This is a genomic window from Streptomyces sp. NPDC002640, from assembly GCF_053592575.1.
Genome location: NZ_JBSFVZ010000005.1, coordinates 275,092 through 327,245 on the forward strand (window position 1 = coordinate 275,092; position 52,154 = coordinate 327,245).

A 52,154-nucleotide genomic window follows, 5' to 3' on the forward strand; every position below is an offset into this window, starting at 1 on the left:
CCAGTCGATCCCCCGCTCGTCTTCCGGCGCGTTTTTGCTGCTCACAGGCGCACCCCGCAGGCGATCAGCCGCTGGCGGATGCGCTCTTCGTTGGGGTCCCAGACGCCGAGGTCGGGAACGACCGTCAGGTGGCGCTGCTGGGGAAGAGCGCTGAGCGGGGAGGGACGGGAGGGGGTGGGTTCCGAACGGCGAGGCGCTCGAGGCAGTGGGATACGGATGGACATGGGCGCGTGCCTCCAAGCGGTAAGGAGGGAGCGGGCCCGGGATACCTGTTGGCACAACTGGGCCCGCTGGCGGCGGCGGGTAGCAGGGTGCCCGGGGCCCGGGCGAGCGCCAGGGCGTGCCGTGGGAAGCGACGCGGGGCGCTGGATGAGGTGGCGGCCGAGGCGGCTCACCTCATCCGTGAATCGTACATACGTTCGGCAAGCCGGGCGCGGACTACTCCCCTTCGGCCGGTTCAGGGTCGGGGAGCCGGCCGGTCTCCTGGAGCAGTTCCTTGGCCCGCTTCCAGGAGCAGTTGACGGCGTTGGCTACGTAGTTCGGACTGAGGGTGGGCTGGTCGGGGTCGAGCGCCTCCACCGCCGCGATCAGCTCCTCGCGGGTGCGTCGGCCCCCCGACTTGCCTTTGACGGCGTCGGGTGTCGGCCCCGATCGGGAAGCCTGCTCGGCGTCTTCCGTCGGGGCCGACGCGGGCGCAGTCGGGTTGCCGATCTGGTTGCCCGACGTGGCGTCGGGGGTGACCGGCACGTCGATGCGGGCCGATCGGGTGCCGTCACTTGCGGCGTTGATCGGGTAGCGGACCGAGCTGGTCGGCCGACGCGGTTCCAGCGGATCGGGATTGCCAGCGGGCTGCGTCGGGGGCGACGGCTTCTCTACCCGATCGGTTTCATTTCCGCTGGTGAGAACGCTGATCGGGGTCTGATCGGGGTGCCCGATCGGTACCTCGTCGGGGGTGGCGTTCGGGTCGGGGCGGGCGTGGTCGGGTTCGGGCGTCGGGGCCGACCCAGCGAAGTCGGGCGGCAGCGTCGGCCCGATCATCGGGGCAGCGTCGGGGTCGGGCGTCGGCCCGATCATCGGGGTGAGATCGGAGTCGGGTTCGGGCGTCGGGGCCGATGCAGCGAAGTCGGGCGGCAGCGTCGCCCCGATCGTCGGGGCAGGGTCGGGTTCAGGCGTCGGCCCGATCATCGGGGTGGGATCGGGTCGGCCCGATGATCGGGTTCGGGCGTCGGCCCCGATGATCGGGGCGGCCGGTCGGGGTTCCGAGTCGGGGTTCCGAGTCGGGGGCAGGGAATCGTCGTCGGGGTGGAGGCCCGTCGGGGTGCCCGATCGGGGGCGTGCGGTCGCGAGGTGGAGAGGCACCGCGGCTTCGCCCTCGATGAGCGCCTCCGTGAGCGCGTGCAGTCCGACGTGATCCCCGAGGCTCATTCCGTCCGGCGGCTGGATCGCCCCGTACCGGACGGCAGTGATGAGGGTGGTGCGGGCACGCCACTCGGACCAGCGGGTGGAAGGGCCACGGCGTCGGCGCGGGTTGCGGCGGTTGGTCCGGCTTCCGGTGACACTGCCGTGCCGCCGGCGCTTGGCGTTGGCGATGTGACGGGCGACCTTGGCGAGGCGGAAGTCGCGGTCCAGGGCGCCGAGGTCGGCGGTGTGCGGAGCGGCCAGTCCGAGGCGCACGAGGAGCCGCCGCAGCGTGATGAGCGAGTGAACCTTCTCGACGCCGGTCGCACGCCGTTCCGGGGCAAGGCCTCGTTCCCAGAGGAAGCCCGCGATGACGGGTGCTGCCAGACGTGCCAGCACTGCCACGAAGACTTCGCCCGCGCTCAGGCCGTTGTGGTCGGCGACGGCCACTTCGATCGAGGCAAGGATCGCGGAGACGGTGACCGCGACCCACATGGCGATCCCGTCGGCTCCGGAGGGTTCGCTGGCCAGGATGTTCGCCCGGGCCCGGATCCCGGAGATGATGATGGTGCCCTCGACCATTCCGACAGCGATGAGTGCGCCGAGGTTGACCCAGTCGGTCGGAACTCCGGCGAGTTTCACGCTGTTCTGGGCGATCGGCCACATTCCAAGGAGCGCGGCGAAAGTGGCGATGCTGGCGAAGATATAGGTGCCGATATCGGCTACTCGCCTCGCCCGGTGAACGCGAAGAGTCCTTTCTCGCTCTTCGCGTTTTTTGCGCTGGTCCTCGCTTTCGTCAAGAGGGCCAGGGGTGCTGGTCTTGTCGCGGGTGAGGACTTTGGAGATGCCGATGACCGCACCGAGTCCGAGGATGACGACCGCCACGAGAACCACGGGGGACGTGGCGAGGCTGGTCAGGTTGATGCCGGACACCGGCGTGCTCCTTTACTGGTGTGCGTGGGATGTGCTCATGGGGCCGAAGCGGTGTCCGCCGCCGGGTCGGGGATCCAGGGGTGGGTCGCCCGGTTCGGGCAGGGGCCCCAGTGCTGGCGGTGGTTGTCGAGGTCGCCGTGGTCTTCGGTGCAGTGGGAGTTCGTGCACGGCACGGCGACCACTCCGCGCCCTTCACAGTCAGGGCAGTTGGTGGCGAGGGCGGCGCGGTACATCTCCATGCGCAGCCGGCCGACCGAGGCCCATGCCGTCGCCTCCGGGAAGTGGCCGTTCGTGATGGAGTCGAGGGCGAGGGAGTGTGCTCGGCGAGCGAGGTCGAGCAGGCGGTCTGGAGTGTGTTCGCCGCCATGGGTGGTCATCGGTGTTCATCTCCTTGGGGCGGGGCCTTGAAGGCCCCGCCCCTTGTCGGGTGTCAGGTGCGCTTGCCTCGCCTGCTGGGCTCGTCGAGCTTGCGCAGGATGCCAATACGGCTGGCGGCCTTGGAGGCTTCGCTGCGGACGGCAGCGGTTCGGGTGGGGGTGATGTTGGCGGAGGACCGTCGGGGGCCCGGGTTGAAGTACCGGTCCCAATCCATCAGCCGCGCCTCCATCCACGGAGCCCGCGGCGGCCGGGGTCCGGCTCGCGGCGCCCGGTCTCCCGGCCGCGCTCGGAGGCTTCCCAGCGGGCTGCCGCGTCGGAGGCTGCCCTTGCGTTCCTCGGTGCCCGGCCGCGGAAGGTTCTGCCGCCGGAGGATCCGTGTCGGCCGGGGTCGGAGAAGCTGAAGTTCAGCGGTGCCATCACGCGCCCCTTCCGGTGAGGCGGGCGGTCTGCCGTTCCGCTGCTTCGGCGGCCTGGCGCGCCTCGTCAGCGCGTTGCTTCTGCTCGGCGTACGTCATCGGCGGTCACCGCCCTTCACGCGGAAGGCGCAGGTCTCGCCGAGGACGCAGGTTGCGCAGACCTTGGCGGCCGCCGTCTTGTCGGCGGGGTTCGGAGAGCCGTTCCCGCCGAGCCGCTCGAACAAGTCGACGCTGCTGGCGCAGGCCGCGCGGTCTGCGTCGGAACGCAGAACCGAGCGGGCGTTGCCAAGGGGTCGACGGTTCAGAACCGCGACCTGGTTGGTAGCCATCAGACTCCCCTGAGGCCCAGGCCGAGACCGGCTCGGTCCATCCGGCGGTCGGCCTCGGCCCGGCGGATCTCGGCGGCACGGCGGCGCTCGGCAGGGGTGAGGAGCCTGGGCTTCTCGTCGTCGGGGTGGGCCGGGTGTTCGAAGGCGGCGTACCGGTCGCCTTCGGTGGCCGTAGAGTGCTGCATGTTCCGTGCTCCTCGCTGACTGAGGTGTGCGGACGGTCCCCGGGGTCTGCTCCCGGGGGGTGGAGGGCCCTTCGTCCAGCGCTGCAATCGCTGGGTGCGGAGGGCCCTTTGTGTGCCCTGAGCGGGCGCAGCTCCCGCACATCCGTGGTGGCATGCGCGGGACTGAATCCGTTCAGTTCAGCGGCCCGCCGATGAGCGGGCCGTTCGTATGCGCTCTGTGCAGTTCTGAAGCAACGTGGCTCTGAGGCCCGGCAGTTGATCTCTGCCGTCATGGAACGTAGCGCAGAAACTAACGACGTCGCAACACGACGTCGTTAGTTTCTAACGTTGTCGTGAGATTTGCAGGGTGACGCGATACGCTGCGACGATGCGCGCCATGACAATGGAGCCGCCGACGATGCCCACCTACGAGCGGGAGCTCGCCGTCGGCCGCCTACGCGGAGAGTGGGGAGACGTTCTGGCGCTGTCCTGCAACGACACCCTCACCGGCCCCAGACCTCAGCTCGTCTCCCGCCACAACAGGCCCGCCGCGGTGATCGTTTCGACCGGCTGGTATGGACAAGCGCGCAACGCTCTGGGCACCGCGCCAGAGGTCCAGCTCTTCAGCTCGGACAACGCGCGGACCGAGCTGACGCGCATCCTCACGGACGTGGCAGAGCACGGCCATCACATCGTGATCAAGGTGGACCGGTACGAGGTCGTTGCTTTCGTGCCCGTCTCCTGGCATCAGCTCGCCGTACAAGCGCTCGCCAACACGAGCAACGCCTCCGAGGGCTAGCACGCCGGCTGCCGCTTGGTCCCGCGCCCCCAGGCGGAGAGCGCCGGCGGACAGCACCTTCCGGGGGCGGCCCTCGTCAGTCCGGGTCCGCCTCCTCGAAAACGCCGCGACTGGCCGGCGGCGCGGTGGAAGATGTCCGGTGGCAGCAGCCACTTCCCAGGCTGCGCCGCGTGGAGGGGGAACGGACCATGCCACTGGACCTGAGCCGCGTAGGAACCGGGCGCAGCGAACCGCTGCTGCGGCCCCGGGACATCTACGCCGCACTGCCTCGCCGGCCGTGGCCTTACCTGCGGCATGAGCAGGGCGAGGTACTGGAGAGGTGGTTCGGGCGACGCGAACGCCGCGATGTGGTGATCAAGCAGAACACCGGCGGCGGGAAGACGGCGGTCGGGCTGCTGATCGCGCGCAGCACCCTCAACGAGGGAGTGGGAGCCGCGGTCTACCTCGCGCCGGACCGCTATCTCGCCGCGCAGGTCCGGGCAGAGGCCGAGTCGATGGGGCTGGCCGTCACCGACCGCGTCGACGACCTGGCCTTCCGGGCCGGGCAGTCCATCTTGGTGACCACCTTCCAGAAGCTGGTCAACGGGCAGTCCGTGTTCGGCGTGGTCGGTGACAGCCGGGAGAAGCTGGACGTCGGCATCGTTATCGTGGACGACGCGCACGCCGCACTCACCACGACGGAGGCGCAGTTCCGGCTCACCGTGCCCGCCGGCCATGCCGCGTACGAGGCGCTGAGTGCTCTGTTCGCCTCCGAGCTCCAGGCGCAGTCACCCAAGGGCTGGGCGGACATCCGGGCGCACGACCACACCGCCTCGGTGCCCGTGCCGTTCTGGTCGTGGATCAGCCAGCAGCAAAGGATCATGGACATCCTCCACCCGCACGCCGGGGAGGAGGGCTTCAAGTTCACCTGGCCCCTGATCGCGGATGTGCTGCACCTGTGCTCGGCAACCGTGACCAGCCAGGAGATCCAGGTCAGTCCCCCGTGTCCGCCGATCGCGATGATCCCCGCGTTCGCAGGAGCGCGCCGGCGCGTCTACCTCACGGCCACGCTCGCGGACGACAGCGTGCTCGTCACCGACCTCGACGCCGGACCGAAGGACGTGCAGCAGCCGGTGACGCCGGGCAGCGCGGCGGACCTCGGCGACCGGATGATCCTCGCGCCCATCGCCCTCAACCCTCAGCTCGACGAGGAAGCCGTCCGCCAGCTGGCCCGGCAGTTCGCCGACGGTGACCGGGACGGCGACGGCACGGCCGAAGCGCAGCCGGTCAACGTGGTGGTCCTGGTCCCCAGCACCCGGGCGGCTGCGCCGTGGCGGTCGTACGCGGACGTGGTCGTACACGCCGGAGAGCTGCCGAGCACCGTGCGCGCTCTCAAGGACGGGCGGGTCGGACTCGTCGTCATGGTGAACAAGTACGACGGCGTCGACCTCCCACGGGAGGCCTGCGAACTGCTGATCCTCGACGGCGTACCGCGGCCGATGGACCCGACCGAACGCCGGGAGGCCGCGCTCCTGTCGGGCAGCCCCACCCTGCTGGCCCGGCAGATCCAGCGCATCGAGCAAGGCATGGGACGAGGCGTACGCGACAGCGAGGACCACTGCGCTGTACTGCTCCTGGGCAGCCAACTCGCCGTCGCTCTGCACGACCCGAAGCAGCGGGCCCTGTTCTCACCGGCGACCCGCGCCCAGATCGACCTGAGCAGCAGCCTCGCCGAGCAGCTCACCGGCAAAGGGCTGGACGGAATCCGGGAAGCGATCGGCCTGTGCCTGAGCCGGGACCCGCAGTGGCGGGCACTGAGCCGTGAAGCACTCGCTGCCGTCCACTACGCCCCCACCGGAACCGTCCGGGACGAAGCCATCGGCGTACGAGAGGCATTCAACCTCGCGGCGACCGGCCGCTACATCGACGCGAGCGACCGGCTGCAGAAGGCCATCGGCCTGGTCAGCGAGAGCGCGGTACGAGGCTGGCTGATCGAACAGCGTGCCGCGTACCTCCACCACGTCGAACCTGCGGCCGCGCAGAAGCTGCTCTCCAAGGCCCTGGACGACAACCCGTTCGTCCTCCGCCCCGTCGGCGGAGTCACCCCCGCCCAGCTCCGCCCCGCGGCTGTTCAGGCGGAGGCAGCGGCAGCGTTCCTGTCCGAGACGTACGCCGACGGCACCGCGTTGCTCCTGGGCGTGCAGGCGCTGCTTGAGGAAGTGGTGTGGGGAGACCCGGAGCGTTCTGACGATGCCGAGCGCGCGTGGGAAGCCCTGGGGCGCCATCTGGGGTTCGCCAGCTCCCGCCCGGAGAAGATGTACGACACCGGGCCGGACAACCTGTGGGTACTCGGCGGCGGCCGGCACGCGGTGATCGAGCTGAAGACGGGCTGTGTCGCCGAGACGATCGACAAGCACGACCTGGACCAGCTTGGTGGCAGCGTCCGCTGGGACAAGCAGGCGTACCCCGAGGTCACCCAGCAGCTCCCCGTGATCGTCCATCCCAGTCGCACGCCGCACTTCCAGGCGATCACTGTCGAAGGGATGCGGGTCGTCACCCTGGAGCGGTGGGAAGCGTTGACCACCGCGGTGCGCAGCTGTGCAGAGGCGCTCACGCACGGCCAGCACCGTTGGGGCAATCCGCAAGCTGTCGCCGAGCAGTTGGCCCACCACAAGCTGACCGCTGGGGCCCTGTTCTCGACGTTCGCCCAGGCGCCTGGCGCCGCAACTTCCTGAGAGCTCGCCAGATCGCGCACTTGCCGCGCGGCCGCGGGCGGCCGCGCGGCGGCGGACACGAGGGGTTTCGGGGCTCCTGGACCCCACGCCGGGCACGTCGGCGGTTCTCACCTGCTGGGGCCGGGGTTCCACCCGATGTCCGGCTCCGTGGCGCTGCCCAGTACCGCGGCGAGGTGGCCGATGCTGGTGAACGCGACCCCCGGGTCTGCGGTGAAGGCGGCCGGGTCGATGTTGCGGGTGACGAAGATCGGGACGACCTTCCACTCCTGCGGAGTGTCCACTCCGCAAACCCGCGCTGCCGCCTCTGTATGGGCGGAGAGGACCTGGGCTGTAGGGTCTCGCCGCTCGTGTCGGACGTAGGTCTCGTGACCTGCGGGTCCGTCCGATGTCTCACGTCATGTCGGACAGTCGGCGTCTCAGCCCCGTGTCGGAAATCGCAGTCACCGACGAGCGGCTGCGACGGCGCACCCCGCTGAACTGCGGTGTCTCGCGGCCGATGTCGGATCCGACTTCCATCCGACATCGGCCGTGAGATTCCGACACGAAATTTGAGACCCTACATGGGCCTTCGCCAGGAGCTTCTTGCGGTAGCGGACGAACCGGTCGAGATGCTGGGCGACGCTGTGGCTGCTGATCGCCCTGTGAGGGTTCTTGGCCTCGACCACCCAGAGCCGTCCCCGGGTCGGATCGGCGACGAGCAGGTCGATCTCACCCGGCAGTCCGGGGATGCCGGCGCGCGCTGCCGGTCCGACGTCGAAGCGGGGCCGATGCGGCAGGCCGGCACCGCCTGCCGCATCGGCCAGGTCCGTCTCGAGCTGGTTGTTCTGCTGCTGGCGGTAACGGTCCAGAAGGTCGGCTACCTTCGGCGGTGTGTCGGGCCGGGGCAGTCGGCTGTCGCTGAGGGAAGCGGCGTAGAGCTGCTGGGCGGTGTGGACGAGCCAGGGCGCGATCAGGATGCCGTCGGCGTGAGCGATCAGAGGGTGGGTCGTGGGCCGGATCCGGCGTTCGACCTCGGCGTAGGCATGTGCGTGCGTCGCGGTGGCGTTGCCACTGTGGAGGAGGAGCTGGTCGACGGCGGCCAGGATTTGGCCTTCTGGCAGCTGGGACCAGGCGGCGGCCTCGCGGGTGATGTCCTCCCTGCTGGTCGCGGCAATGCCGTCAGCCTCGACGGGCCAGTCAGAGGCGGTGGCGAGGACGGCGGCCAGGGCGTCGAGCCCGCAGCCCCACTGTGCGGTCAGCTCCCGGTCGGCGCGGGCGAGGGTGCTGCCGGCCGGCGGATTGAGACTGGTGAACTCGGTTGGGGTGCGAAGGGCACGCCGCGCCGCGAACAGCTCCTGAGCGGTGATGGGTTGCAGGTCGGAGGACCGGGCGCGGGCGAGCCAAGCCTGTTCCTGAGCCTGGCGGAAGGCGAGCGTGTCGAAGCCGAGATGTCCAGCCTCGGTGGCCTCAGCCGGCCTCGTGGCAGCGGTGGTGGGGATCTCGAAGGTGAAGACGCCTGTGGTGTCGACGGTGAGCTTCGCGGAGTGCAGTTTCCGGCTTGCTGGGACGGCCACCAGCGCGGTGCGCAGGAGAATCTCGGTGAAGGCGACGAGATCAGAGACGGCGATGAGGTCGGCAGCCTGATCGCCTGCGGGCGGTGTGGCGAGGGCCTGTTGAAGGAGGGCCTGGAGGACGGTGGTGAGTGCGGCGCCATCGGTCTCCCGGCGGCGGGCCTCCTCTTCCCAGGTGCTCCCCTCAGCGCGGACGATTCCGGGAATGGCCTCCTGCTGGCCGCGGCTCCGTGCGGAGAGAGCAGCGTTGAGGTGTCGGGTCAGGGTCGGGACCAAGGCCGGACGGTAGACACGGAGATGTCCGTCGAGTACGCCCTCCAGGGCATGCAACAGCTGCTCGGCCGGGCCTCCCCGACGCAACGCTTCGGCCCCGGTGAACGTGCCTGCCGGTACACCTGCGTCCCGCACGGCTTCAGCGGCCAGGCGCAGTGCCCGAGCTCGAACATGCGGTGTGCTCGGCAGGCAGTGGGCCGGCGCGGCAGGTGGAGCGAACGGGTCATTGCCGTACCAGGTGATCACCGGGACGGCTGCGTCCCAGGCGGTACTGAACGCGTCGGCTGCCAGACCACTGCCGGCGCCGTGGAAGGTGCGGATCCGGCTGATGGTCTGGTGCAGGATCCGGCCGAGGATGTGGTGACCGTCCTCGGTGAACCGCGCCAGAAGAGCAGGATCGAGCACCAGGTCGATCCGAGTGGCCTGTTCGTCCACACCCACTTTCACGGCCAGCGCGTCGGCGGGGACGTCCATGGCGCTGCTCGCAGGCGGATCGTGAGGGGCGACGGTCTCGGTGAGGTGCAAGATGACGGGCCGGCGTCCCGGCAAGGTGAAGTGGCGCGTGAGGTCGAGATGGCCGGCGAGGGTGCCGCGGATTCCGTCGGCGAGGCCGGTGAACGCCGCCTCGTCAAGCAGCGCACCTGGCTCGGGGCTGATGGTGGTAACGATGACCAGCGGCGGGTGACTGCTGACGCTGACTCGCACCCTTCGCTCCGGAAGGTTCTGTGCCAGGTCGGCCCATCGCCCCTCACCCTGCTGCGCCGCCGTGAGACGGCAGCGGTCCCAGTCGACGGCCGGTGGCAGCCCGGCCGAGTCCAGCAGTATGTCCGTCGATGCCCACAGCGCAGCGCGCCCCCACGACACGTCCCGGCCATACGGCTCCACCAGGACCACACCCTCTTGCGGCGGGCCGGGAGGCAGGAGGGTCGCCTGGGCGTGCCAGGCGCTCCAGGCGTCCAGCACGTCGTAGTAGGCGACGGCGTCCGCCCCGGGGTGCTGGGTGAGCTCCAGGACCCACAACGCGACCATGGCCAGGTCGCCGCCGGCCGCGGCGAAGATCTCGGTGAGCTCCTCCACATGCACGTAGACCGTGTCGGTGACCACCTCCCGACCGAGGAAACGTGGCCCTGCGTAGACGACAAGCCGGCCCGCCCCTGATGGGGTCCTCAAGAGCTCGGCGCGTGCCTTCTCCACGAGGGCGGCCAGATCGTCGGCGAGGGTGGCGACGACGGCGATCTCCAGTCGGTGCGACGGCGAGCTGATCCGGCACACCTCGTCGGGCTGGGCGGGTGCCTCCCGAAGACCGAGGAGTCGTGCGACGCGTGTGACGGCGCGAAGGCGCAGGTTCGACTGGGCATCGTCCGGTATCGGGTGTCCCTGCAACAGATCGCCTGCTGCCGCGGCCGCGGCCTCCAGGGCAGTCGATGCAGGCACAGGTTCTGTGCGGCCGTCGATGCTCCTCACAAGCAGAGTCGGGCCGAGCAGAGGAAGACCCGGTGCGTATGTGAGAGGCAGCTCGGTGATGTCGCGGGTCAGGTAGGCGAGCGCGGCCGCTGTCCGGTCCGGTTCCCCCGAGAAGTTGGCTCCGGTCACATGGTCGGTCCCGATCTCGCCCGCAGCGGTCACCTCGGCGGATGTGACCTCGCACGTGATCTGTTCGGGTGCCGGTTCCACGGCGGTGGTTGGAGGCCACGTCGGCGAGAGGTGCCTGACGGTGTGGTCGGTGTGTCGCAGCGCGAGTTCCAGGACGTCCCGGATGCCGAATCCGCGCACCGCGACCAGGTGCTCATCCGCGGCATCGGCGGTGTCACGGAGTGCCCGCAGAACCATAAGTGGATGGTCGAGTTCACCAGGGTGAATCAGGTAGGACCTCTCCCAGAGGGTGAACCGCACCGCATCCGCCGGGTCGTTGGGCATCCGGCCGGTGGTGATGCCGCGTGTAGGGTCCGCTCGCAGGGCGGCATGCAGAACTCCGGGGAGGTCTCCGGCGCCCGCCTGATGCCCTTCCGCAGCGGGGCTGGCCAGGGCGCGACTCCAAGCGAACAGCAGATGATCATGTACTCGGGCGCATCCCGGCGAGTCCAACGCCGCACGCAGCATCGTCAGCACCGAGTCACGGGAGTACTCCCCCAGCTTCTGGTCCAGAAGCTCTGCGTCCTCGTGCAGCATCGATCATCCTTCTGTCCATGAGAGTTCGGCCTCAGCCTGCCAGGCGCCCCCGCCCCGTGCGGGACTCTCTCTGCACATCACTCCCGCGCATACGGCCGAGGCAGCTAGGCAGACTTACCACGGGCGGGCGGGCGGGCGGCAGACGGCTCCAACTTCGTCCACCAGCTTGATCTGTGCAGGGGCTCAAACGAGCCTGGGGGGCGGGGACGGCCCCCTGGGCCCCTGTATGAGCCCGTCTGACCCTATGCAAAAGAGCAGGTCAGAGCGTTTTCACCACCCTGACAGTGGCTGAAGGGGCTGAACTTCCAGGTTATGAAGGAACTTGCGGGCGGGCGTATGCGCGCCCGCGTGGAAGTACCGAAGGATCTGGTGTACGGAGATAGATACGCCCGCGGGCGCGCATACACACATGCGCGCCCGCGCGTACGAGAGATGCTCCGGAGCCTGATAACTGGGAAGTTCAGCCCCTTCAGCCACTGCTAGAGGAGCTAGAGGCGGTTTGACCTGCACAAATGCCAAGTTGCTCAGGGGCTGCGCTTAGACCCTGAGGGGCCAAAGGTCAGCCCCTGCCTTACACAGAGGGCGCTGGTTGCTCGCGGACGGACTCTTCAAGGGCGCCAAACAGCTTCATGGAACGAGCTTTCAGTCACTCGCTGCACACCGCAGCGCCCAGCCGCCTGCGCCCGCAGGCGCATGCCGGAAGTCGAGCCCCTATGGACCCTCGCAAAGCAGCAAATAGACGGCAAAAGGTGCATTGCAGGCGGTAACTTCGATCCAAGACTTGCCGGTTGGGTTCAGGCGCCTCACAGCTCCCGGTACCGACAGGGGCGGAAGGGGCTGAACATGAGGCATTGCGCAAACTTCTAGCGCGCCCGTCCCAAAGTGCGGCCCACGCTGCGCTAGGCTCGCAGCAGCAGACGTGAGACTTCAGCCCCTATAGCCCCTATCCGCTCCATCGAAGCAGCCCTGACCTGCGTATTCACCGATGACTCGTGCAATGCATACAGACCCTCAGCAAGGATCAGCAAGAATGCCCTGCCTTCCAGAATCTTCTGTGGCACCACCAGGGCCATCTCTGGTGGACACTGCGATCTGGTGCGCACAGAGGGGCTGGCCAGTGCATCCATTGGTCCCTGGACGCAAGATCCCGGCTGCCAACTGTTCCCATTGCCGCGAGAAGCAAGACCACGAACCCGCGCACTGTCCGTGCCTCCAAGCCGGCCGGTGGTGTCACGGCTTCCACGCTGCCACCACCGACCTCGACCGCATCCGAGCATGGTGGGGCACCCAGCCTCGCTTCGGAGTAGCAGTGTCGTGCGGCCCGGCAAACGTAGTAGTCCTCGACGTGGACGCGCACGCAAGCAAGCAAGCACAACGTGACCGACTTCTCCCAGGTATCCCCATTCATCCGTCAATCGACCTGACTGGCCTGGAGAACGGGTTCCACACGCTCGCGCTGCTGGCTGCTTACCGTCGACAGCCGAATCCCTGCCATGACGACACAACTCTCCGGGTGGAAACGGCTTCTGGAGGCATGCATATCTGGTACTCGCTGCCGAAAGACCTGAGGTTGAGGTCCTCCCGGGGAGCGGACGCTACGACGGCCTTGGCCTGGCAGGTAGACGTGCGCGCGGATAAGGGTTACGTCGTAGCACCCTTCACATGTACGTCGAAGGGCACCTACAGGCCGTTGGGCACAGTTCGGGACCCAGCACCGCTCCCTGAGTGGCTGGCGGAAGAGCTGATTCGGACCGGTCACGGTATAGCCTCCTCGCCAGCGCCCTCGAGCCAGACGGTTCGCCCCCTGATTCGTCGGACCGGAGGGCCCGTTGACGGGCTCAGAAGGCTGCTTGAGGACATCGAAGCTTGTGCTGTAGCAGACGAGGGGACCGGTTTCTCCGGCAAGCTCAACAAGGCCGCTTTCACCGCCGGAGGTCTAGTAGCGGCCGGCCGCCTCTCAAGAACCGAAGCAGTCGATCGCCTGACGTACGCCGCGGAAGCAGCTCGACCTAATCAGCGGGTCAAGATCGCCCGGATCATCAGCGACGGACTCACGGCGGGGGCCCTGCGCCCGCTTCATCTCGAAGGACGCTCATGAGTACCCCCAGCGACCGCTCTCAGGCTGGCTTCGACCCAGAAGCCGTCGCTCAGCAGATGCTCGACCTCGACACACCGGTTGTCGGAGCCGACCGGCCTAACTTGCCGGTGCAGAAAGCGAGCCTCGAAGTCAGCGAGCCCACCAGTCCTCCTCCGAGCCGTCGGTCGGCAGGGATGCTTCCGCACGATCTCACTGACCGAGCAAATGCGGAACTGTTCGCCTCCATGTACAGCGGAAAGTTCCGTTATGTGGACGGTAACGGCTGGTATGTCTGGGACGCTGGGCGATGGAAGCTGCGCGGCGGCGAGGGTGCTGCAATCTGGGCCGCTGGAGACATGGCTGCTCAGATGCCCACCGTCGATCCGACTGGCGTGTTCTCCCAGCAGGATGTGGTACGCCACCGCCGCTACTCCTCATCGACCAGCGGCATGAAGGCAATGCTGCACCAAGCGAAGGCATCACCTGCCCTGTCACTGGACGCCACCCAGCTTGACGGCGATCCGTACACGCTGTGCACACCGTCCGGCGTGGTCGACCTCAAGACAGGCGAGGTCCGGGCAGCCGATCCGTTCCGAGACTTCAACTCTCGCTGCACCCGGGTAGCCCCCCTCGCGCAGATGGACACCCCGCGCTTCTTCGCCTTCCTCGCCGACACTTTCGGTGACGATGCTGACGGCAAGGAGATGATCGAGTACCTCCACATTCTGCTTGGGTACTCGATCACTGGCGATGTTGGCGCACAGGTCCTGCCCTTCTGTCACGGCGACGGCGCCAACGGCAAGAGTGTGCTCCTCGACCTGGTCGTGCAGATCCTCGGTGATTACGCACACGCGGCACCCCCTGGCTTCCTCATGGACCGTGGCGGGTACAACGAGCACTCGACGGAGCTGACCGAGCTGTACGGTCGCCGCCTCGTGGTGTGTAGCGAGTTGAAGGCCACGGACAAGTTCAACGAAGTACGCATGAAGCAGCTCACCGGTGGTGAGCCGGTCACTGCACGCCGCATGAGGCAGGACTACTTCACCTTCGCGCCGACCCATCACCTCTGGCTCCTGGGCAACCACTATCCCGAGGTTGCTACAGGCGGTCACGCCTTCTGGCGTCGACTCCGACTGATTCCTTTCGAGCGCAAGGTCCCCGACGAGAAGAAGATCGACAACCTGGCTCGGATCCTGGTTGAAGAGGAAGGACCGGGGATCCTTGCGTGGCTCATCGAGGGAGCACGCCGCTTCCTCGCGACTCGAGCCCCCGGAGCCGATCGAGACAATCTTGACGGTCCCGAGAGAGTCCGTACGGCGACGGCAGGCTATGCGGCCACCGAGGACCACATCGGCCGATTCCTCGGCGAGGCCACGGAGAAGCACCCGAGCGCGAAGGTGCTGCAGTCTCAGCTCTACAAGCTCTACAAGCTCTGGTGCCAAGGGGAGGAGGAGAAGCCGGCCACTGGTCGTGCTTTCGCCGAACGAGTCCGGAAGGAACTCGGGCTGAAGTCCGCAGAGGAGATGATCAAGTCGAACGGTGTCCGGTTCTACCCGGGCCTGGCGCTGCGGACTGAGGACGAGTAGTCACGGAACTTTGTGGGGAAATGTACACCGGAGCGGTGAGCGGCCACTACGCAGTGCCGCCGCACCCCACTAAACTGGAGAGGGATGGTGGACGCGGGCGTGAGGCTTCAGCGACCGACCCGAGGAAACCGAGAGCAGAAAGGGGCGCGGACAGCATGAGCTCGCTACTCACTGACACGGACGTCACCGGGGAAGCCACGATCGTGTGGCTGGAGGACATCACGACTTTGGAGTACGTGCGTCAGGCCGTCCACGGCACCCCCTACCGGGTCGGCAAGCCCCCCTTCGACGGCCTCGGGCGCCTGGTGGGTTACGCGGAACTCGCCCCCACCGTGCAGCGGGACCCTGAAACGAGTCTGTTCCATCGCCGTGTCTTCTTCCTCGTTCCTCATGATCGAGACTCTGCGCCTAACGGCGACTACCGAACGGGGTCACCGGGCGAGGCTGTCGACCCACTCACCGTGGCTGCCCGCCGTACTGGGGAGAAGACCGAACGCTCCCAGAGGCGAGCGATAACCCCCACGGGCGCATAAGGGTCCGTCCTTACGAACAGCACAGCTGGCCCGGGGCCTGGCAACACGAGTCGTGTTGCCAGGCCCCGGGCTTTTGCTATCCAGGGGCTGAAGGAAGTAGGCCCCTTCCAGCCCCTGAAGTTCTGACGACATCTGCCCAGTTCAGAGGGGGTCCCTACCTCCGCCAGGGGCTGAAGGGGCTGATCTTCCAGGTTTCGAACTTCGGGCGCGAAGCCCGCGCTACGTCCGTCCCCCCAACGCTAAGCAGACGTGAACCCGGCTCTTCAGCCCCTTCAGACCCTGGCAGAGCTGAGCAGCAAGCACTGTGGCCCATCGGCCCGCAGGCTGAACGAATCGCTTAGCCGGCCCACACCGGCCTTGTCCGCTTCCGCATGGACTATCTGCGGCATGTCATCACCATCTCGTGGTCCGGTCGGGGTCCTGAAGCGCGTCCTGGTTGCTCTCGTAGCCGCAGGCGTCGTCATCGGCTTCTGGCGGTGGACAGGCCAAGGCAGCGACGTCACTGATCCGGGCTGGCTGGACCGCACCACCGAGACGGTCACGGACTTCGGGGAGTCGATGAAGGACCTGATCAGTCAGCTCGGCGACCAGGTCGGGTGATGACGCGTCAACGGACCTTCGAAGGGATCCTCCAGTGATACGTGTTGCACGGTGGCTGCTGACCGCCATGCTGACCATCGGCCTCGTATGCGGCGTCCTCAGATACGTGCGTGATGACGGAGCGGGCGGCATCCGCGACCTGGTCACTGCGTTCGTGGGGGGCATCGCCGATGTCACCTACCGGTGGGTGCCGCCCACCGTCGAGTTCCTCGCCAGCCTCGTGTCGGACCTCTTCGGACAGGCGGCCTGACGATGGTGATGGGACCTACCCACGCCCTGTCGGGCGTGGCCGTGTGGATGGCCGGTGCCGCAGGCCTGCAGATGTGCGGAGTCACCCTTCCTGGAGCCGAGGTCGCGGTGGGCGCGGCAGTCTCGGCGGGGGCGGCCCTGCTGCCAGATATCGACCACCCGTCGTCGACCGTCGCCAGGACGTTCGGGCCGGTCTCCACGGCGTTGTCGCACGGTGTCGACCGAGCCGCGACGGCGGTCTACAACCTGACCCGTACGGCCCGGGAAGCTCCGCGGACGGGCGGGCACCGCACCCTGACGCACACCGCTGTGTTCGCCGCGACCGTCGGCGGCCTGGTCAGTACTGCGTGCGGACTGCTCGGCAAGCCGGCGGCGGTGACCGTGCTGTTCCTGATGCTCGGGTTGGCGATCCGGGGCCTGATGGGCCGCTGGGCAAGACGACAGGGGTGGATGGTCACGACCTTGGTGACTGCGGCAGCGGCGGCAGGTGCCGTCTGGTGGCTGCCGCCCGGGCGGGGCTATCCGGTACTGGGCCTGGCGGTCGCGGTCGGGTCCCTCACCCACTGCCTCGGCGACATGATCACCAAGCAGGGGTGCCCGCTGGCCTGGCCGCTGGTGCATCGAGGGAAGAGGTGGTGGGAGTTCGCCCCGCCAGCGGCGCTGCGGATACGCGCCGGAGGCAGCTTCGAGAAGACCGTCCTCGTTCCCGTCCTGGCCCTCTCGACCGCGGCAAGCACCGCGTTCGCGATCCCGGAGGTGCAGGCTCTGATCCTGTCCGGATGACCCCGCCGCGGCGACTGGCCCGTGGGCCCGGCTGGCCAGTGCCCTCTCGCCGGTTGTTGCGGAAATCCACCGGTCACCGGCACAGCCGGTTTCGCCCGGGTGGACAGTCAGTGGTCAAATGGCCGCGACTTTGTGATCACCACTCCGTCGCCCGAGGTGCCGGCGGACCAGCTCGAGGAGAGGTACATGAACCGCTTCCCCACCCGCGCCGTGGCGGCCGCGGCCGTCGTCCTGCTCGCGGCCGGTTGCTCCAGCTCGGGGGACGACGGTAAGAGCACACCTGGCAAGGACAGCAGCGCGACACCCTCACAGACGCCGGGCCTGGGCCTTGAGATACGTCCCGGGAAGGACCTCGTCGCCCACCAGGGCGTCGCCGTCGCCGCGCTGGACCGAGAGACGCTGCAGATCCGCAAGCAGGTCACCGTTCCCGAGCCGGCCGCCCAGGGCCAGCTTGCCGGGACCGGCAGCCGCAGCCGCGTCTTCGACAGCTCCTTCCAGTACGCCCTGCTGGGTGAGAGCGGCATGAGCGCCAGCGGCCCCGAGGGAGAGCTCAAGGTTGCCGACCTTGCCGCGGCCGGCAGCGACAAGGCCGTCGTGACCCTGACCCGCGAGCAGCTGACCGCAGCCGGCGTGACGGGGGCGGTGTCCGGGGCCCAGTTCACCGGGACGCCGAAGTCCCCGCAGCTGTGGTTCCAGACCACCGCGGCTGACAGCCCCGCCGGCGAGACCTGGTCGAGCTCGACTGCCGACCAGTACAAGATCACGTCGCTGTGGTCCGTCAACATCAAGGACTGGCAGGCGGGTAAGCGCACGGCGCGCAAGCACGAGGTCCCCGCCGAAGTGCAGGCGTACTGGAAGAGCCAGGAGTGCCAGACGGCGTTCTCCCGCAACCCAGGCGAGGAGGGCTTCACCCCGTGGAGCTGCTGGCTCGTCGACACCGCTGGCGTCCCCGTCGCCAGCGGTCCGGCCGACGACCGCACCGTCAACGGCACGGTGGACACCGGCTGGACGAACCCGGCCTCAGGCACCGGCAGCGAGAAGGTCACCTTCAGCTACGTCAAGGGAAGCGACGGCAAGCCGGCCCTCCCGCTGAGCGTCAGCGCCGGCGGCAACGGCGCCTCGACCCCGGACGGCATGTCCGGCCTGGTCGACAGCGGCTCCGCGGCCAAGAGCGAGCGGAAGATGTGGCGGTTCACCACCGCGGGGTCCGAGCTGAAGCTGGAGGAGCTGCCCAAGGCGCTCCCGGCGGCGGCGAGCAGCGATGACGAGACCGAGCTGTGGGTCTTCTCCGACGGCCAGGCCGTGGCCAAGGTCGAGAACGGTGACACCGCCACCGGCTGGATCCTCACCGCCGACCAGCAGTGGAAGAAGATCGGGCCGTGGGCGGACGAGCTGCTGGACGCCGAGGTCCTTACGACGTCCTGAACCGATCGGCCACAGGGTCCCCGAAGACGCGTCTTCGGGGACCCTGTCCGCTTCCGTCCTTAGCGTCCCAGGCGGCTTCACTCCCGCAGCAGAAGGACGGCCCCGGCATGACCATCCCGCAGACCGCGCGCATCTCACCGCGTTCGCGTCGTCTACTCGTCACCGTCGGCGCGCTCGGTGCCGCTCTCGTCGCGCTGCAGCTGGCAGCAGCGAGCCCTACGGCAGGACTCGTCGTCTGTGCGGTGGGCGCCCTGGGCGGTTTCCTCCTGTGGCTCAGGGCGAACCGCACCGTCGCGACGGCCATGATGTCAACCTGCCTGACGATGATGTGGATCCCCGCTGTCATCAGCCGGGTCGGAGAGGCCGCTGGCGTCCCCGAAGCGATCGCCTCCTGGGAAGTCGTACCGATGTGGGCTCTCACCCTCGCGGTACCGGCCGGCGCCTGGCTGCCGACCCGGCATCGCGGCTCCCGCGCTGTGACCGTGCTGCTGTGCCACGCGGCGATCAGCGTCACCGCGCTGACCGCCGCGGTGTTTCCCGCATCCTCACTGTCGACCGCAGCCGTGCTGACCCTCCTGGTCGTCGTGATCCGTTCCGGCGTCCCAGCGGCTGTACGGGCACGGCTGTACCGCGTCCGGTCCGCAGACATCGGGGGCCTGGAGCAGGTCCGCGACGGCGATGGGCGCCTGTGGCTCTCGGCGATGCAGTCCGGCCCCAAGGAGCGTCAGGTGTTCGTCGGCCACGGAGGCGTGGTGGCAGTCGTGCACCGGCTGCCGCCCGGTCGTGTCACCCTCACGCGCGTCGAGGATGAGCCCGGAGCCAGGGTGCAGGCCTACGCGCTCAACGGCTCCGCAGACGAACTCGTCGAGGTGCTGGGGCGGTTCGTCGCCGAGGACCAGGATTTGGCCCGGGCGCTGAGCATCGACACGGCCGACGTCGTCACCCTGGTCACGGCGCCGCACGCCGGTCTTGCTGACGAGTCCCTGTCCATCGACCTCGCCGGCCTGTGGGACAAGGCCGCTCACCAGTACGTCGACCTCCGGGTAACCCTGCTGGCCGCCGCGGAAGCGACAGGCCACCTCCAGCACCTCACGGTGAGGCGGCGCCGGGTGGCGACCACAGGACAACGAGCGGCTGCCCGCCAGCACGGAGACCGGCGACAGCGCGGCGTCGCAGCGACAGCCATGGCGATCCGCTGAACCACCGGATCCGGGACAAGGAGAAGGGGCTCGGCCACGGGATCATCCCGTGGCCGAGCCCCTTTTCGTCTGCCTACGTGCCCCGCTCAGTCCTCACGCGGGGCCGGAGGCCTCGGCGGCGTCTCGTCGACCGGCGGCCTGGGGCTCGTCGGCCGGCGGGGAAGCTCACCCGACTCCGGGGCCGAGGCCGGAGCAGGCCGCGGTGAACGCCGACGAGGAACGGGGTCGGAGCGGTCCGGCCCTGAGATGGACACCGGCTCCGGCCCGGGACGGCTCGCACGCGCCCGGGGGGACGGCGCCCGGGTCGGCGGAGCCGCAGTCGCTGCCTCCCCGCCGGGACTTCCGCTCCCATCCGGCCTGGACGTCGGCGCGGGCGTCCGGCCCCGCCCTCCGGCCGGACGGGAGACGTCGTCGCCCGTCCCTGCCCTGCTGTCGCTTCCTTCCGCCCGCTTGCTGGTCTTCGCCGTGGCATCCGGATCGGCGCCGCGTGTGTCCGCCCGGGACCTGCCACCGCTCGCTGCATCCGGGCGCCGCCCGGACACAGGCTCCGGACGCCTTGTAGCCGTCGGGGAGTCCGTGGTGCTCGGCGAGGGGCGCCTGCCACCGGAGGTGCCGGGCCGGGACGGACCCGTACCGCCGCGTCCAGATGTTGACTCGTTCGGTCCCTTCGGTCCCTGAGGCCGTCGTGTCCCTCGCGGACTGGGCCGGCGGTCGCCGATGACCCGCCGGGCCGCGGACCGCGCCCGGGTCTTCGCGAAGCCCCCGGCACGGCTGGTGACGTCGTCGTACGCGGCCTTCGCCTCGAAGGCCTGGTCAGCGCTCCGCTTGGCGCCCTTCCCCATCTTGATCGCGAAGTGCCACAGTCCGGCCGCCGTCAAGATGATCATCAGCACTTGGACGCCCAGGGAGGCGTTGCTGCCCAGGATCAGGCTGTAGATCGCCATCAGCAGGGTGAGTGCGATCCAGGCGATGGCCTTGAGGACGAAGGAGATGGTGAAGGCGTTCGCCCATTCCCTGGCGGCGAACGTCGCCGGCGGGAACGCTGCCACCGCGCCGACGATCGGCAGCACGATGATCAGGATGAGGATGAATCCCTCCCAGAACAGCTTGAACAGGGCGACGATGTCGATTGACGGCGCGAGGATCACGTTGGAGACACCGGAGGCGAGCGCGACCTGCATCCGGGAGGACGGGTTGGCTCCCCGCCAGTCGTTGAACCGGCTCTTCCGGTCGTCCTTGGCCATCTGCTTGGCGACCTTCTCGAAGTAGTCGCTCTTCTTGCCCAGGGAGTCGAGGTTGTCCGCGCGCGTGTACGTCTGCGCCATCACCTGAGCCGTGCGGATGTCGGTGCACCGGTAACCGAGAGAGCAGTCGTCGGTGTCCCACCCGCCGCTCGCGTCGCCCTTCCAGCCGCTGTCGATGACGGTGTTGGCGTTCTGCCCGAACTGTCCCGCGGCCCACGGCGTGAACATCATCGCCTTGTACATGGTGCAGGAGCTGATGCGCTTGGCCCGGTTCGGGACACCCTCGGCTAGCCAGCAGGGGTCGGCCGTCTTCGTGCCGGCGTTCTCCGGGAGCATGACCTCGGTCATCGCCGAAGAGAACCCGTTGATGGCCTTGTCGGCCTCAGACGTGACGGTCGTGTACCAGGACCCCTGAAGCAGCAGCGCGCTGATGAACAGGGAGGCGACCATGCCGCCCAGGCCCTGCCACACCTTCGAGCGGCTCTTGGTCCGGCTGTGCACCACCACCCACGCGCCACAGAGAATGATCATGACGGTGCCCAGCGGGGCCCACACGGTGGCGTACAGCTTCGCCACCAGGCTGTTGGCGGTGCCGTCCTTGCCCTGGTACAGGTCCTGGAACGGGGCCGTGTTCATGGCCAGGTCCTGGATGGCCAGGCTGAAGCTGCCCAGGGACTTGCTGAACTCGAAGACGGTCTGGGCCATCCAGTTGCCGGCGACGTCCATGATCGAGCAGGAGTCGTCACCGTCGACGTTCTTCTTGTACGTCGACCACAGCAGCCCCCGGCCGTTGGTCAGCTCGTAGAGGGTGTAGTTCCGGGCGACGGTCTTCTTGCTCATGTCGGCCGTCGGCTCGGGCCCGTACTCGGGCTGAGCCGACGGCAGCAGCACGGTGGACGCCGAGGCGTAGAACTCGGGCCCCCAGTTGCCTTTGCCCGGCACACCGATGCAGTCCAGCCCGAACGGGGCTGCCTGCGCTGTGGACATAGGCGTTCCGAGGACCACGGCCAGCACGGTCAGCACGGTGAAGACGCCTGCCCGGGCCGCCGCGCATGTCCGGCGGACACCGCGGGCCAGCAGACCGCGGCGGCGGGGCGCGGGGAGGCTGCCCGCGGGGACGGCGAGGGGTGTCATGCCCGCCCGTGCGGAACCACGGCGGGGCTTCGGCGGTATCAGCCGAGTGGTGAGTGCGACGCTCATCAGGCCGCCACCTCCAGGTCGTTCATCTCGCTCTGGAACGACCAGTCCGCCACGTCGGCGGGCGGATCGACCGCCTGCCGGGCAGGCCTGGTCTTCGGGTTGGTGTCGGTGGCCCGCAGCAGCTCCGCGAAGACCAAGTCGATCTCGGTCGTGCCCACCCGGTTGTCGGCGTCGCGGTACATGCACACGCCGGTCTCCAGGTGCGGCTCCATCAGCGAGGCGATGACCCGCGGGTCGTCCGGGTCCCGCTTGAGCATCGGCGCGACCCGGCGGGCTTCCTCCACCGACTTCTGCAGGAACATGAAGGCGGAGTGGATCTGGTTCGTGCCGCCCTCGCGGGACTCCGCGTCCTCGATCCGGATGAGGTCGGTCACCTGCTGGGTGATCAGGTAGACGACCATTGCGTACGAACGGCCCTGCTTCAGGGCGCGCTGCAGCAGCGACCGGCCCGCCGGGGTCGCGGTCACCACGTAGCTCTCGTCGACGAACAGGGCCTTGGGACGGGTGGCCATCTTCCCCGTCACGGGGTGCTGCTCCAGCTTGACGTCCAGCATCTGGCTGGCCATCCGCATGACCATCTGCAGGATCGTCGACGCGAGCCGGTCCGGTGCCTGCCAGTTGTCAGGGTTGTCGTCCTGCGGGAGTTCCAGACCGCGCAGCGTGATCACCGTCCGGCGCCGCCGTACGGTCTCGAACGGCCGGGGTTCCTTGGCGAACGCCAACCTGGCGTACGGCATCTTCCGCAGCGACCGCAGCACGGTGACGGCCAGCTCGAGCTCGGCGAGCTTGTCGGCCCGGCTCGCGGCGTCCTCCTGTGCGGCCGCGAGCTGCTCCTCGATGTTCTGCACGACCTCCCATGCGGTCGGCCGCGGTGTGGTGTCCGCGGCCTGCGCGGCACTCGCGCCCTGTGACATGGCGGCCTGCAGCCGCTGGTCGTACCGGTCGAGCACCGCTTCCATGGCGACGGTGACCGGCACCTGGATCCGCTGCCACATCTGCTGGCCGATGAACCCGGCGAACATCGTCTCCGCCACCAGCCGGCCGGCGTGGACATCCGGGGTGATCGACCACGGGTCCAGCACACCGTCGTGGGACTTCAGCAGGTCGATGACCCGGGTCTCGGCCCAGAACTCCTCATTGACCGGCTGGAACTTCGAGTACGCCGTGCCGATGGTGCCCTCGGCCGCCTCCCGCTCGAAGTCGGGGTCGTTCACCTGCGCCCCGAAGGCGAGGTAGTAGCACATCTGCGCGAAGTCGACCTTGGGGTCGATCGCCACGCACTCGGTGCCCGACTCGGACTCCTGGAAGAACTTCAGCAGGCCCAGCGACGACTTGCCGCCGCCGGACGCACCGGCGCAGGCGACACCGGCGCCCATGTTGCGGGCCGGGCCGACGTGCAGGCCGTAGTGGACCGGGAACCGGCCGGACCAGCCGATGAACGGGCCCTTCCAGCCGAGGACGTGACCGCTGCGGTCCCGGCTCGTGCGGTCGCCGATGTTGACCCCGGCCGTGGGCAGGCCGATCCCGAACGTCTCCAGGGACTGGATGCGCTGGTACGGGGCGATCGGCAGCTTCGGGTCGTCGCCCGGCAGGGATTCCTGCATCAGGCGCCACTGCAGCCGCTTGGCCCGCAGCACCTCCACCCCGGCCTGCCGCTCCAGGTGCTTCTTCAGCTCGCTGGCCCGCCGGTTCAGTTCCTCCACCGTCGGCGCGGAGACCGTGAAGCGCATCCGGCCCTCGAACCCGGGACGCGGGTTGTCCACGGCGATGTCGACCGCGTCCTTGGACACGGCGACCTGGTCGGTCAGCTGCTGGTCCGGTGTCCGGCCACCGGCGACCATGTCCTCGTACTCGTCCTTCAGGTTGTTGTGGATCTTGCTGATCTCCTTGGTGAACCGCTCGGCGGGCAGCAGCGTGCCGCGCCAGGAGACGTCCACCGGGAAGTCCAGCTCCCCCACCCGCCGCGCCCACGCCTGGTACTGCTGGAAGCGCACGTTCTCCGGCCACGACGCGACGACGAGCGTGGTCGTGTACGAGGTGAGCTGCTGCCCGGTCTCCTCGTCGACCTGCTCGATCTCGATGTGCGTCGGCCTTGAGTTGTCACCGCGGAAGTCGACGACCAGGTCGAACTGGCTGCGGCCCCAGGCCCTGGAATGGATCAGCGGTTCCTTGGGGACCGGCAGGTGCCCGTAGAGCGGCTTGCGGATGTGGTAGACGAGATCGGCGCGCGAAAGCGGCTCGCCGAGCCTGCCGAACGCCTGGTGGACGGAGGCCGCGACCGCCTGCCACCGCTCGATCGTGGACGGGGCCAGGTCCTCCTCCGCCACGCCGGTGACGAACTCTCCCGCTCGCGCGGTCAGCCCCGGCCGGGCTTCACCGCGGGCGCGCGGTGCCTCAGCAGCCGTCTCTCCCAGGTCCACCGCCGGGCCGTGAGCCAGCGACCCGAGCTTGATGAACAGCGCGACCTCCCGCTCGGAGGCACCCAGCCGCTGCTGGTACTCCGCGATGCGCTCCACGTACGCACGGAAGTTGGCCGTCGGCAGCCACGCCGCGTCGACGATCTTCGCGGTCTCGGCGGCCGCGTCGACCGGCTTCTCCACGATCTTCAGGTGCCACTCCACCGGCCGGCCGGACCGGCCGAGTGCAGCGAAGACCCGGCCGGGCTCTGTGGCCATCGCCGTGAGCTCCTCCGGTGACGCCAGCTCCTCCGGGTGGGTCGTCAGCCGGATCGCGGTCCACACGGAGTCCCCGTGGATGAACATCGTGTCGTCGGCGTACCGGTACGGCAGCCGCTGGGCGTCCTCACGCGCCTGCGTGCTGGTGCCGCTGATGGGCTTCTTGTCCTTCTTCGCTTCGTCGGCGAGGTCGTCCTTCTTCGACGGTACGAGGAACCACGCGAGGGCCAGCACGGCCACGATCGCCACGAATCCGATGATGAGCGCCCCCATCAGGAGACCTCCTTTCGTGTACTGCGGGTGGAAGGTCCGCCAGGTGGGGACCAGAGAATGACCTGCCAGTGCAGGCGCTGCGGTTCCTCGGACCGGCCCAGGCCCTGGACCCGGCGCGGTTGCCGGAAGGCGTAGTCGAGCCGGACCACCAGCTCCGAGCCGGGCCGAAGTTGACTGCCGGGGATGGGCCGGGACCACATCCATCCGACGAGGATGGGAGGAGGCGCGAACAACGCGGCGGTCACCCACCACGCGTCACGCATCGGCGGGATCACGAGGCTGATCAGCCCGAGCAGCAGCCCCCAGCACAGGGCCACCAGCAAGGCCACGCCGCAGGCCTGCATGTTGATGCCTGGCATCCACTGCGGCAGCGGACCACCCAGCCGGAACATCCGCTTCGGGCGGTCTCTCATCCGCGTGTAGTCGTGGGCGACGATCCCGTCGCCGTCGTGCCAGTCCATGAAGCTCCTTGGTGTGGAGCTGCCCCCAGTCGGCTGCGCCTTGCTGGGGGCAGCCGCTACTTGAGCGTGTTGGTCGCGAGGCCCTGGATGATGGTGAGGATCACCGCGCCGCTGACGATGATCGCGACGCCGAGGCCGAGGACGCCGAGGTTCTGTATCGCCTCGCGCAGGCTCTGGCCACCCTTCATCGAGACGATGACCTTGATGCCGAGGACCACGATCATCAGACCGGCCAGCGCCAGGCCGATCACCTTCACCTCGGTGCCGAGGTTGGTCAGCACGCCGCCCACGGTTGGAGCGGCGAGCGTGTGCAGAGACGCCGGGCTGAGGGCCGCGACGGTCGAGAGGGTTTGAGACATGAGCGTTCACCTTGCGTGAGCTGCGGATTTCCGACGCTCACGTTGTAGATCGCAAAGCGGACACCCCCTCTGGGCGCGGATTGCCGGCGCCGGCGGCCATGCGAAAGCCCCGCCCCTTGCCCGCTGGTATCGGCAGTCAAGGGGCGGGGCTCACCGGAGGCCGGGGCTGCCGCGGACGTCAGGAGGCGGGAGCCTTGCCACCCGCCTCGTCCGGGACGCCGGCCCGGATGTCCTTCACGAACCAGCCCTGGTCCGTCAGCACAATCTGCACCCGGTACCGCTCGGTGACATGGGCGCTCCCGGTCTTCCACTGCACGCTCACCCGCGCCCAGGTGACATCGCCGACCTTCCACTTGTGGCCGTCCGTTGCCCCCACCCCCTTGGGGAGCAGCACCTTGACGTCGGACACCTTCGGGGAATCCAGCGCACCGCGAAGGCCCGCCCTGGCGGCGCTGCTCGCTCCCGGCGCGACGTAGCGCGTCAGCGTCGTGCCGTTCGAGGAGCCCCAGGAGGTGAAGAAGTCCGCGAACAGCTTGCCCTGGAGATCTCCCGAGAGTTCGGAGTCGACCTGCAGCGGGTCCTTCACCGCCTGCGGGGTGGCCTGGTCCGGTTGCGGCAGCGTGCCCACATCGCCGACGACCCGCATGCCGTTGCCTGACTTCAGGTCGTCTACCCACACCGGCACGGACAAGGTCCGCAGCGCCCCCGTGGTCAGCTGAACCTGGATGCCGATGTAGTAGCCGTGCTGCGGGTACTCGGCGATCGGCTCCATGTAGCCGGACCACACCGAGTACGCCACGACCTGACTGCCCTTGCCGTCCCACCCGCACGTGGTGTCCACCCCGGAGGAGGACAGACGCGCGATGGCCTGACGCCGCTGCTCGGCCTGCTCGGGGCTCTGGTTCGCGCACAGTCGGGCGTAGCGGTCCGCGAAGGCGATCGCCCGTTCCACCGGGAACGGGGTCAGCCGGTACTGGGAGACCTGCTCGTTGGTGATACCGGTCTCCACCGGAGCGGGGTGTCCGGCGGTGTACGCCATCACGCCGACCGTGCCCAACGCCAGGAGTGAGACCGTCACCATGGCCGTCATCCTGGCGGCGACGTGGGTTGCCCTACCGCCGCTCAGCCGTCCGCCAGGCCGTGGGACATCGAACCGCTCCCCGGCGGCCGCGGGCGTGGCGACGTCCTTCGACTTGCCCGGCTTGGCCTTTGCCGCGGCCTTGGCCTTCCGCTTCGCCTCCTTCTCCTGCTTCTTCTTTTCCTTGGCCGTCTGAGCCGGCGCCGCCTGGTGGTGCGCGGCCGGACTCTGCGCCGGGGCCGGCATGTACTGAGGGGGCTGCCCCTGCGGCGGGGCCCCCTGTGCGAACAGCTCTTCAGCTGCGCGTACCGGGTTGTATCCGGCCGGTGCTGCCGGTGCCGGCTGGCCGGGCCAGGGTGCCTGTCCCGGGGCAGTGTGGTCACCCCACGGTCCCGGAGCAGCCGGGGGCGGCCCCCCGGACGGCATGGCCGGGCCCTGGGGTTGTGGCGCCCAAGGATCCTGCACCGGCGGGTGCTGATGGGCAGGGGTCGTTCCCTCGTACGGGGGCTGCGGATGGGTCACGTCATCTCCAAGTACAGAAAGCGGACAGGGTTGGTGTCGGGACGAAGGCCCCCGGCGCGGGCGCGGTGACTGCGACGAGCAGTGTCGGGGGCCGACCGGCCACCCCTGCTGAAGTGCGCCGGCGGGAGGCTCAGTCGAACTGCGACATGACGGAGCTCCAACCACCGTCGGCATCACCGTCCGAGTGGTCCGGCCCGCCGCTGACGGGGCCCGCCTGTCGGGCCGGCTGCCCTGGCACCTCAACGGCCGTACGGCCGGGCACTGGAACGGGAGCAGCCGGAGCCGTGCCCCACCCCCCGGCCGCGGGTGCCTGCTGCCCGGGGACGCCGCTCTCCGGCACGACGGGGACCGCAGCCGGCGGCTTCACCAGCGCCACCGGCTCCTGCCCTGGACGCCCCCAGCTCCCGTCCGGCCTCCACTCCACAACCGGTGGCCGGACCGACGGCAGCGCGGCGACGTCGACCAGCACCGTGTGGACTGCCTCCCACCACCGGTTCGGGCCCTCCTCGACCGTGTGCACGGTCGCCAGCGTCGGGTGCTTCGTGATCCACACCATGTGGTGGTCGGGCAGGTCCTGGAAGACGGAAGCGGGCACCCGCGGCTCCCTGCGGGGATCCCGCTGGATCAGCCCGCCGCGCTTCGTGCGACGGCGGCCGTGACGGTCGAGCTGGTGCTGCATCCGGGCGTAGATCTTCGTGACCTGACTCGTGAGACCGGACAGCACCTGGGCGTCCTCGGCCCCGTTGACCCGCAGGCACAGGAAGTTCCCGCACGTCTCCAGCACCCGCTTCGCCCACACCCCCGTGCCGTCCACGGCCACCAGGTCCGCCCACGACTGCGTCGACAGGATCGGCCGGACCATCGCGTCACGGGCCTTGTTGCACAGGCCGAGCACCGCATCGCCGGTCGCCGAACCGAACTCCTCGACCTGCATGTACAGCGGCCACTGCGGGGCCACACCCGAAGCGATGTCGCGCCGCAGCATGTCCGTGGTGTTCTGCATGTCCAGCAGCACCAGCGTGCCCAGGGTCCTGGCGAGCGACCCGTAGGTGGAGACGTTCAGGGAGAAGACGACGATGTCCCCCTCGTGCGCCGCTCGGCGCAGGTCGATCGTCTGCTCCACCGGCCCAGGGCGCAGCCACTGCCCGGCCGCCGGACCGTTGCTGTACGTCGAGATCAGGCGCTGCGTATCCGCGACCGCGGACCGCGTCAGCTCATCACGCCGCCAGTTCGCCACCATCGTGGCAACCCGCTCGCGCACCTCGTGCACCGCCCGACGGGCCGCGACGTGCTGAGCCGGCGGTACCCGAGAGGCGACCGCGTCGATGTCGATCCCGTCCGCGACCTTCTGCAGGAACTCGATGTCGAGCAGGTCGACGAGGCACTCGAAGCCGCCCTTGCCCACGTTGTAGCCCGACCAGTCGGCAACCTGGTACGCCAGCTGCGTGTACTCGTACGCGCTACGGAAGTAGACCGCAGCGTCCCCGTCGCGCCCCACCGAGTTCAGGAGCATGTCCGACTTCGACGTGGCGTTGCCGCGCACCAGCGGGTCGTAGAACGCCGGCGACGACGGTGCACCAGGGGCGACCGGTGTGTACGGCGAGCCGTTCGGGTCGGCCAAATCGAAGTGGAGGAAGCGGCGCCCATGGACCTGCGCGACCTCCGCGTAGTGCGCGGCCACGTCCCGGCCGCCCTTGAAGTCGACCACCACCCAGCCTGACCCGAGCCCGATGAGCTGCGCGCCGACCGAGTTGGTCACGGCTGTCTTACCCGAGCCGGGCACGCCCTGGACGAACGTCGGGCGCAGGAACCCATCGTGCTCGGCGACGACCGGCAGACCGGCCAGACCGGTACCGAAGCCGACCGTTCCCGGTATCTCCACCTGCCGGCCGAGGAAGTCACGGCGCACCGTCGTGGCGTCCGTGTACGCGCCGGTCTGCATCCGTACGGCGGTCTTGCCCGCAGCACGCCGCTCGGCCTTGCTGAGCTCCGCCACCGCGGGGACCTCGTCGAGTTCGAACTGCGGCTCGATCCCCGCCTGGAAGTCCGCCACCGCGATCCACACGGCCGCCGAAGCCAGTCCCACCGGGACCGACAGCGGCACCATCCAGCCCAGCGCAGCCGTCACGGACATCTCGTGCGGCAGGTTCCACCCCACCGCGACCGCGATGTCCTGCCACAGTCCGACCACTGCCGCGACGTGCCAGTCGACCGCGCCGGAAGCGGTTCCTTCCATCACCCACGCCACAACGAACAGCACGCCGGCGCAGACGCCAGCGGCGGCCGACAGGACTCGCCATGCCTGATTACCCACCCGTACCGCGAGCCGTCCCACGACCGCGATCGGGATGGCTGGCGCGCACACCGCAAGCAGCGTCATCCCCCAGACCGCACCCAGCCACGCGGCTACGGACTCGTCTTCAGCCCGCCTCATCTCCGTCATGTGATCCACGCCATCCCCGCTCTCCTTGCTCTCTTGATCCGCACCGCGCGCCCTCTCTCCGGCTACGCCTGCTGCTGCCACCAGGCCAGGAATCCGACGCCGGACGCCTCCGCTGACCACCGCTCGCGCAACTGCTTCCACCGCGTGAAATCCACCCGCCAGGTGTCCGGCACCTGCCGCAGGTCGAGTTGATAGGCGACGCCGGGGTCCTTCGGCTGGAAGTGCCGAACGACGAACGGGCTGTCGGGCCGGTACTGCGGCGGTCCCGGGGGCAGCAGCCCGACTTGCTGCGCGACACCGTCCGACCAGGCACCCGTGCGGGGGTGTGCATGACCGTGCAGGAGCGCCATCACCGGCTCCGTGGCGAAGTAGACGACCTGGGGAAAGATCTCCCGCGCGTCCCGGTACGACCGCAGGACCTGGCGTATCTCCGCAGGGCTCTTCGCCGTGATCTCCACCTCGATAGCCACCAGCCCCAGCGGTGCGGCGACCACAAGATCCGAGTAGTGGACCCGGCCGCCCGCACCGACCGGGGTACACAGGAACCGCTCGCGCCCCCGGCCGTCGAGCGTGGAACCGGGCTGCCCCGTAAGAGCAGCGGCGACCTGCTCCGCCCGACCGGATGTCGTCGCCTCAGCACGTCGGACCTCGCGCTCCGAGAGCACCCGGGCGCCGCCGAGCTCGAACGTGAACGCGGCGTCCGTCACGGCCAGGCGGTGAAGCAGCCGCTCCCCTGGCCACTCCGGAGGGCGGAGCTCAGTGCTGCCCGCCCGGGCGCCGCGCGCCGTTGTCCACACGCACGCCCCTGCCCAGCGGACATCCGAGGACATGCGTAGATAGCCCGCCTCGCGGAGCCAGCGGATTCTCTGCCGAGCCGTCTCCTCCACCCCATGCCAGTACCGGCGTGCGGCCTGGCGCACAGTCATGACGCCGAACCGTGTGGCGCCCGCCAGCATCAGTTCGTCAGCGACCGTGCGCTGCCACCCATCGCCCCGCGCCGTTCCATCACCTCGCGGAGCCCCGCCGGCCGACGCCTTCCGCAGCACCGCCGCACGCCGCCGCGGAGTCGCTGGCGGCACCCCCTCAGGGAGCAGCGTGACCTCTCTCGACACTGGCCTCGGCATCGGTTCTCCTACCGTCCCGACGAACACGAACGGCCCGAGAAGTACCAACCAGACCGGACACCTTGACCTGGTGGAGGAAACCTGTTCGCTCTGGAGCCGTACGCCCAGGTCAGAGCCGAAGCGGCCTCACGGCGCAGGTGCCGTTAGAGGCGGAAGTAAAGGCAGGAAGGAGTGGGGGAAGAGAGGAGGGGCGGCCCTCCGGGCCTGGCGGGGTCGGCGCGGGGCGCCGTGCGCCCTACGGGCTCGGCTGGGATGCGGTGGTGCGCTGCGCGCTGGTTGCCGGGCCGCTCCGCGGCGGAGGCGACCGGCGGGCGGGGTCGGGCCGCTGCGCGGCGAGGGTGCGGGGTGGTGCTGATGGTGGGCTGGTGTCGGGCCCGGTGGTTCGCGGTCTCGCCTGGGGGCTCGGCCAGCTCACCTACCGGTGCCCTTACGTGCCGGGGCAGCGGTGTGGGCACGAGAGGGCCTCGAAGGTGCTCCTGAGCGCGCTGGCGGTCCCTGAGGCGGCGGACGGACGGCTGGGGCCGCCGCGGAGCGGCCGTGTACCCATGGCGCTCCCTGGGGTCGCAGGGTGTACACCGCGGCCGGCACTCGGGGTGGTACCGCCGCGGAGCGGCCTGAACGGCGCAGCAGAGGGTCGACGGGCCCGTGACGGCCCGAGCGGGACCAGGGGGACTAGGAGCACGAAGGGAAGCGAGGCGCGCGCACCTGCGGGGCCCGAGGTGCCCCGCAGGGCGCCGTTGTCGGTCCGGGCCGGCGGCTGCCGGGCCCGGGGGGCGGGGCCGGGCAGGGCGGTGGTGAGCCCGGCCATTCAGGCCGGGCTCACCACCGCCCGCCCGGAGCGCCCTGTGGCGCTCCGGGCATGGCGGAGGCGTGAACCGCCGGGGCCAGTACCAGCAGGCCTCGTAGGTGGGCCTGGGGAGACCGGAGGCGGGGTGTTGGGCGGAGGGGGTGGAAGGGGGTGTGGGGGGAGAAGGGGCGGTTGCTGCGAGCGTGGCTGGCTGCGGATGGCGGGAGCGGTCGGCGGCGTTCGGTGGCGGGCTGTCCGGCTCTGGGTGGTGGGGGCTGTCCGGAGCGAGTGGGAGTACGGTGGCCGGGCTGTCCGGGTAGCCGCTTGAGCTGCAGAAACCTCCTCCTGGTCGCACGCGTGCCCGAATGTGCAGGAGGAGGTCAGCTTTTCCGCCAGGGGCATTTCCGGAGAGGCGTGTCATTACTGTGAAGACAAACCGGCATGCTGTTGGCCATGCCACGAGGAACGCCAGAACCCCTGAGGGATCGAGCTACAGCACCTGTCGTCGAGCGCGTGAGGAAGCGTCACCGGCAGGCCGGCGATCGCGACCTGGAGCTGTTCCCTGCGCCGGAGGACATCTTCGGAGTCCTGGTCTATCTCCGGGAGCGGGAAGAGGTCATGGAGCGGCCGGTGCACCGCCTGGAGTTTCTGAGGAAGCGGACGAAGGAAGAAGAGCAGCAACTTGCCGACGCCCGGGTAGCCCTGCGGGAGAACAACCTCGACCGTCTCCGGCTGATCCGGCGGTTGCGCGAGCTGGTCGACGTCCAGGAGGTCGCTGTGCTCGAGGCTTGCTTCCGAAACGGGCTCAAGGGCCGGGAGATGGGCGTCATTCTGGGCATCGAGTCCCGCGGGGGTGCTGCCCTTCGACTGCAGCGACTGCGCCTGGCCATCCAGACGAAGTGGGAGCTGCGCACTCCCCGCCTGGCGAAAGCGCGGGCGGCCCAGGAAGCGGAAGAGACCCGGCGGGTCACCTCGGGGCACGCTCGGGTCCGCCAGGCCGCGCTCAACCTGCTGTCAGTCCGGTCTTCATTCATCGCGGTAGAGGACCTGGATGAGTGGTGGGACGACCTCGCTTGGCACCTCGATGGCAACGACGAGACGCCTTCGGAGCAGGCGAGCACGGCCGCTCATCTCCGCCAAGTGGTCAGGGACATCCGCGCCCAGGCAGCACTGGAAGGGGTGCCGCCGGCCTCCGACGAGGTTGCGTTGCGGCATCTCGCGGAGGCCGAGGCGGCGGCGCGGCGGACCTGAGGTGCCGCGCAGTCTGCGTAGGTGGCGTGGGAGACACTCGCTGTCTCCCACGGGAGACAGTTGTCCGACAAGGAAGAGACTGCGATGAGGGGATGGATACCCGTATCCGGAGCGCACCGGATACGGCGGCGGAGTAGCCGTTGCGAGGGAGGTCGCCCGGATATGCCCTCGCGGCTGGGCTGGATACCCGCTGCCAAGGACGGATTGCCGGAGTAGCTGGAACGCCACACTGTCTCCCGCGGGAGACGGTTGTCCTGGGCCGACCCGGTTGCGCCTGGATACCGAGTCTGGCTGCTTGCGGTTCGGTTGGCGGGCGGCAGTTGGCAGCGATGGCAAGGGCGTAGCCAACCGCCGCCGCAGCTGGCAGGTGTTGTCAGATGAGCTGACAGGCGGTTTCCTGCCGTGCGGCGGCGCCGGATGCAATGCGAGCACCCATGGGTATCCAGTCGCGGCAGTTCCATCCATGAGGGAGGAACACCGACAGGGGCGCCTCGGGACCCTTGGCAACGCTGATGCTTCGGGTAGGGGCGTCGCCGCATTTGCCACGCCGGACGTTGACAGCTGTGGCGACCGTGGATGGTGGCGGGGCCCGCTGGGTTGGCAGATATCCGGTTGTCAACCGTCAACGGTGGTTTACCACCTGTGTCGACTGTCGGCAGATGTGACGCATGCTTGGTTGCTGGTATCCAGGAGTTTGTGCGACTAAGTGATGCTTGCGGATGGAAGTGACCATTTCAGGCCGGTTATTGCCACCTGTAGTCGGATCGGTTCGCGCGGCAACCCACGCCGGGCTGCGGCTGACAGCTACCTTGGGGGCGGGCTGTCCAGGCTGGTTTCAGCGCCGCTGGTGCACTAAAACTCACAAGCAGCGCTGTACCGGTTCCAGATGCCGGGCCGCTGTCCGGCAAGATAGAGCCCGTCAGGGGAGGCGCGAGCGCGCTCTCGTCGCCCCTGAAACGCACAGCGCCCGCCGGGGAGGCATTTCCCCAACGGGCGCAAGGTGCTCGACCCTCAACCGTCTGCAAGGAGCAAGAGTCGTGAAGACCAACGATAGCCACCTCACGAGGGGTGGCAACGCATGACCAGCGAGACTTTGAAAGACGCGACCGCCGAAGGCGCGACCGCCATTCCCGCTCAGCACGAGGGCCATGATGAGGAGGGAGAGTCGACTGACGCCGGCGGTGCGTACGTGCCGCCGGAGCAGGAGCCGGACGTTGTCACTGTGGCCGGCTTCAAGGGAGGCGTGGGTAAGAGCCGCACCGCCAAGGAGCTGGCCTGGCTCTTGGACGGCGTTCTCACCGACTTCGAGTGGGACTGGGGCGGGGTGACCCGTGGATGGGGCTACTTCGAAGAGGCCAGGCTCAAATCGCCTCTCATTCGGGCATTCCAGACTGGCGAGACGCCTAAGCCCCTGTCCGGTCGAGGCCGGAAGCCGGACCTCATTCCTGGCCACACCGACTTCGAGCGCAACCAGCCGCGGTCCGAGGCGGTGGCCGAGTCGTTGCTGCAGTGGTCGCGTGACCTGAAGCGGCGCCTGGTGGTCGACACCCACCCGGGCGGAAGTGAGTCCACCTACGGGGCGATGGCGGCTGCTCGTGTGACCGTCGTACCGGCTGTGCTGGGGAATGAGGAGCTCCGTGCCTTGGAGGGCCTTCTGAAGAACCTGCCGGACTACCCTCTCCTGCTCATCCCGTACAAGGTCGGGCGGAGCCCTGCCGCTTGGCTGCTTGACGAGCTTGAGCGCCTCGCAGAGGAGAACAAGGCTGAGATCGGTCCTGCCGTGGGTGACTACTACTGGATCCCGCAGCGTCGGCTTCGGGTGCCCATCTGTGCGAGCCCGGTGTCCAAGCGGACGGCGCCGTTCGTCGAGGAGATGAAGGCTGTCGCGGAGGCGGTGGAGAAGTATGGCCGATGAATCGTCGACGCAGCCGCAGGCCGGCATGGCTGCGCTGCGAGCCCGTAAGGGCACCAAGAAGACGGCTGCTGCAACCCAAGGCACCACCAAGGTGGCCGAGGCCCCCGTTGAGACGGCACGACGGACTCCGCCGCCGCCGAAGTTTCCGAAGGCATCTGCCGCAGAAGGCTCCAGCGATGCAGGGGATGCTGGCGTTGCCCCGGCGGAGCAGAACGGCGGACGCTCCGTCGCCCAGGTGGCGGCGGAGCAGCCGGTCAGCGTGCCGGCTGCTGATTCTGAGGTGACGGACGTCGAAGGCGCAGATACCGGGCGTCAGCGGGTCACGACCTCGGGGCCGGAGGAAGCGCCCGCACAGGAGCAGATGGAGCACAGCCCCGGCGACGAAGGGGCGGTAGTGGCGACTGCTGCCCCGGCGGCGGAGGGGGCGGCGCTGCCGGTCGACAAGCCGGACGCCGGGGATATCTCTACTCAGAGCGGAGGCTCCCCGAGTTCTGCTGACATCCCGGTGCAAGCGCGGACTCCAGAAACGCAGCAGGCTCCCAAGAGCTCCGACGGCGATCGTGTGGCTGATGCCCAGGAGAAGGCTGCTGCTGTCCCGCCTCGGGTAGAGGCAGCCCAGCCGGCCGTGGCAGAGCCTGCGACCGGGCATCAGACGGCCGATGAAGCGGCGGCTGACGGCACCCAAGGTGCCAGCGGGGACACCCCCGGCGCCGCGCTCGAACGCCGCTCGGCGCAGGCCCCTGTCACCGTCACGAGCCAGTGGGACCGGCATGTTCCCCCGCCGGTCAACGAGGGGTTCCCTCGAGCTGAGGAGATCCTGAACCAGCGGTTCATCACCAGGGAGGCACTGAACGCATCGGTGCCTGCCGAGCTGCAGATCCCTCACCGGCTGCAGCTGCTCAAGGTCGTGTCCCGGATAAACCACATCCCGCCGGCCGACCTGGTCGCTGTGGCCGTGGACTGGTTCCTTCGAGGTGGCAAGGCTTCGGCCGACGACATGCTGCCGCCGTGGAACCGATACACGGGGCACGGCACCCCTGAGGACATCCGTCCGGCTGAAGTGGTGCTCAACGAGCGGTTCATCACGCGTGAATCTCTCAAGTCACAGGTGCCGAGGGACCTGCAACTGAACCATCGGCTGGCCATGTACCGAGTCCTGAACCGGCTGGAAAAGATGCCCCCTGCCGACATCGTCACGGTCGCTCTTGACCGGTGGCTGAGGGTCATGCGGTTCTGACCAGCTCTTATGGAAGGACGAATGCCCGCCACCTGCCCAGGTGGCGGGCATTCGTCGCTAGGTAGTACTAGGCTTTCATCCGTCCGAACGCCTAGAATTATAGCCGTTTCCATAGCCGTATCCCTAGGTGTCCCTACGTGGAAGGAAAGAAGTGCCGCGCAGAGTATCCCTGGCCCGCAAAGCCCAGGAGCTGGCCGACGCCCTGAAGGCTCAGGAAGAGCGCGAGGGCGGTGCAGTCACGGATTTCAGCCCGCATCCTGAGACCGAAGCCCTCCTGATGCGCCGGGGAGTGGATAGGGAACAGCTGAACTACGCCGTCCCTGAGCAGCTAGAGCTGAAGCGCCGCCTCAACGCGTACAACGTCGAACGCGGCGGCCTCGGCGTGGGCAACCTCGTTGCGGCCGTTCTCGACGCCTTCCTGCGAGCGGAGGGCTACGCGCCCGACCTGGACCACCACAAGGGCGACAGGTCCGGCAGTCAACTGCCGCCGGACTGAGAAAGCGGACCTCGACTCTGGGCTGAGGAGTCGCCGGATTCGCGGGAACGGGACTGTGGCCGCTCCGCTTCCTACCTTCTGGGTCGTCAGCAATCGAACGACCCAGGAGCAGCGATGACCACCGCGTACACCGAGACGATCAGGGAGACCACCCCGGCAGGCCACCAGCGTGCCGTCGCGTTCGCACTGTCGCAGCTCCTCACCGAGTTCCCGGAGCTGCCGACGCCGCACTGGTCGATCCCGATCCCGCAGCCGGAGGACGACCGGGCGCTGTACGGGTACCTCCAGCGTGAACACGAGACGCTGGAGGCGTTCCAGGCGTACGTGAAGGCGCTGGGCGGCGAGGTCACGAGCTGTGCCCCGGTGGAGATGTACGGACGCCTCGTGCGCACGCACACCGTGGTCGCGCAGTGGAAGGGCGTCCGGGTGGACGTCACCGTCACTCTGCCCGCCAGCATCGACGTGCAGGCAGCGCTGTGACGGCCACCGTAGGCGCCGACCACCGGCTGCGGCTGGATGTCGGCCCGCTCGCTCTCGGTCCCAATGATGTGCACGCGCTGCTCTGCTACGCCTACGGCGGCCACACGGACTGCCTGCCCTCCGACCTGACCCAGGAGCAGATCGAAGGTGCCATCCGGGCTGTGCTGATCATGTACGGCCTGCCCAGCGCTCTGCGCTGGGAGTCTGGAGTGGAACCCCAGCAGGCTGCTCAGGTCTCCTCGTGGGCCTGGCGCTTGATCGAGCGCCGGTTTCCTACGCTGATCTTCACAACCTGACCTCCTTGCCAGCCGCGTCCTGCATTCCCCTGCGGGCGCGGCACCGCCGACCGGCCTACCCCTCAGCCGGTCGATGACTGCCGCCCGCACCGTGACCCCCTCACGGTGCGGGCGGCAGTTCGTGCGGCCCCTCGACCGCGGCCTCCATCGAGAACCCTGCTGTCCGCACCATCCGAAGACCGTGCGGAGCCAGCGCTTGAGCCTTGATGCCCGGTACCTCATACGGCAACTCGCCACTTCTGGGGAGGGCACCGACGCGGTGCTTACCTATCACCGCGACAGACCAGCGATGACGCTGAACCTGCCGCTGTCTCCCCACACACCGCCCTGCACCAAAAACTCCAGGAGCCCATCCATGGCCAGCGTCGACGAAACCGTTCGTCAGCTGATCGAGCGCTACCCGTGCGGCTACCCGCACCGCACGGAAGCTCTGCATCAGATCCTTGTAGTGCTCGGCGCCGGGTACGAGTGGCGTGACGGCCAAGTCGTCAGCCGGTTTCCCGAGGAGGACACGTGCGCCCGCATGCACCGGGACTTCCAGTACTCGGCTGAGCGGGTGGCCGAGTTGACGGAGGTCGGCATCGAGGTGAGGGAACAGTTCATCACCGGGCGGTGCCCGCACGAGGACCTCCGCAGCCGAGCAGACGAGCTGGCCCGGAAGACGGGGAAGCTGCTGCACGGCCCGTACCAGCCGCATCCGACTTTGCTCTTCCTGGACGTTCCGGCTAACGCCCATGCGGACTGGGCCGCTGCTGCGGCAGAGATCGCAGCGGTGGTTGGCCCTCTGTGGGCTACCGGAGCTGACCTGGAGCTGGACCCGTACGAGCGGACCGATTACGTCTTGAGGGAGAGGGACAAAGCCCTCCGTCGCCTGGAGGCGGTCTACGGCTCCGAGGTCATCAACACCGCTCTGTAGACACGTGGTTGGCCGCAGGTTGAGTGGCGGAACCCGATCCCACGGATCTCGGGCGCCGCCACTCAGCCGTTGCGCGCCTCCCATCAACGCAGGCATTTGCAGCGGTGGTTCGGGCGCCTTGGGGCCCTTTTGGCGTGTAGCGATCTGCGCGTAGTGCTCAGAGCTGCCGGCCGCGCAACGCGCGGGGACTGTCCGGCCCTGGAGGTGCTGGACGAGGCGGAACGGGGGGCCGGCGGAGAGCGCATAACCCCGATGGCTCAGCTGCGGGCGTCAGCCACGCTACCCAGCAATCAGCTGAGGGAGGGCTGTGACGAGGCAGTGGTAGAGGATTCGCCGCGAGTGCTGACTTGCAGCCGGCCGCTTCTAGCTTTCGGGACGGCAGGCCACGGCGACCGGACCGTGGCCCCGTTCGAAGGAGTACCGCATATGCAGAGCCTGCTGAACGATCCGGCATACGGACACAAGCTGCGTCAGGCGTACCACGAGGTCAACCGGATCTCTTCCCGTCTGTGGCTGGACCTGTGGCCCGACGATTCCGTGCCGCGAGACACCCCTCACAGCCGGATCATGCTCGGAGCCGTGCCGGAGGAAGAGGTCCGCATTCCGGCCGTCTCCGAGACCACTGACGTGAAGGCCGACGACCTCGTGGTCGTCATCGATACGGCGGGGTCCTCCCACGCCGCCTACGACATTCTGGGAGTCCTGACCGGCCGGGAGGTGATGGGGCTTGGTCACGTCACCCTCAAGGTGGCGCGGGTCGTTTCCACCGCAGCCAAGACCATCTCCGTAGTTACGGTCCCGACGCCTGCCGATGGCTGGGAGTGTGACCTGGCCAACTTCGCTGACCGGGCCTACGACTCCGTCCCCACGACGCTCACGCTGAAGACCAAGACCCGTCGTATCGGCCGTCTCGGGACCGTGAAGGAGGTCCGGCAGCGGATCAGGGAGCATGCCCTGTTCAACGAGTGGAAGCAGGAGTACGAGAACGCCAAGGACGTCCAGCGGGGTGCGCAGGAAGCGGCCATGAAGCGACAGGCCGACGAAGCGAGGCGGCAGGAGGCGCTCCGGAAGATCGGTGACATCGTCAACCGGGGCCTCGGCTCCGACCTGTTCTGCATGGACGCCGGGGGGCAGGTCGTGTTCGGGTATCAGCACCGCTTCCTGCAGGACGCGGTTAACCTGCGCGTGCACCTGGCTGGACTGCACGCGCTGGGCAGGTTCACCGACGACGAATACGACCTCGTTCGGGACCAGCTGGCCATCGCCGGCTTGCTTCCCGCGCGGCAGTAACAGCACCAACCCCGCCCAGCGGCTCCACCGGACCGGTTCCAACGGTCCGGTGGAGCCGCTTGTGTGCTGCACCGGGGAGCTCCCGTGTGTACTTCTGGTGACCGGCGCTGTCCACGCCAGCAGCGCCGCGGTGCTGCCGGCGGCCTGTCGGGAGTGGGTACGAGCCGATCGCCCAGCCAGCAGATTCGCGAGAGCTGGGGTGGTGCGTCCCGCAGGGCTAACTTCACTCCTGTTGGGCCGCCCGGACGGACCGGGCGGGACAGATCCCGGCACATCCTCCTGGTCTTCTTCCGCCCGGACTTGGACCAGGCCCCGAACGCGGCGGTGCGAACCAGCCAGCGTGCGCCCTCCCCCCCGGCGCCGCTCGGTCCTTCGCACCGCCGCTCCGACGTTCCTGCCGCCGGGCGTACGTCGACGGTCTGATCTCCCACGGAAGTGCGGCCGCGTTCGCCTGCCGCGGCCGGGATCCGCGATCCCTCGAGCTACCTCAGGCGGGGAAGCCTGTGACTGGATGTACAACTAGGTGCCGCACGGCACGTCGACGGCCGCGGGAGACCTCAGGCGCCCCCTCGTACAGAGGAAACCGCCAGTTCAGAGGCACTGCACCACCCTGCTCGAAACCCCTGGTCATATGGCTTCCGAGGCTCGACCGCCCCACTTCTGCGGTGACGGAGCCGCCTCCGCCCGTGCCCGGCAGGGTTCGCGCGACCTGCGGCTTTCCAGGGCGACGTACCTACCTTCCACCTCGTCACGGCGCCTACCGAGGCGCTCCGAACCGGAAGGAACCCCATGAACGTCCCCAACTCCGCTCGCGTCCAGGCTGGTCAGCTCGCTTCGCAGATCGTCAGCGAGCTGTGGCCGCACGCCGACGACCTCAAGCCCACGTGGGCCCGACGTCACCCGGACGACAGGCCTCTGCAGAAGGACCGGCTCACCCAGGTCGCCTCGGCATCCGACGTAGAGGTCGATGACCTGGTGCTGATCTACGACGAGACCAGCCGTACTCTGTTCGACCTTCTGGGGATGTGGACCGCTCGTGAGGCCGTCTTCTGCCGGGAAGCTGTCATAGCCCGGGTGACGTCTAAGACGGCACGCACGCTGACCGTCGTCGAGTGCACCAAGCCCACGGGCTACTGGAGTTCGTGCGTCATCTCCCGCTTCGGCACGCCCCGCAAGGACGCGGCCGAGCGGACGCTGAGGCTGAACACGACGCGTCGGCAGATCGGGCGCCTGGGCGCGGTAACCGACCTGCGTGAGCGCATCGCCGAGCACCCGCAGTTCGAGCAGTGGAAGGCTTCGCACGCCGCCGCCAGGATTGAAGCGGACGATGCGAACGCGGCCTGGAAGGCAGAGCACGAGAGGCGTGCGGAGCAGGTGCGTCCGCAGCGTGAAGCGGTCCGCAGCTTGAACGAGGCCGCCGGTGAGGAACTGGTCGGATGGTACGAGCCTTGGGGAGGCCCCAAGGTCAACGAATGGTTCACCGGCGAGGGGCGCTTGAGGACGTACCTGGCAGGCCTGAACGCCATCGGGACTATGGCGGACGATGTGTATGCCGAGGCTCTTCTCCAGGTTGAGGTCCTCGGCTACTGAGCCAAGAGGTTCAGAGGGTGACCGCAGTGCGCTGCAGCTTGGGTCTACGGGCTGCGCGCGCTGCGGTCAACGGGCGTCCGTTACGTTCACCCGGACGCGCCGGAGGCCGGCGGGGCAAGCGACGCGCTCTGGGAGAAGGTGGGGGCTACCGTACCCGCAGGCAGTTCAACGCCTGCCTGGCACGCCCGTTAGCGCCCATGCCGTCCGGGATGCAGCCGCAAGGAGTTCCGGCCTGGCCGGGGATGTCACTGACCCAGCGTTGACCTCGTTGGATCGACTCTGCCTTCGTCGGCGGCATGGGAGCCGGGAAAGCCAAGGACATGCCCCAGCGCAACCGCAAGGTCCAAAGGGCCGCGCGGCAGCAACTCGTGAACGGCCAAGGCCTCTCCTACACCGATGCACGCGCTCAAGTTCGGCGCGGCACGAGAGTGACCAGGGTGGCCCCGGCCAGGACCATGCTCGCCGATGGCGTGTGGTCACGGTACGGCCGCTGGATTCACGGCACCGATGACTGGACCCAGTGGCGCTTCCGCTGCGGGACGTGCGGCCACGTCCAGTCCCCGGCTGACAACGCCCACGACGGTGAGCTCTGCCCTGAGGCGGCGATGTGGCAGTGCGCGGCCGGCCAGACGCCGGCCTGTCCGCCCGCTGGGGAGAGCCCCGAGTACTACCAGGTGTTCGGCTATCACGGACATGGCCGTGTGTTCCTCTTCGACTTCGCGGGGGGCCGTCTGGAGCACCCGCCGCTGACGGACGCAGACGACGAGATCGTCGAAGTGCCGGGAGTGACGGCACCGGCGCGCGGATCGAGCCCGTGGGAGAGCCGCGCGCGGTAACCGACCTTCCCCAGACCGAGGGTGCGCCGAGCTCGGCGCACCCTCTCGTTTGCTGTCCTCCTTGCCGCGGCGTGCCGCCCCGCGGTGGCCATGTGCCACCTGGTATCCGGCGTGCGTGGGCCGGCGGCTCTCGCGTAGTGGTGAGCAGGATTCGCCAGCAGTCGGCCGGGCGCTGCCGCACATCTACCTTCAGCACCGCACCCGCCCCCATCACTGGAATCGAGTCCGATGCTGCCGAAGCTCTACGAGCCCCACGAGCCCTACGACGACGAGGAGCCGTGCGAGGACTGCCAGGCGCCTGTGGGGATGCCGTGCACCCCGACCTGCCCCAACGGGATGAGCCCGTACGAGCGTCCCTACTAGCCGCGCGCCCACGGAGCGATAGTGTCCCGACCTCTGCTTTTCATCGACATCGACGGCGTTTTGAACCCATTCAAATCTGGCCCCGCCTCTGAGGGCCACGGGTTCGTACGTCACTACCTGCGCCCCACCTGCTGGATCGACCAGCACCCGCACCTGCGCCCCCGCGACGTCCCCCACGTGGCGGTGTGGCTGCACCCGGACCACGGAGAGGAACTCCTCGACCTTCCGTATGAGCTGATCTGGGCCACAACGTGGGAGGACGAGGCGAACACGTACGTCAGCCCGCGGATCGGCCTGCCCGAGCTACCCGTCGTCACCTGGAGCACCCGAGGTGGGTACGGCCCGGACGGCACATACTTCAAGACCGCCGACGTCATCCGTCACGCCGCTGGCCGCCCGTTCGTCTGGCTCGATGACCAGCTCAGCGCAGCCGACCGAGCCTACGTTCTGCAGCACCACACCGGGGCGGCGCTGCTGTACGACATCGACCCCGCCGTCGGACTGGACCTGGACGACTTCGAGGCGCTCGCCCAGTGGGCCGACGCGTTGACCGAGCCCACCGCGCCGACCGGGGCAGTCCGATGAGCCGCTGGCGCTACCGACGGCTGCCGCGCGACGCCTTATGACGGCGGTCGACCCGGGAGCAGATGTCCGCCAGCGGCAACGCCCTTGGCCCAGGCCGTGATCGTCGCGGCCTGGGCCGGAGTACGCCAGGCACATGGAGCGCGTTCCCACGTCTCGCGGGAGATGGGATCGGTGCCTCTCGCGCACCTAACTTCCGCCGTGCCAGTCACCACGAACTGAACGCACGAGGAGATCGGGATGACGAAGAGCGACACTGCTGCGCTCCTTCACAGTGGCCGCGGCGCGCGTGGACTTCTCCACGCCCTGCCCTTGGGATACGAGAACGACAGCGGGCATTGGACGCGCTCGCCGGCACTGTGCGGGGCCCTTGTCGAGATGCCTCCCGTCCCGGCGCAGGTCCGTTTCGGGTTCGGCTGGTCGGTGGCGATGTGGCAGAGGAGCGGCCACCTGCGCACCTACGGCAGCCACCGCCCGCTCGCGGACTTCCACAGTCGCCGTCTGCGCCGCCTCGCTCATACGCGGTCGATCGACACGCACGTGTGCCGCAAGTGCCGTAAGGAGATTCACCGGATGACGCACCCTCGTTGGACGGGCAGCCTGAAGCCGTCGGCCGTCGGCGGCCTGACCGTCGGCAATCCCTGACAGGGCATCCACACAGAGCCGCTCGCGACGCCCTTACCCTGGCCGAGCGGGGAGTGCTTGGGGCCTGCCTGGTGCCCGTCACCGCCCCCGCGATGGTCAAGCCCGGTACGTCCACGTTCGAGACGTGCCGGGTGTTCGTGTGCACGGTCAGTGCCAGCGGATCAACGTTTCCAGGTGGTCATCGGAGCCGCCAAGAGGCGGCGTGCGACCTCGACGGGCTGAGCGCTGAACGAGGAGGTGACGTGGCCGTTCGCTGTCCGCTCCGGCATGCCCCTGCCTGCGGCTGTGAGCTGGGGTTTTCCGCTCCTCGGCTGCCTCGGCTTCGGTCACCGCATAGCGGCAGATTCGCGAGAAATCGAGCCAGACCGCTGTAAAACCTAACTTCTGTCGTGCCAGCCGCCACGGGCTGACCGCACGAAGGAGAGAAGCGATGACCCAGACCGCCACGCAGACCACGCAGACGGCCACCATCGACACCCTGGCCACCGCCCTGCAGAACGCCCTCGGCAGCAGCTGGACGATCACCGCGCGCTTCGACCACATCCTTGCCACCACCCCGCTGTGCGACCGCATCAACATCACGCCGCTGGCCTACAGCTACACCGACATCTCCTGGACGCTCGTGCCGGTCCGCCGCACTATCCCCGCCCAGACCGTGCGGGAGACCCCGGACGCCGACCTGACCGCCGACGTGGCGACCGCGCTCCGGAGCCTGTCGTACCGGCACCACGCCCTGCCGACCGCCTGACACGCCCCCCGCGCCCGCCGCCGGGCCGTACCCGGCGGCGGGCAAAGACCCCGCGACTCTCGACCGAACGGAAGCAGTAAGTGAGCAGTCAGCACGCCCTCGTTCACCTGGCCCCGGAGCCGGACGCTACCGCGAGCGACCTCGCCAACGAGGCCGAAGACACCCTCTGGGACCTGCCTGGCGGCTGGGAACGGGTGCTGGTCACCCACCCCGAGAACCAATACGCCGGGACCTTCCCTCTGCGGAACGGAGCCGACCCGAACCACCCGCAGCTCATACGCGTCAGCGGCGGCACCACCACCCGTTACGCGGGCGGCCCGGTCGGCCTTCTCGACCTGCACGCGTGCCGTACTCGGGCCGCTGATCGTGCCGCGCGCCTGCACGACACCTGGACCCAGGCCGTAGCCACCATGCCGCCGGTCAGGCCGCTCGCCGACTACCTTTCTGACGCCAAGGACTCCGTGTACGCCGGGCTCGCTTTCAGGGAGCAGCCGCACATCAAGGTCGCCGTCAGTCTGGCGGACGCGCGGCTTTCCTGGGCTGATCAGGAGGCCCTGGCCGCGTTGGACCGGGATGCGTTCGTGGAGCGTGCCCGCGTCCAGGCCGTCACAGGGAACAGCCTGCTTCAGCTCGACGGGACGTGGCTTGTCAGCCCGACCTGGGTGGACCCCCGGGCTCCCGAGACGGCGGCCGCCGAGTACCACCAGCGCGTCAACGCCTACCTCGACAACCTGCCCGCGGACCACGTGATCGTCGGAGCCGACTTCATCCGCTGACCAGCAGGGACCGCGCGGACCCCTTCCGGTACTGACCGAAAGAGGGGCCCGCGCGGTATCTGTTGGCCAGCGTTCCTGTCCGCCGGCTCCAGGCCCGCGACGGCACGGCCGCCGGCGGACCCGGCCTCAACTCGCGCGAGCGCGGGACGCGCCATGCCGCCCGCTAACGTCCGCTGCGCCAACACATCCACCCCTCATCCGCTAGGAACCCCCGTGATCCACTCCAAGGCGTCGGACGCTGCCGCGGCTCTCACCCACCAGGTCTGGCTGGACCTCTGGCTGACGGCACCCACGCCGGGCATCAGCCGTGTCACGTCAGCGCAGCAGCTCCAGGACGACGACCTCATCGTGACCCTCGGCGCTGGACCGGATGCGGCCACGCTGACGGACCTCAGCGCGCGCGACGCCGTGCGCGAAGTCGGCACCCGAGTGTGGCGAGTGGTCTCCACCGGCGCCAGGACGGTACGAGTCCGCCCGGTCGCAGTGCCTGACGGGACCTGGAACGGGACGCCCGATCTGGCCCGGCTCGGTGAACCGTGGGTGAAGGACGCACCCTCCAGGCAGTTCTACATCCCCGCTGCGAAGCGCCAGATCGGCCGGCTCGGACCGATGGATGCCCTGCGGGAGCAGATCACCGGCCACCACCTCTTCGGGGAGTGGGAACGGACTTACGAGGCGGCCGAAGCCGAGGAAAGCGAGGAGCGGGCCGCCGCGAAGGCGATATGGGACCAGATCGTGGCACGGCGAGAGTCCCGTCGTGAGCTGGTCGAGCGGCTGAACAAGATCGCAGGGGACCAGCTCGTGTACTGGGCCGACTTCGGCGGCAGCGACGGCGCCGGTTCGCTGAGCGGCTGGCTGGCCTCGAAGGGCCGACTGCGCACTTACCTCCTGGGCCTTCAGGCGGCGAGCCTGATCACCGAGGAGCAGTTCGAGGAAGCCGAGAAGTGCATGGCCTTGCTCGAACAGTGACAGCCCGGGCGGGCGGCTGGGCTGCCCGCCCGGGCAGTCCGCAGGTGTCCGCGTCGGCGGGCCTGCGCCGCAGGTAGCGAGCAGGCTCCGGCACCTCATCTCGCCGAACCGCGCATCGTTCCCCGTGTCGCTCGTAGCTTCTGACCCACACCAAGATCACCAATCAGGAGCACCGCGATGCCGCTCGACATGACCGACCCTGCCAGATGGAAGCGCGAGGTCCACTACCGCCGTTACCTGAGCAACAGCGGCAGTGTCATCCCCATCTGTGTGCAGGACTTCGACTACCCCGACTACGACCCCAGCCGCTTCGTGGACCTTGCCGACTTCCCCACCGAGCAGGAGGCCGCTTTCACCCCCCTTCGCCCGGAGGACGTGATCGACACCGCAGCGACCACCCCTGATGATCACGTTGCCGCAGGTCAGGCAGTGCGCCTCCTGGCAGCCATCGGCAGTCACGGGAGCGCGACATGAGCACTTGGTTCCTCAGCCTTGAGCAGCGCCCCGCTCCGCAGCCCCCGCACCCGCTGGACGCGCTGGCCGACACCCTGCACAAGGTTCTGGCCCCGCAGGGCTGGGAAGTGTGGTCGTTCCTCAACGACATCGAGGTGACGTGCCCGCATGGCCCACGGTTCACCGTCGCCATGGACAACGCCGAGGGCGTCAGAAGGTGGACGCTGACGCCCTCGGCGGAGCCGGCCAGCTCCGCCGTCCTGACAGACCTCGACGGCCTGCACAGTGCCGACTACGTGAGCAGCGCTCTGGGCTTTCTCTGCTCTCGGCACACCGACGACGTTGCCACCGTCGCGCCGCAGGGATAGGTAGACGGCGGCCGCCGACGCCGTGAACAGGGCCGGTTCTCGTTGTCCGAACGCGGCTGGTCCCGCGGGCAGGAGCCGATTCGCCAGCAGTCGTGACACCGACACCTTCTTGCCTACGGTCCGGGCGTCCACCCGCTCCCAGGCAAGGACCTGCCATGACCTTCCCTCTCAGTCCCGGCGCCACCATCAGCCGGTCCGACCTTCACCAGCTCGTTGGCGGTCGACCCCACGGCCGCATCAGCCCGAGCAAGACGACACCCAACATCTGCCTTTTCACATCCCCAGGAGCCCACGACAGTCAGCACGACGGCTGGACCGGGGATCACTACCACTTCCAGGGGGAGGGACAGGGAGACCGGGAACAGGCGATCAAGAACGGCAACCGTGCTCTCGTCGACCACGCGCAGAACGAGGGCCGCACCCTGCGGCTGTTCTCCACGGTGCCCGGACCCTCAGTCCACTACCTCGGCGCCTACCGGCTCGACAGCGACGTCCCCTATGTGCGGACGTCGCTGCCGGTCATCGGCGTCCCGGACCAGCCTCACCGCACGGGCTACGTCTTCCGGCTCGCGCCCGAGGACGGAACTCCTCCACCCAGCGGTGTCTTCACCGTGGACCCGCTCAGCCATCACACGATCGTCCGGGAGCGTGACCTCGACGTTCCCTTCCGCCCCCGGCCGGGCGACGAACGGGGACGTGAGCGCACGTTCATGGAGGACGTCGCGGAGCAGCTGCTGCGCAGTTACAGCTCCCACCTGCGGTCGATGGGCCATGACGTCCGCCGTCACACGGTCACTCCGGCTCGTGAGCTCATCCCCCTGCCCGTCGACCTGGTCGATCACAGCACCAACGAGATCGTCGCGTGCGCGGGGAGCGTCGCCCGGACCTACGTACGCGCAGCCTTCGGTGAACTCCTCGACATGCGCCGGTTCTTCAGCCCGACCCCGCGGCGAGTCATGCTCCTTCCGTCCCGCCCGCGCCCCGACCTTGCCGACCTGTGCGGCCGGAACGACATCACCGTTGTCTGGCCGAAGCCGGGCGGATTCGAGAGGGCAGAACCGGACGCTCTCGTCCGTGACTAGGCTCCGCGCCGACCTGGGCAATGCGCCCCATCGCATTGCCCAGATCGGCGCGCGCAGCGCGGTTGATCCCCGGATCGGCTGGCCCCGCGCACACGATGTGGGAGGCCGGCGGCGCGTCCAGGTCAGCAACCCAGCCCTGTCCGGTCCGGACGCTCCCCTCGATGGCAGCGTCCCGGTGCCTCCCGGAGCCAGCGTCCGCGCATTTCGCGGGCACGTGATCAAGCCGCTGTCTGGCTCCTACCGTGCGCAGCATCGCCGAACGCCGACGAGCCCACCGAAGACGAAGGAGCCGACATGGCCTGCCTGACCCTCTGCTACAGCGCCCCGTGGACCGGCCTTTCGGCAGCGCTGACAGGTGCCCTGATCGCTGCTGGGGCCACCAGCAGCGCAAGCGACGGCAGGCCCATCTCCTTCTACGACTACGAGTGCGTGCTGAACGACCTGGCCGCCATCCAGGGGCACTACGAGAAGACCAAGGACCCCGTCACCCTCTCCGCCATCGAGGAAGACGTCGCCGACCTGCTCACCGAACAGGCCGACATCATCACCGCCTTGGCGGCTCACCTCTGAACCGCAGCGACACAGCGCTGCCACCCGCGAACCGAAAGCTCTGCACCTATGCCCGACACCCTCACACGCCCCCACGGGGCCCCCATCGACTGGCCCGAGTTCCCTGCCGTTCCTACGCTGGTCACCGACCATCCGCTGCCGCCTGAGCAGTGGCCCGCCCTCGCCCTGTCGTGGCGGCTGGTCACCGCGCACGTGCTCAACCCCGACCGCGGTGACGTCATCAGCGCGTGGCTCACCGAGCCTCGCGCTCCCGGGCCGCTGGCTGTCGCCTACCGGCACCGTTTCAACCACTCCCACCCGTACGGATGGGCATGCGGCGTCCACGTGTTCATGGTGCCGGTCCGCAACGGGAACCGCGCCGATGCCCGCCTGTCCTACGACTGCACACGAAGCGGCATCGCGCGCACTCCAGAGGAAGCCCGGGCCCGGGCGTTGCGCCACGTCGCCGAGCTGCACAAGGACGCGGCTGTGCCGTACGTCGCACGCTCACTGAGGGCCGGGCGCTTCTACTGCTGACGACCCGGTGCCGGTCCCGGCATCTGGTTGAGCGCTGGCCCCCTGCCGGGACCGGGGCCTCGGTCCGGGAGTGTGCCTCATGGTCCGCATGGGGGACGCCCAGCCGCCGGCCGAGTGCTCACCGGGCGGCTCCATGAAGCGGACATGGATCCTGTCCACCATGCGCCCGCGCCCTCACCTCGGCCCGCCCCCTGCCAAACAGGCCTGCGGCCGCAGCCTCAGCCCTGCTCCCTCAGTCGGTTTCGCGGCAGCTCGGCACGTGCCTGGCGAGCTCGTAACTTCCTCACTGCCAGCTCGCACCGGCCACCGAGTCACCAACCCCTTCCAGGAGCGGACCAATGAAGCGCAGCCTTCGCCGTCGCATCGAACGGACGATCAATCAGTCTTGGAAGACCACCGACCGAGATGATCGCGGCACGGTCGGAGTGGCGCTCATCTTCCCGCCCAACGCATTCGCTGACGCACCGACCTGGACGCCCGGTCCCGGCTTCCGGGCGCTGAACAACGAAGGAGCGACCAACACCGCGTTCGTCCGCGACAACGGGGACGGCACGGAGACCGTCGTCGTCGGTGGCATCGGTCCCGCCCAGCGCCCGGGCATGGACGGCGGCCCCTGGACAGAGGAGGAGGTATGGACGGTCACCGCCCCGGTCGACGACTTCGACGGTTGCGGGCTGGGCAACAACACCCAGGGCATCACCTGGATGCTCGACCGGCCCCGCGCGGTCATCCACCGCGAGCGGTACGCAACCCACCCTCTGGCGACCGTTGAGGCGTACTGGGAGAACTTCAAGGAGGTCTGGGGGTTCCTGCCCTCCGGTGAGCTGCGCTGGTACGGAGGGTGGCCGTTCGGCGAGGGCCGGGAATGGGCCTACCTGGTCTGCCGTCCCGTGTGGGCGTCGGAAGAGGAGAACGAGGTCGCGCTCCTGGAGGACGTCGTCACACTGGCCCGCCTGTTCAGCGCGGAGGTCCGCGTCTACCCGTACGACCTCCAGAAGCGTGAGATATCCGGGCCTCTCGGCAGCTCGCGCTGGGAAACCTACCTCTCGGACGTGACGCGTCGCCTGCGGAAGTGACCCGCACTGGCCGCACTGGCCGCACTGGCTCCGGGCGTACCTCGGTACGCCCGGAGCCTCCGCCACTCACAGTGCCGCACGGGTCGGAGGCTCGGTGACTCACCTCCCGCCGGTCGACCTGTCCAGACCTCGACGCCCGCGGCACAAGGCACAGGCCGGCTTCTCAAACGCCCAGACTCGCGCCCGGTCGATCACTGCGAGAGCTCATGGTGCAGTGCAGCCATCACACCAGCCCTCACGGAACGGACCACTCGGCCATGCACACCACGTTCTCCGCGCCCGGCACGACTACCACGCTGACGACCGCGGCGGCCGACAACATCCTGCGCCGCATGAACCTCGACGACACGGTGCGCAGCCTCCCGGCCGACCAGTTCGTCAGCCGTCTGCTGTCGGCCATGACCGTCGCATCCGCAGACCGAAGCGCCAAGGGCGCGGTGCGGCTCTCTGCGATGCGGCGTCTGCACACGCTGGCAAGCCGCACGCAGGACACCGGCCAGCCGATCACCTGGAGCTGACGGCAGGCCGGGGGCCGTCGGGCGACGGCCCCCGGCCTGCCGTCTCGCTCTCCCGAGCGCCCTCTGGGTAGCCCTGATCTCTACGAGGAGCCCCACACCGTGCCTTCGCAGCCCGCTCCACTCGACACAGATGCCCTCCTTGCCGCAGTAGAGCATGACGCCGAGCAGGTCCGGCAGGCTCGGACACGCCTTGCTCTGGCCAGCCTCGGCCTCATCACCGCCCGCATCCGCGCTGACCACCCCGCAGCTCGATACCTTCAGCTGGGCTTCACCGTCAGCATGAAGACCTACACGGGCCGGACAGAGGCCGGGCGGATCTGGCTTCAGGAATCCGAGCAGGCAGGCCGCTGGCGGGCGTGTCTCGACGACGACGCCCGATCGGACCTCGAAGGCTGGTGCACTCACCTCGGCCAGGACGTCCAGGAACTGCTGCCGACGCTCTGGGCGCGAGACCCAACAACCGAGCTGCAAGTCGTCGATCTGGATGCCGTGGTGGCCGCCCTGTCGTGACGACGCGGTGCCAGGCGCCGGCGGGCAAGCTCCCGCTGGCGCTCGGCGACGCTGTGCAACTGCCGAGCGGTCCGTACAGGGACCCACTCCGCCCTCGCCGCCTGTCCACCTTGGCATCCGCGGGTGCGACACTCGGTGCCGGCCGCTTCTACAGGGGCGGTCGGGCTGGGTCGCTTGAGCGAAAATCACTGGGTTCCGTCCATTCGGAAACCCCGGTAAGCACGGTGGTTACATACAGGCAGTGCACACCGTTCAAGCCGCCCATCCGTACTTGGTGCTGACGCGTCTTGGCGTTGCCGCCCGCGCTGAGCCAACCTGGTCACCTTGCGTCGGGCCAGTCTGATCACGACCGGGCAGCGAGACAGCTGTCACTGGGTTCCGGCCGAGCTGCCTTCCACGCCCGCCCACCGGGCCACCGCGTGGCGAAGGCCGGCAGAGAACAGACCGACCGGGGCGGAGCGGTGTGCCAACAGGGTCGGATAGGTCCGGCCGGGGCTTGCCGCTGTTGAGGCTCGGGCGGCGTAGATCATCAGGGCGCAGAGGTGCGCTGGCCATCCCGCTGGTTGGGTCGTTACGGTAAGGCCAGCAGGAAGCGCTCCGTCATGGCCTGATCGAGCGTCGTAGAGGATTGACGCCGGTATCGAGAGCGCTCTGGGTACCGGCGTCAGCCATGTCTGGGTCCCGGCTGGTCATGGTCCGCTCGTCCTTGGTCATGGCTGCCTAGCGAGGAGGGGCGTGACCCCTCCCCACCGAAGGGGGCTCACCGAGAGCTAGGGGCGCTGTTTCCAGGGGCGGCGCAACCCCCCTATGCGCCTACGTGCAGGAGCTGTCCGGCGGCCGGCCTGGAACCAACCCTCTGTTGCGGGCCCCGTTCGAACGGGGCCCGCAACAAAAACGCAAAAACACACGTATTAAAAACAATCAACCCCA

The 52,154-nt window shown here is 68.8% G+C and carries 50 protein-coding genes (1 of these 50 running past the window's edge); 34 read left to right on the forward strand and 16 right to left on the reverse strand.

The annotated features are described in order from the left end of the window. From ACWD3O_RS09730 to ACWD3O_RS09760, 7 genes are all read right to left on the reverse strand, one after another. On the reverse strand, positions 1-45 hold the start of the coding sequence (locus tag ACWD3O_RS09730; RefSeq protein ID WP_451415474.1) for a hypothetical protein. It extends 435 nt beyond the left edge of the window; only the first 45 of its 480 coding nucleotides appear in the window; its start codon is at positions 43-45; the stop codon falls past the left edge of the window. Then, positions 42-224 carry a hypothetical protein gene (locus ACWD3O_RS09735; protein WP_451415475.1) on the reverse strand — a complete coding sequence of 61 codons (183 nt, stop codon included), beginning with the start codon at positions 222-224 and terminating at the stop codon, positions 42-44. The genes ACWD3O_RS09730 and ACWD3O_RS09735 overlap by 4 nt, the downstream gene beginning before the upstream one ends. Before the next feature lie 214 nt (positions 225-438). After that, the gene (locus ACWD3O_RS09740; protein ID WP_451415476.1) at positions 439-2,331 is read right to left on the reverse strand and encodes a hypothetical protein; all 1,893 of its coding nucleotides are present in this window, start codon (positions 2,329-2,331) and stop codon (positions 439-441) included. A gap of 35 nt (positions 2,332-2,366) precedes the next feature. Next, complete coding sequence (locus ACWD3O_RS09745) at positions 2,367-2,708, reverse strand: hypothetical protein (protein ID WP_451415477.1); 342 nt, start codon at positions 2,706-2,708, stop codon at positions 2,367-2,369. Positions 2,709-2,761: 53 nt separating this feature from the next. Further along, on the reverse strand, positions 2,762-2,923 hold the full coding sequence (locus tag ACWD3O_RS09750; protein ID WP_376620840.1) for a hypothetical protein: 162 nt from the start codon (positions 2,921-2,923) through the stop codon (positions 2,762-2,764). Between the two features lie 297 nt (positions 2,924-3,220). After that, positions 3,221-3,454, reverse strand: coding sequence for a hypothetical protein (locus ACWD3O_RS09755; RefSeq protein ID WP_451415478.1), 234 nt, complete (start codon positions 3,452-3,454; stop codon positions 3,221-3,223). Then, complete coding sequence (locus ACWD3O_RS09760; protein WP_451415479.1) at positions 3,454-3,639, reverse strand: hypothetical protein; 186 nt, start codon at positions 3,637-3,639, stop codon at positions 3,454-3,456. The genes ACWD3O_RS09755 and ACWD3O_RS09760 overlap by 1 nt, the downstream gene beginning before the upstream one ends. Positions 3,640-4,006: 367 nt before the next feature. Between ACWD3O_RS09760 and ACWD3O_RS09765 the strand changes: the two genes are divergently transcribed. Together ACWD3O_RS09765 and ACWD3O_RS09770 are read left to right on the forward strand one after the other, a co-directional pair. Beyond that, positions 4,007-4,417 carry a hypothetical protein gene (locus tag ACWD3O_RS09765; RefSeq protein ID WP_451415480.1) on the forward strand — a complete coding sequence of 137 codons (411 nt, stop codon included), beginning with the start codon at positions 4,007-4,009 and terminating at the stop codon, positions 4,415-4,417. Between the two features lie 188 nt (positions 4,418-4,605). Continuing rightward, on the forward strand, positions 4,606-7,131 hold the full coding sequence (locus tag ACWD3O_RS09770; RefSeq protein ID WP_451415481.1) for a DEAD/DEAH box helicase: 2,526 nt from the start codon (positions 4,606-4,608) through the stop codon (positions 7,129-7,131). 107 nt (positions 7,132-7,238) lie between these two features. On the opposite strand, the gene ACWD3O_RS09775 is transcribed toward ACWD3O_RS09770, so the two are convergent. Together ACWD3O_RS09775 and ACWD3O_RS09780 are read right to left on the reverse strand one after the other, a co-directional pair. Continuing rightward, entirely contained in the window at positions 7,239-7,412 is a 174-nt protein-coding gene (locus tag ACWD3O_RS09775) for a hypothetical protein (protein ID WP_451415482.1), read from the reverse strand. A 159-nt stretch (positions 7,413-7,571) separates the two neighbouring features. Beyond that, positions 7,572-11,123, reverse strand: a complete 3,552-nt coding sequence (locus ACWD3O_RS09780; protein WP_451415483.1) for a hypothetical protein — start codon at positions 11,121-11,123, stop codon at positions 7,572-7,574. Between the two features lie 1,030 nt (positions 11,124-12,153). On the opposite strand from ACWD3O_RS09780, the gene ACWD3O_RS09785 reads away from it, so the two are divergent. From ACWD3O_RS09785 to ACWD3O_RS09820, 8 genes are all read left to right on the forward strand, one after another. Beyond that, entirely contained in the window at positions 12,154-13,221 is a 1,068-nt protein-coding gene (locus ACWD3O_RS09785) for a bifunctional DNA primase/polymerase (RefSeq protein WP_451415484.1), read from the forward strand. Next, positions 13,218-14,786 (forward strand): DNA primase family protein, encoded by a 1,569-nt coding sequence (locus ACWD3O_RS09790; protein WP_332758481.1) that lies wholly within the window; start codon positions 13,218-13,220, stop codon positions 14,784-14,786. The genes ACWD3O_RS09785 and ACWD3O_RS09790 overlap by 4 nt, the downstream gene beginning before the upstream one ends. A 35-nt stretch (positions 14,787-14,821) precedes the next feature. Beyond that, positions 14,822-15,319, forward strand: coding sequence for a DUF6009 family protein (locus tag ACWD3O_RS09795; RefSeq protein ID WP_332758482.1), 498 nt, complete (start codon positions 14,822-14,824; stop codon positions 15,317-15,319). Between the two features lie 387 nt (positions 15,320-15,706). Then, a complete protein-coding gene (locus ACWD3O_RS09800) occupies positions 15,707-15,919 on the forward strand; it encodes a hypothetical protein (protein WP_325750552.1) in 213 nt (70 codons plus the stop codon). A 34-nt stretch (positions 15,920-15,953) separates the two neighbouring features. Beyond that, positions 15,954-16,169, forward strand: coding sequence for a hypothetical protein (locus tag ACWD3O_RS09805; protein ID WP_376620849.1), 216 nt, complete (start codon positions 15,954-15,956; stop codon positions 16,167-16,169). 2 nt (positions 16,170-16,171) lie between these two features. Then, positions 16,172-16,951, forward strand: a complete 780-nt coding sequence (locus tag ACWD3O_RS09810; protein ID WP_332757000.1) for a metal-dependent hydrolase — start codon at positions 16,172-16,174, stop codon at positions 16,949-16,951. A gap of 186 nt (positions 16,952-17,137) precedes the next feature. After that, positions 17,138-18,376, forward strand: a complete 1,239-nt coding sequence (locus ACWD3O_RS09815; RefSeq protein WP_451415485.1) for a hypothetical protein — start codon at positions 17,138-17,140, stop codon at positions 18,374-18,376. A 107-nt stretch (positions 18,377-18,483) separates the two neighbouring features. After that, the gene (locus tag ACWD3O_RS09820) at positions 18,484-19,575 is read left to right on the forward strand and encodes a hypothetical protein (RefSeq protein WP_451415486.1); all 1,092 of its coding nucleotides are present in this window, start codon (positions 18,484-18,486) and stop codon (positions 19,573-19,575) included. 86 nt (positions 19,576-19,661) lie between these two features. Here the strand turns inward: ACWD3O_RS09820 and ACWD3O_RS09825 are convergent, their stop codons facing one another. The 7 genes from ACWD3O_RS09825 to ACWD3O_RS09855 form a co-directional block, all read right to left on the reverse strand. Further along, positions 19,662-22,019, reverse strand: a complete 2,358-nt coding sequence (locus ACWD3O_RS09825; protein ID WP_451415487.1) for a hypothetical protein — start codon at positions 22,017-22,019, stop codon at positions 19,662-19,664. After that, entirely contained in the window at positions 22,019-24,967 is a 2,949-nt protein-coding gene (locus ACWD3O_RS09830) for an ATP-binding protein (RefSeq protein WP_451415488.1), read from the reverse strand. Before ACWD3O_RS09830 ends, ACWD3O_RS09825 begins: the two co-directional genes overlap by 1 nt. Next, on the reverse strand, positions 24,967-25,428 hold the full coding sequence (locus tag ACWD3O_RS09835) for a hypothetical protein (protein ID WP_451415489.1): 462 nt from the start codon (positions 25,426-25,428) through the stop codon (positions 24,967-24,969). The genes ACWD3O_RS09830 and ACWD3O_RS09835 overlap by 1 nt, the downstream gene beginning before the upstream one ends. 56 nt (positions 25,429-25,484) lie before the next feature. Next, a complete protein-coding gene (locus ACWD3O_RS09840; protein ID WP_451415490.1) occupies positions 25,485-25,787 on the reverse strand; it encodes a hypothetical protein in 303 nt (100 codons plus the stop codon). A gap of 178 nt (positions 25,788-25,965) precedes the next feature. Beyond that, positions 25,966-27,111, reverse strand: coding sequence for a conjugal transfer protein (locus tag ACWD3O_RS09845; RefSeq protein ID WP_451415491.1), 1,146 nt, complete (start codon positions 27,109-27,111; stop codon positions 25,966-25,968). A gap of 406 nt (positions 27,112-27,517) precedes the next feature. Further along, on the reverse strand, positions 27,518-29,911 hold the full coding sequence (locus ACWD3O_RS09850) for a hypothetical protein (protein WP_451415492.1): 2,394 nt from the start codon (positions 29,909-29,911) through the stop codon (positions 27,518-27,520). Next, positions 29,893-30,537, reverse strand: coding sequence for a hypothetical protein (locus ACWD3O_RS09855; RefSeq protein ID WP_451415493.1), 645 nt, complete (start codon positions 30,535-30,537; stop codon positions 29,893-29,895). Before ACWD3O_RS09855 ends, ACWD3O_RS09850 begins: the two co-directional genes overlap by 19 nt. Positions 30,538-32,254: 1,717 nt before the next feature. On the opposite strand from ACWD3O_RS09855, the gene ACWD3O_RS09860 reads away from it, so the two are divergent. The 24 genes from ACWD3O_RS09860 (at position 32,255) to ACWD3O_RS09975 (ending at position 51,224) form a co-directional block, all read left to right on the forward strand. Then, positions 32,255-32,992, forward strand: a complete 738-nt coding sequence (locus ACWD3O_RS09860; RefSeq protein ID WP_451415494.1) for a hypothetical protein — start codon at positions 32,255-32,257, stop codon at positions 32,990-32,992. Between the two features lie 1,078 nt (positions 32,993-34,070). Then, positions 34,071-34,907, forward strand: coding sequence for a ParA family protein (locus ACWD3O_RS09865; protein ID WP_351866672.1), 837 nt, complete (start codon positions 34,071-34,073; stop codon positions 34,905-34,907). Continuing rightward, a complete protein-coding gene (locus ACWD3O_RS09870; protein ID WP_451415495.1) occupies positions 34,897-36,144 on the forward strand; it encodes a hypothetical protein in 1,248 nt (415 codons plus the stop codon). Before ACWD3O_RS09865 ends, ACWD3O_RS09870 begins: the two co-directional genes overlap by 11 nt. A 151-nt stretch (positions 36,145-36,295) precedes the next feature. Beyond that, positions 36,296-36,640 carry a hypothetical protein gene (locus ACWD3O_RS09875; protein ID WP_332757012.1) on the forward strand — a complete coding sequence of 115 codons (345 nt, stop codon included), beginning with the start codon at positions 36,296-36,298 and terminating at the stop codon, positions 36,638-36,640. Between the two features lie 114 nt (positions 36,641-36,754). Continuing rightward, a complete protein-coding gene (locus ACWD3O_RS09880; protein WP_351866680.1) occupies positions 36,755-37,120 on the forward strand; it encodes a hypothetical protein in 366 nt (121 codons plus the stop codon). After that, entirely contained in the window at positions 37,117-37,416 is a 300-nt protein-coding gene (locus tag ACWD3O_RS09885) for a hypothetical protein (RefSeq protein WP_451415496.1), read from the forward strand. The genes ACWD3O_RS09880 and ACWD3O_RS09885 overlap by 4 nt, the downstream gene beginning before the upstream one ends. Positions 37,417-37,771: 355 nt before the next feature. Next, complete coding sequence (locus ACWD3O_RS09890; RefSeq protein ID WP_451415497.1) at positions 37,772-38,332, forward strand: hypothetical protein; 561 nt, start codon at positions 37,772-37,774, stop codon at positions 38,330-38,332. Between the two features lie 426 nt (positions 38,333-38,758). After that, positions 38,759-39,622, forward strand: coding sequence for a hypothetical protein (locus tag ACWD3O_RS09895; RefSeq protein WP_451415498.1), 864 nt, complete (start codon positions 38,759-38,761; stop codon positions 39,620-39,622). Between the two features lie 789 nt (positions 39,623-40,411). Further along, entirely contained in the window at positions 40,412-41,212 is an 801-nt protein-coding gene (locus ACWD3O_RS09900; protein ID WP_451415499.1) for a hypothetical protein, read from the forward strand. A 320-nt stretch (positions 41,213-41,532) separates the two neighbouring features. Then, a complete protein-coding gene (locus tag ACWD3O_RS09905; protein WP_451415500.1) occupies positions 41,533-42,048 on the forward strand; it encodes a hypothetical protein in 516 nt (171 codons plus the stop codon). Positions 42,049-42,276: 228 nt separating this feature from the next. Continuing rightward, on the forward strand, positions 42,277-42,411 hold the full coding sequence (locus ACWD3O_RS09910) for a hypothetical protein (protein WP_351866698.1): 135 nt from the start codon (positions 42,277-42,279) through the stop codon (positions 42,409-42,411). Between the two features lie 21 nt (positions 42,412-42,432). After that, a complete protein-coding gene (locus ACWD3O_RS09915) occupies positions 42,433-42,996 on the forward strand; it encodes an HAD domain-containing protein (protein WP_451415501.1) in 564 nt (187 codons plus the stop codon). A gap of 237 nt (positions 42,997-43,233) precedes the next feature. After that, entirely contained in the window at positions 43,234-43,638 is a 405-nt protein-coding gene (locus ACWD3O_RS09920; RefSeq protein ID WP_451415502.1) for a hypothetical protein, read from the forward strand. Positions 43,639-44,068: 430 nt separating this feature from the next. Then, the gene (locus ACWD3O_RS09925; RefSeq protein ID WP_451415503.1) at positions 44,069-44,386 is read left to right on the forward strand and encodes a hypothetical protein; all 318 of its coding nucleotides are present in this window, start codon (positions 44,069-44,071) and stop codon (positions 44,384-44,386) included. A gap of 80 nt (positions 44,387-44,466) precedes the next feature. Beyond that, positions 44,467-45,162 carry a hypothetical protein gene (locus ACWD3O_RS09930; protein ID WP_451415504.1) on the forward strand — a complete coding sequence of 232 codons (696 nt, stop codon included), beginning with the start codon at positions 44,467-44,469 and terminating at the stop codon, positions 45,160-45,162. A gap of 213 nt (positions 45,163-45,375) precedes the next feature. Then, complete coding sequence (locus tag ACWD3O_RS09935) at positions 45,376-46,131, forward strand: hypothetical protein (protein ID WP_451415505.1); 756 nt, start codon at positions 45,376-45,378, stop codon at positions 46,129-46,131. A gap of 177 nt (positions 46,132-46,308) precedes the next feature. Next, a complete protein-coding gene (locus ACWD3O_RS09940) occupies positions 46,309-46,605 on the forward strand; it encodes a hypothetical protein (RefSeq protein WP_451415506.1) in 297 nt (98 codons plus the stop codon). Next, positions 46,602-46,952: a hypothetical protein gene (locus ACWD3O_RS09945; RefSeq protein ID WP_451415507.1), complete on the forward strand. Its 351-nt coding sequence runs from the start codon at positions 46,602-46,604 to the stop codon at positions 46,950-46,952. Before ACWD3O_RS09940 ends, ACWD3O_RS09945 begins: the two co-directional genes overlap by 4 nt. Positions 46,953-47,107: 155 nt before the next feature. Beyond that, positions 47,108-48,034 carry a hypothetical protein gene (locus ACWD3O_RS09950; RefSeq protein ID WP_451415508.1) on the forward strand — a complete coding sequence of 309 codons (927 nt, stop codon included), beginning with the start codon at positions 47,108-47,110 and terminating at the stop codon, positions 48,032-48,034. 294 nt (positions 48,035-48,328) lie between these two features. Next, complete coding sequence (locus ACWD3O_RS09955; RefSeq protein ID WP_451415509.1) at positions 48,329-48,604, forward strand: hypothetical protein; 276 nt, start codon at positions 48,329-48,331, stop codon at positions 48,602-48,604. 48 nt (positions 48,605-48,652) lie between these two features. After that, positions 48,653-49,120, forward strand: a complete 468-nt coding sequence (locus ACWD3O_RS09960; protein ID WP_451415510.1) for a hypothetical protein — start codon at positions 48,653-48,655, stop codon at positions 49,118-49,120. A gap of 338 nt (positions 49,121-49,458) precedes the next feature. Continuing rightward, positions 49,459-50,196, forward strand: a complete 738-nt coding sequence (locus tag ACWD3O_RS09965) for a hypothetical protein (protein WP_451415511.1) — start codon at positions 49,459-49,461, stop codon at positions 50,194-50,196. A gap of 257 nt (positions 50,197-50,453) precedes the next feature. Then, positions 50,454-50,714, forward strand: coding sequence for a hypothetical protein (locus ACWD3O_RS09970; RefSeq protein WP_451415512.1), 261 nt, complete (start codon positions 50,454-50,456; stop codon positions 50,712-50,714). Positions 50,715-50,813: 99 nt separating this feature from the next. Further along, complete coding sequence (locus ACWD3O_RS09975) at positions 50,814-51,224, forward strand: hypothetical protein (protein ID WP_451415513.1); 411 nt, start codon at positions 50,814-50,816, stop codon at positions 51,222-51,224. The last annotated feature ends 930 nt before the right edge of the window (positions 51,225-52,154 follow it).

Bases quoted from the DNA above. Each gene is read 5' to 3' on its own strand.
- ACWD3O_RS09895 (WP_451415498.1), top strand. From the start codon at position 38,759: ATGCAGAGCCTGCTGAACGATCCGGCATACGGACACAAGCTGCGTCAG.
- ACWD3O_RS09955 (WP_451415509.1), top strand. From the start codon at position 48,329: ATGGCCTGCCTGACCCTCTGCTACAGCGCCCCGTGGACCGGCCTTTCG.
- ACWD3O_RS09970 (WP_451415512.1), top strand. From the start codon at position 50,454: ATGCACACCACGTTCTCCGCGCCCGGCACGACTACCACGCTGACGACC.
- ACWD3O_RS09820 (WP_451415486.1), top strand. From the start codon at position 18,484: ATGACCATCCCGCAGACCGCGCGCATCTCACCGCGTTCGCGTCGTCTA.
- ACWD3O_RS09945 (WP_451415507.1), top strand. From the start codon at position 46,602: ATGAGCACTTGGTTCCTCAGCCTTGAGCAGCGCCCCGCTCCGCAGCCC.
- ACWD3O_RS09815 (WP_451415485.1), top strand. From the start codon at position 17,138: ATGAACCGCTTCCCCACCCGCGCCGTGGCGGCCGCGGCCGTCGTCCTG.
- ACWD3O_RS09960 (WP_451415510.1), top strand. From the start codon at position 48,653: ATGCCCGACACCCTCACACGCCCCCACGGGGCCCCCATCGACTGGCCC.
- ACWD3O_RS09800 (WP_325750552.1), top strand. From the start codon at position 15,707: ATGTCATCACCATCTCGTGGTCCGGTCGGGGTCCTGAAGCGCGTCCTG.
- ACWD3O_RS09890 (WP_451415497.1), top strand. From the start codon at position 37,772: ATGGCCAGCGTCGACGAAACCGTTCGTCAGCTGATCGAGCGCTACCCG.
- ACWD3O_RS09825 (WP_451415487.1), bottom strand. From the start codon at position 22,019: ATGAGCGTCGCACTCACCACTCGGCTGATACCGCCGAAGCCCCGCCGT.
- ACWD3O_RS09765 (WP_451415480.1), top strand. From the start codon at position 4,007: ATGCGCGCCATGACAATGGAGCCGCCGACGATGCCCACCTACGAGCGG.
- ACWD3O_RS09880 (WP_351866680.1), top strand. From the start codon at position 36,755: ATGACCACCGCGTACACCGAGACGATCAGGGAGACCACCCCGGCAGGC.
- ACWD3O_RS09770 (WP_451415481.1), top strand. From the start codon at position 4,606: ATGCCACTGGACCTGAGCCGCGTAGGAACCGGGCGCAGCGAACCGCTG.
- ACWD3O_RS09950 (WP_451415508.1), top strand. From the start codon at position 47,108: ATGACCTTCCCTCTCAGTCCCGGCGCCACCATCAGCCGGTCCGACCTT.
- ACWD3O_RS09755 (WP_451415478.1), bottom strand. From the start codon at position 3,454: ATGGCTACCAACCAGGTCGCGGTTCTGAACCGTCGACCCCTTGGCAAC.
- ACWD3O_RS09835 (WP_451415489.1), bottom strand. From the start codon at position 25,428: ATGGACTGGCACGACGGCGACGGGATCGTCGCCCACGACTACACGCGG.
- ACWD3O_RS09840 (WP_451415490.1), bottom strand. From the start codon at position 25,787: ATGTCTCAAACCCTCTCGACCGTCGCGGCCCTCAGCCCGGCGTCTCTG.
- ACWD3O_RS09925 (WP_451415503.1), top strand. From the start codon at position 44,069: ATGACCCAGACCGCCACGCAGACCACGCAGACGGCCACCATCGACACC.
- ACWD3O_RS09790 (WP_332758481.1), top strand. From the start codon at position 13,218: ATGAGTACCCCCAGCGACCGCTCTCAGGCTGGCTTCGACCCAGAAGCC.
- ACWD3O_RS09905 (WP_451415500.1), top strand. From the start codon at position 41,533: ATGCCCCAGCGCAACCGCAAGGTCCAAAGGGCCGCGCGGCAGCAACTC.
- ACWD3O_RS09910 (WP_351866698.1), top strand. From the start codon at position 42,277: ATGCTGCCGAAGCTCTACGAGCCCCACGAGCCCTACGACGACGAGGAG.
- ACWD3O_RS09940 (WP_451415506.1), top strand. From the start codon at position 46,309: ATGCCGCTCGACATGACCGACCCTGCCAGATGGAAGCGCGAGGTCCAC.
- ACWD3O_RS09870 (WP_451415495.1), top strand. From the start codon at position 34,897: ATGGCCGATGAATCGTCGACGCAGCCGCAGGCCGGCATGGCTGCGCTG.
- ACWD3O_RS09750 (WP_376620840.1), bottom strand. From the start codon at position 2,923: ATGGATTGGGACCGGTACTTCAACCCGGGCCCCCGACGGTCCTCCGCC.
- ACWD3O_RS09845 (WP_451415491.1), bottom strand. From the start codon at position 27,111: ATGCCGGCCCCGGCGCAGAGTCCGGCCGCGCACCACCAGGCGGCGCCG.
- ACWD3O_RS09785 (WP_451415484.1), top strand. From the start codon at position 12,154: ATGCCCTGCCTTCCAGAATCTTCTGTGGCACCACCAGGGCCATCTCTG.
- ACWD3O_RS09900 (WP_451415499.1), top strand. From the start codon at position 40,412: ATGAACGTCCCCAACTCCGCTCGCGTCCAGGCTGGTCAGCTCGCTTCG.
- ACWD3O_RS09865 (WP_351866672.1), top strand. From the start codon at position 34,071: ATGACCAGCGAGACTTTGAAAGACGCGACCGCCGAAGGCGCGACCGCC.
- ACWD3O_RS09780 (WP_451415483.1), bottom strand. From the start codon at position 11,123: ATGCTGCACGAGGACGCAGAGCTTCTGGACCAGAAGCTGGGGGAGTAC.
- ACWD3O_RS09810 (WP_332757000.1), top strand. From the start codon at position 16,172: ATGGTGATGGGACCTACCCACGCCCTGTCGGGCGTGGCCGTGTGGATG.
- ACWD3O_RS09735 (WP_451415475.1), bottom strand. From the start codon at position 224: ATGTCCATCCGTATCCCACTGCCTCGAGCGCCTCGCCGTTCGGAACCC.
- ACWD3O_RS09745 (WP_451415477.1), bottom strand. From the start codon at position 2,708: ATGACCACCCATGGCGGCGAACACACTCCAGACCGCCTGCTCGACCTC.
- ACWD3O_RS09830 (WP_451415488.1), bottom strand. From the start codon at position 24,967: ATGGGGGCGCTCATCATCGGATTCGTGGCGATCGTGGCCGTGCTGGCC.
- ACWD3O_RS09965 (WP_451415511.1), top strand. From the start codon at position 49,459: ATGAAGCGCAGCCTTCGCCGTCGCATCGAACGGACGATCAATCAGTCT.
- ACWD3O_RS09760 (WP_451415479.1), bottom strand. From the start codon at position 3,639: ATGCAGCACTCTACGGCCACCGAAGGCGACCGGTACGCCGCCTTCGAA.
- ACWD3O_RS09920 (WP_451415502.1), top strand. From the start codon at position 43,234: ATGACGAAGAGCGACACTGCTGCGCTCCTTCACAGTGGCCGCGGCGCG.